The sequence below is a fragment of the Pseudomonas sp. WS 5146 genome (assembly GCF_012985495.1).
Taxonomy (GTDB): domain Bacteria; phylum Pseudomonadota; class Gammaproteobacteria; order Pseudomonadales; family Pseudomonadaceae; genus Aquipseudomonas; species Aquipseudomonas edaphica.
In genome coordinates, this window is the sequence record NZ_JAAQWL010000009.1 from 1 (window position 1) to 57,671 (window position 57,671).

A 57,671-nucleotide genomic window follows, 5' to 3' on the forward strand; every position below is an offset into this window, starting at 1 on the left:
GACAGGGATTTGGGGGGTAAACCGGCAGGGATGCCGGTTTAGCCGCGCTGGGCCAAGGATGGCCCATCGCGGCGGCCCCCCAAATCACTGTCGGATTGCGGGCATGCCGAGCCACAGCGAGGCACCGAGTGTTGGGGCGAGGACTTTTTGCTTACTTTTTGCTGGGCCGGCATTCCGGTCCTTCAAAAAGTGAGCCGCTGTAAGAGCGGAACCATAAGCCGCCGTTACCCAAATAATGGATATGCACACAACCCCAACCCCAACCCCAACCCCAACCCCAACCCCAACAGCCCCCCAATCCCGACTACCGGCTATTGTCAGAAATTTCCCGCAAGAGTACAAATGTACTCCATGACAACCCTGACCCCCCGCCGCACCGCCATCCTGACCTTCATCCGCGACCGTATCGCGCAACAAGGCCAGCCCCCAAGCCTCGCCGAGATCGCCGAGGCGTTCGGCTTTGCCTCGCGCAGCGTCGCTCGCAAACACGTGGTGGCCCTGACCGAAGCCGGCTTTATCGAGGTCAACCCCAACCAGGCCCGTGGCATCCGCCTGCTCAACCAACCGGCGCGTCCCGAATGGCTGGACGTGCCCGTACTCGGCCGTGTCGCCGCCGGCCTGCCCATCGGCGCCGATGCCGAAGTGCACAATCGTCTGCAACTCGACCCCGCCACTTTCGCCAAAACCCCGGATTACCTGCTGCGTGTGCAGGGCGATTCGATGATCGAAGACGGCATCCTCGACGGCGACCTGGTGGGCGTACGCCGCAGCGCCGAAGCCTTGAACGGGCAGATTGTGGTGGCACGCCTGGACGGTGAAGTCACCATCAAACGCTTTGAGCGCCACGGCGAGCAGGTGCGCCTGCTGCCGCGCAACCCCGCGTATCAACCGATTGTGGTCGGGCCGGATCAGGACCTGGCCATCGAAGGGGTGTTCTGCGGCCTGGTGAGGCAAGGTTGATGGGCGCCGTCGTTGCTCTGGATACGCTGTTCAATGGCGGCCGCGTCTGGAAAGGCCGGCCCGCCGTGCCACCGGCCAGCGTGCACCCCACTGGGCTGGCGGCGCTGGACGCGGTGTTGCCCACGGGCGGTTGGCCGGAGTCGGCGCTGAGTGAAATCCTGATGGCGAAGGAGGGCGTTGGCGAGCTGCAATTGGTGTTGCCAACCCTGGCCCGCTTATCAACGGCGGGCGAGCGGATTGTGCTGGTGGCGCCGCCCTACACGCCGTACCCCCACGCCTGGCAGAACGCCGGGGTGGATTTGCGCCAGCTTTCGGTGATCCAGGCCGAGGCGCGCGACGTGTTGTGGGCGGTGGAGCAGTGCCTGCGTTCGGGCAGTTGCGGCGCGGTGCTGTGCTGGCCGCGCAAGGCCGACGACCGCGCCTTGCGGCGCTTGCAGGTGGCGGCCGAGACCGGGCAAACCCTGGCGTTTGCCTGGCGCGCTTTGAGCGAGGCGGTCAATTCATCGCCCGCCGCCTTGCGCCTGGCCGTTGAGGCAAAACCTGCGCAAGTGCGGGTGCTCAAGTGCCGGGGCGGCTTGGCCCACCCGGCGCCGATAGCACTGGCGGGGCACTGAGGTTGCCATGCGCTGGGTGTGTATTGTCTTCCCGCAATTGGCGCTGGACGGGGTGCAGCGTGTGCACCCTGAGCCGGATCAACCGTTGGTACTGCTGGCCGGCACACCGCAGCGCCGCGTGCTGCAAACCGTCAATGCCGCCGCCCGCGCCTTGGGCCTGCGATCAGGTCAATCGCTGACGGCCGCGCATGCCCTGGCCAAAACCTTTGCCAGCGCCGAATACGACCCCGCCGAAATCGAGCGCTGGCAGCAGTTCCTCGCCGCCTGGGCCTACCGTTTCAGCTCTCAGGTCAGCGTGTATTACCCGCGTGCGTTGCTGTTCGAGATCGAGTCGAGCCTGGGCCTGTTCGGGCCGTGGCCGCAGTTCGAGGCGCGCTTGCGCCAGGAGTTGACCGAATTGGGCTTTCGCCACCGTATCGTCGCTGCGCCCAACCCGGCGGCGGCGCGGGTGCTGGCGAATATTTATGATGGTTTGGCGATCGGCGAGGACGCCTTGCAGCAGGCTCTGGCGCCACTGCCTATCGACCGCGCCGGTCTTGACCCGCAGACGTCCACGGCCTTGTCACGCATGGGCCTGCGTACGTTGGCCCAGGTGCAGGCGTTGCCTCGGCACACCCTGGCGCGACGCTTTGACGCCGGCTTGCTCAAGCACCTGGATGCCCTGAGCGGGCAGCGCCCACTGGCCCTGGCGTTTTACCAGCCGCCGGATCAGTTCGACGTGCGCATCGAGCTGAATTTCGACGTGCAATCCCACCAGGCGCTGCTGTTCCCATTGCGACGTCTGACCGGTGACTTGTCCGCCTTCCTCTGCGGGCGCGACAGTGGCGTGCAGCGCTTTGACTTGCACCTGGAACACGCCCAGGCGCCCGACAGCGTGATCAAGGTCGGCCTGCTCAGTGCCGAGCGCGAACCGTCGATGCTGTTCGAACTGGCCCGTGGCCGCCTGGAACAGGTGCAAGTCACCTCTCCGGTGCGCGGGTTCCGCCTGGTGGCCCAGGACCTGCCGGTGTTTGTGCCGCAACGCCAGGACCTGTTCGACGATCGCCCGCAACAAACCTTGCCTTGGGAGCAATTGCGCGAACGCCTGCGCGCACGGCTTGGCGATGAGGCTGTACAAAGCCTGCGCTTTCATGCCGACCACCGCCCCGAATGTGCCTGGCAGGCGAGCGCCGACAGCCGTGCGTGCCCGACCTTGCACAAGGTGCAGCGCCCCGGCTGGTTGCTGACTGAACCGACCTTGCTGGCCGAGCAGGGCGTGCAGATCCTGATGGGCCCGGAGCGCATCGAATCCGGCTGGTGGGACGGCGCCGATATCCGCCGCGACTATTACCTGATCCGCACCCGTGCCGGCCAGCAAGGCTGGGCCTATCGCTGTGTGGGGCAGAACGACGGGCTGTGGCTGCAAGGCTGGTTCGCATGAGCTATGCCGAGCTGCATTGCCTGTCCAATTTCAGTTTCCAGCGCGGCGCGTCCAGTGCGCTGGAGCTGTTCGAACGTGCCAAGCGCCAAGGCTACAGCGCCCTGGCGATCACCGACGAATGCACCTTGGCGGGCATCGTACGAGCCTGGCAGGCGGCGAAGGCGGTGGATTTGCCGCTGATTATCGGCAGCGAAGTGCGCATCGAAAACGGCCCGAAACTGGTGTTGCTGGTCGAAGATCTCAGCGGCTATCAACACCTGTGCCGCCTGATCACCCTGGCTCGCCGCCGCGCCGAAAAAGGCCGTTACCGCCTGCTGCACGCCGACTTCGAACAACCGATGCCCGGCCTGCTGGCGCTGTGGGTGGCCGAAGACAGCGACACCCAGGCCACCCTCCAATGGCTGCAACACACCTTCACCGAACGCCTGTGGCTGGCGGTGCACCTGCACTGCGGTCAGGACGATGCGCGCCATTTGCAGCAGCGCCTGGCCCTGGCTGCCAGCCTGCAGATCCCGGCGGTGGCCTGCGGCGATGTGCATATGCATGCGCGCGGGCGCCGGGCCTTGCAAGACACCATGACCGCGATCCGTCATCACGTGCCGGTGGCCGAAGCCGGCACGCGCCTGCACCCCAATGGCGAGCGGCATTTACGCAGCCTCGAGGCGTTGGCCGCGCTGTACCCGCAAGCCTTGCGCGACGAAACCCTGGCCATCGCGAAACGTTGCACCTTTGACCTCAGCCAGTTGCGCTACCACTACCCACGCGAACTGGTGCCCGCCGGCCATGATGCCCAATCCTGGCTGCGCACCGTGACCGAGGAAGGCATTGCCCAGCGCTGGCCACACGGTGTTGACGCCAAGACCTTGCAGCAGATCAACAAGGAATTGCAGTTGATCAGCGACCTCGGTTACGAAAGCTACTTCCTGACGGTGCACGACATCGTGCGCTTCGCCCGCAGCCGTTCGATCCTGTGTCAGGGCCGCGGCTCGGCCGCCAACTCGGCGGTGTGTTTTGCCTTGGGCATCACCGAAATCGACCCAAGCCTGACGGATATGCTGTTCGAACGCTTCCTGTCCAAGGAGCGCAATGAACCGCCGGATATCGACGTGGACTTCGAACATGAACGCCGCGAGGAAGTGCTGCAGTACGTGTTCCAACGCTACGGCCGCACCCGCGCGGCGTTGACGGCGGTGGTCAGCAGTTATCACGCGTCCGGCGCGGTGCGCGACGTGGCCAAGGCCCTCGGTTTGCCGCCGGACCAGATCAACGCGCTGGCCGACTGTTGCGGGCGTTGGAGTGAAGATGCGCCGCCGCTGGAACGCCTGCGCGAAGGCGGCTTCGACCCGCAAAGCCCGATCCTGCGGCGTGTGCTGACATTGACTCAACAACTGATCGGCTTTCCCCGGCACTTGTCCCAGCACCCTGGCGGTTTTGTGATTTCCGAATACCCGCTGGACACCCTGGTGCCGGTGGAAAATGCCGCCATGGCCGAGCGCACCATTATCCAGTGGGACAAGGATGACCTCGACGCCGTCGGCCTGCTCAAGGTGGATATCCTCGCGTTGGGCATGCTCAGCGCGATACGCCGTTGCTTCGACTTGCTGCGCCGCCACCGCCACCGCGATCTGGCATTGGCGACGATCCCCAAGGAGGACCCGACAACCTACGCAATGATCAGCAAGGCCGACACCATCGGCGTGTTCCAGATCGAGTCGCGGGCGCAGATGTCGATGCTGCCCAGGCTCAAGCCGCAGAACTTCTACGACCTGGTGATTGAGGTGGCGATTGTGCGGCCTGGGCCGATCCAGGGCGGCATGGTGCATCCGTACCTGCGGCGCCGGAATAACGAAGAGCCCACCACTTATCCGTCACCGGAACTTGAGGCAGTGTTGAAACGCACCTTGGGCGTGCCGCTGTTCCAGGAACAGGTGATGCAGATCGCCATGGTTGCCGCCGACTATGGCCCAGGCGAAGCCGACCAGTTGCGCCGTTCCATGGCCGCCTGGAAACGCCACGGCGGCCTGGAACCGCATCAGCAGCGTCTGCGCACCGGCATGCTCAAGAATGGCTACAGCGAGGAATTTGCCGCGCAGATTTTCGAGCAGATCAAAGGCTTTGGCAGCTATGGCTTCCCCGAGTCCCATGCGGCCAGTTTTGCCTTGCTGACCTACGCCAGTTGCTGGCTCAAGTGCCATGAACCGGCGGCGTTCGCCTGTGCCTTGATCAACAGCTGGCCCATGGGTTTCTACAGCCCGGACCAGATCCTGCAGGATGCGCGGCGCCACCGCTTGCAGATCCGCCCGGTGGATGTGCTGGCCAGTGACTGGGATTGCAGCCTGGAGCCTGTCGACGGCCAGCAACCGGCGATTCGCCTGGGGTTGCGCATGATCTCGGGGTTTCGTGAGGAGGATGGACGGCGCATCGAGGCGGCGCGCCAGCGTCGTGTGTTCAGTGACATTGCCGACCTGGACGACCGCGCCGGCCTGGATGCGCGGGCCCAGGCGTTGCTGGCGGATGCCGGGGCCTTGCGTGCGCTGGCGGGCAACCGGCACCGGGCACGCTGGGAAGTGGCAGGCGTGCATAAACAGCTGGGGTTGTTCGCGGGCCTGCCGAGCCCCGACGAAGCGGCGGTGCAATTGCCGGCGCCGACGGTTGGCGAAGACTTGCAGGCTGATTACGCCACGGTTGGCACCACCCTCGGCCCGCACCCGCTGGCGTTGCTGCGTGATGAGTTGCGCAAACGCCGCTGCCGCAGCTCTTTGGAGCTGATGGCGGTGGAGCATGGGCGCAATGTCAGCGTCGCCGGTCTGGTGACCGGGCGCCAGCGCCCTGGCACCGCCAGCGGCGTGACCTTTGTGACGCTGGAAGATGAGTTCGGCAACCTCAATGTGGTGGTGTGGCGCGACCTGGCAGAACGCCAGCGCCTGGCGCTGGTCGGCTCGCGGTTGCTCAAAGTCGACGGGCGCTGGGAGGCGGTGGGTGAGGTGCGGCACCTGATTGCCGGGCGTCTTACCGACCTGACGCCGCTGCTGGAAGGCATTCATGTGCGCAGCCGGGATTTTCATTGAGGGCAGTGGTTTTTGTCGCCATTACCTCCTAACTTATAACAAGTGAAACCATCCGCCGCTGGCGCGCTCCAAAACGTTGCAAATACCCTCTCTTTGCACAGAGCCAACCGATGCAATTTTTATCCAACCCCTACGGCTGTGAAGGCTGGTCCGGTGAAATGGCCCAGCGTATCCGTGCTTTCGATTGGTCCGCCACGGATCTTGGCCCGATTGACACCTGGAGCGCCAGCCTGGCCTGCAACGTGCAGATGATGCTGGCCTCGCCCGTGCCGATGGTGATGCTGTGGGGGCGGGCCGGCTACATGATCTACAACGACAGCTATTCGGTGTTTGCCGGCGGCCGGCATCCGTACTTGCTCGGCACGCCGGTGGAGCTGGGCTGGCCGGAGGTGGCCGAGTTCAATCGCCACGTGGTCGACACCTGCCTGGCGGGCGGTACCTTGACGTTTAACAACAAAGACCTGGTGTTGTTGCGTAACGGCAAGCCGGAAACCGTCTGGCTGGACCTCTATTACAGCCCCGTCGCCGGGGACAATCAGCAGCCAGCCGGGGTGTTGGCGATTGTGGTGGAAACCACCGAGCACGTGCATTCCGAGCGCCTGCGCCAGGAACTGACCCATAACCTGGAGCAACGCGTCGCCGCCGAAGTGCAAGCGCGTTCCGCCGCCGAAGATCAGTTGCGCCAATCCCAGAAGCTTGAAGCCATCGGCGGCCTGACCGGCGGCGTGGCCCATGACTTCAATAACCTGCTGCAAGTGATCGCCGGCAACCTGCACCTGCTGGCCCGGAATGAGCCGGACAACCCCCAGGTGCAGCGCCGGGTCACGGCGGCCATCGCGGCGGTGGAGCGCGGCGCCAAGCTGTCCTCGCAACTGTTGGCGTTTGCGCGTCGCCAGCCGTTGTCGCCAGCGGTGTACAACCCGCAACGCATCTACGCCGGTTTAGGCGAACTGCTGCAACGGGCGTTGGGTGAGACCATTCATATCGACGTGCAACTGCCCCAGGATTCCTGGTGCATCAATGTCGACCGTAACCAATTGGAAAACGCGCTGCTCAACCTGGCGATCAATGCCCGCGATGCCATGCAAGGCGAAGGCGTGATTCGCATCAGCGGCGAAAATATCATCCTCAACCCGGGCGATTGCATCGGTAAAAGCATCAAGCCCGGTGAATACGTGCGTTTGGCAGTGACCGACACCGGTGTCGGCATGCCCCAGGAGGTGCTCAAGCGTGCGTTCGAGCCGTTCTTCACCACCAAGCGCGAAGGGCACGGCACCGGCCTGGGCCTGAGCATGGTGTTCGGGTTTGTGCGCCAAAGCGGCGGGCATGTGGAGGTGTGGAGCGAGGAGGGCAAAGGCTCGGTAGTGCAGATGTATTTCCCCCACAGCCTGGAACCCGAATGTGGTGAGGTCGACACCGAGCAGGCGACTCACAGTGGCGGCCAGGAAACCATCCTGGTGGTCGAGGACAACGAAGGCGTGCGCCTGACCGTGGTCGAGTTGCTGCAGCAATCGGGCTACACGGTACTGACCGCCGAAGACGGTGACCGGGCCATGCAAACCCTGCAAAACGGCGTGCAGCCGGACCTGATCTTTACCGACGTGGTGATGCCCGGCCGGGTCAAAAGCACCGACCTGGCCGACTGGGCGCGCGTGCAGCACCCGCCGGTGGCGGTGCTGTTCACCTCCGGGCACACCCGCGACATTCTTTCCAGCAATCATTTGCTGAGCTCCGACATTCATCTGCTGAGCAAGCCCTACAGCCCCGAAGCCCTCACGCAACGGGTGCGCAGCGTGCTCACCGCCAGACAAGGTTGCCCATGACGTCACAGCGCAACATCCCCCCGATCACCGCCCAGCGCCCAGGCTTTGTACGCGTGCGCGGCGCCCGCGAACACAACCTGCGTAACGTCGATGTGGATATCCCCCGGGATGCCCTGGTGGTATTTACCGGCGTTTCGGGTTCGGGCAAATCATCCCTGGCGTTTTCCACGGTGTATGCCGAGGCTCAGCGCCGCTATTTCGAATCGGTGGCGCCCTATGCGCGGCGCCTGATTGACCAGGTCGGCGTACCCGATGTGGACGCTATCGAAGGCTTGCCCCCGGCCGTGGCCCTGCAACAGCAGCGCGGCACGCCGAGTGCACGCTCGTCGGTGGGCAGCGTCACCACCTTGTCGAGCCTGATCCGCATGCTGTATTCGCGTGCCGGCAGTTATCCGCCGGGGCAGGCGATGTTGTACGGCGAGGACTTTTCACCGAACCTGCCCCAGGGCGCCTGCCCGCACTGCCACGGTTTGGGCCGCGTGTATGAGGTGACCGAGGCGCTGATGGTGCCCGATCCGTCCTTGACCATTCGCCAGCGTGCGGTGGCGTCCTGGCCCTTGGCGTGGCAGGGGCAGAACCTGCGCGACATCCTCGTGACCCTGGGCTATGACGTGGACATCCCGTGGCGCGACCTGCCGAAAAAGCAGCGCGACTGGATTCTGTTTACCGAAGAAACCCCGACCGTGCCGGTGTACGCAGGCTTCACCCCACAGCAAACCCGCGACGCGTTGAAACGCAAGCTGGAGCCGAGCTACCAGGGCACGTTCAGCGGTGCGCGGCGCTATATCCTGCACACCTTCAGCCATACCCAAAGCGCACTGATGAAAAAGCGCGTGTCGCAGTTCATGCAGGGCAGTGCGTGCCCGGCGTGCGAGGGCAAGCGGCTGAACAAGGCGGCGCTGTCGGTGAAGTTTGCCGGGGTGGACATCGGCGAGCTGTCGCAACTGTCGCTGGCGCAGTTGGCCGAGCTGCTGCGCCCGGTGGCGGCGGGGCAGGACAAAATGAAGCTGTCGGTGGAAAAGCGCCTTGCGGCTCAGCGTATCGCCCAGGACTTGCTGGAGCGGGTCAGCACCCTCACCGAGTTGGGCCTGGGCTATCTGTCCCTGGAGCGCAGCACGCCGACCTTGTCGTCAGGGGAATTGCAGCGACTGCGCCTGGCCACCCAGTTGGGCTCGCAGCTGTTCGGCGTGATCTATGTGCTGGACGAGCCCTCGGCAGGCCTGCACCCGGCGGATGGCGAAGCATTGTTTACTGCACTTGAGCGTTTGAAAGCGGCCGGCAATTCGTTGTTTGTGGTGGAACATGACCTGGAAACCATGCGCCGGGCCGACTGGCTGATCGATGTGGGGCCGGCTGCCGGTGAGCACGGCGGGCAAGTGCTGTACAGCGGTCCGCCTGCCGGTTTGGCGGATGTGCAGGCCTCGCAGACGCGCGAGTATTTGTTTGCCGAGCGGCGCGTTTGCAGCACGACGCGACGTGAGCCGTCGGGGTGGCTGAAGCTTGAAGGCGTGACGCGTAATAATCTCAAGGATCTAAGCGTGGATTTCCCGCTGGGTTGCTTTACGGCGGTGACGGGTATTTCCGGCTCGGGCAAGTCCAGTCTGGTCAGCCAGGCGCTGTTGGAACTGGTGGGCACAGGCTTGGGCCGTGTGCTGGAAAGCGACGAAGAACCGAGCCTTGAAGACGATGCCCCGCAAAGCAGTGGCGGGCGGATCAGCAGCGGTTTGGAACAGATTCGACGTTTGGTGCAGGTGGACCAGAAGCCCATCGGCCGCACGCCGCGTTCTAACCTGGCGACTTACACCGGGTTGTTCGATAACGTGCGCAAATTGTTCGCGGCAACACCGGCGGCCAGGAAGCGTCATTTCGATGCCGGGCAGTTCTCGTTCAACGTCGCCAAGGGCCGTTGCCCCCATTGCGAGGGGGAAGGGTTTGTCAGTGTCGAGTTGCTGTTTATGCCCAGTGTGTATGCGCCGTGTCCGACGTGTCATGGGGCGCGTTATAACCCTGAGACGTTGGCGATCAAGTGGCAAGGCTTGAGCATTGCCCAGGTGCTGGGGTTGACCGTGGAGCAGGCGGTCGAGGTGTTTGCCGAGCAGCCTGGGGTGTTGCGTTCGTTGTTGGTATTGCGTGATATCGGCCTGGGGTATTTGCGGTTGGGGCAGCCGGCGACTGAGCTGTCCGGCGGTGAGGCGCAGCGGATCAAGTTGGCGACCGAGTTGCAACGTAATGCCCGGGGCGCGACGTTGTATGTGTTGGATGAGCCGACTACGGGTTTGCATCCTCGGGATGTGGACCGTTTGCTGAGTCAGCTTAATCATCTGGTGGACGCGGGGCACACGGTGGTTGTGGTGGAGCATGAGATGCGGGTGGTGGCCCAGGGGGATTGGGTGATTGATATTGGGCCGGGGGCTGGGGATTTGGGCGGGAAGGTGGTGGCTCGTGGTACGCCGCAGAAGGTGGCCAAGAGCAAAGCCAGCCGTACCGCACCGTTTCTGGCGCGGGAGTCGGTGTAAGTTTCAACGCCGATTAATTGTGGGAGCTGGCTTGCCTGCGATGGCGGTTTGTCGGTGTACATATCCGTTATTCGGGTAACGGCGGCTTATGGTTCCGCTCTTACAGCGGGTCACTTTTGGCAAACGCCCGGAATGCCGGCCCAGCCAAAAGTAACCAAAAGGTCTGTGCCCCACCACTCGGCACCTCGCTTAGGCTCGGTGTGCCAGAACGAAGGCTTGAATCCGTGGCTAACCCGGCGTCCTGCCGGGTTACCCACGGATTCAAGCCTGCGTTCGGCCATCGTGGTTAACGGGGCGTCTCAGATCAAAAGCAAGATCAAGATCAAGATCTACAGCACGGCGGCCTGAAAGCCGACCTGAGTGGTTGAAGCAAGAGCCAGATCAAGTGCAAGGCAAAAGCCTATCTACCTGATGCCGCGGGGTCTAAATGTGGGAGCGCATGCAGTTTTGAATATGAGATCGACTGCGGATTTGCATGCACTGAAGAGCTGCTTTTCTGTGGGAGCTGGCTTGCCTGCGATGCAAACACCTCGGTATATCAGGCACACAGAGTTGATGCCATCGCAGGCAAGCCAGCTCCCACCTTTGACCGAGTATGGCTCTGCTGTTGCTGTTGCTGTTGCTGTTGCTGTTGCTGTTGCTGTTGCTGTTGCTGTTGCTGTTGCTGTTGCTGTTGCTGTTGCTGTTGCTGTTGCTCCGGCTCTTACATTCTTTTCGATGACGAAGTCAGCAGTCTTTTGATCTGCGCTTTTGATCTTGATCTGAAATCGCCCCCCAAATCACTGACGGATTGCGGGCATGCCGAGCCATAGCGAGGCACCGAGTGTTGGGGCGAGGACTTTTTGCTTACTTTTTGCTGGGCCGGCATTCCGGTCCCTCAAAAAGTGAGCCGCTGTAAGAGCGGAACCATACGCCGCCGTTACCTAAATAACGGATATGCCCCCTCAACGCCCAGCCTCAACGACGAGCCAGTCGAATCTGGTCCTTGGCCTGCTTCACCACATTCTCAAGCGTAAACCCAAACTTCTCCTGCAACTTGGCCAACGGTGCCGACGCGCCAAAGCTGTTCATCACCACTTTAGCGCCGGTCTGCCCGACATAACGGTCCCAACCCAGGGGCCCAGCCTGTTCCACCACCACACGGGCTTTTACCGCGGGCGGCAAGACACTGTCGCGATACGCCTGATCCTGGTCCTCAAACAATTCCCAGCTGGGCATCGACACCACCTGAGCGGCAATGCCCTCAGCTTTCAACTGCTCATAAGCCGCCACCACAAGGCTCACTTCACTGCCGGTCGCCAACAGCAGCACCTCAGGCTTATCGGCACCCGCCAACACATAAGCGCCTTTGGCCGCCCCAGACGCCGCCGCATACTTTGTGCGATCCAAGGTCGGCAACGCCTGGCGCGACAACACCACGCAGCTTGGCCGATGGGTTTGTGCCAGGGCCACCTTCCACAGCTCCAACGTCTCGTTGGCATCGCCGGGGCGCAAGGTGAGCAACCCCGGCGTGGCGCGCAGTTGTGTCAGGTGCTCGACGGGCTGGTGCGTCGGGCCGTCTTCACCCACGCCAATCGAGTCATGGGTAAATACGAACACCACTGGCAATTCCATGATTGCCGCCAGGCGGATCGGCGGTTTCATGTAGTCGCTGAACACCAGGAAGGTCGAGGTGTACGGCCGCAGGTAGGACAGCGCCATGCCATTGGCAATCGCGCCCATGGCGTGCTCGCGGATGCCGAAGTGCAGGTTGCGCCCGCTGTAGTCATCGGCACTGAAACGCCCGGCGCCGTCGAAGGTGAGGTTGGTCTTGGTCGATGGCGACAAGTCCGCCGAGCCGCCCAGCAGCCAGGGGATTTGTTGTGCGAAGGCATTCAGCACCTCGCCGCCGGCTGCGCGGCTGGCGATGCCCTTGGCGTCGGTGTCGAAGTGGGGCAGTTCGTCCTGCCAATGCTCCGGCATTTCGCCGGCGCGCATGCGGCGCAATTCATCGGCCAGTTCCGGTTCGTACTGCTCCAACTGCGCCAGGTGTTGCTGCCAGGTTTCATACAGCGGCTGGCTGCGTTCCAGCAGCGCATCGCGCAGCACCGTGCGGGTGTCGTCGGGCACCAGGAAACTGGAATCCTGCGGCCAGCCGTAGGCCTCTTTGGTCAGGCGGATTTCTTCCTCGCCCAATGGCTCGCCATGGGCGGCGGCGGTGTTGTGTTTGTGCGGTGAGCCGTAGCCGATCACGCTGTCGACCACAATCAGGGTTGGCGCGCCGGTGTTGGCCTGGAAGGTTTCCAGCGCTGCGCTCAGGGCTTGCAGGTCGTTGGCATCGGTAACGTGCAAGGTGTGCCAGCCATAAGCCTGGAAGCGCTTGATCACGTCTTCGCTGAACGCCAGCTCGGTGTGGCCTTCGATGCTGATGGTGTTGTTGTCGTAGATCCAGCACAGGTTATCGAGCTTTAAGTGCCCGGCCATCGACGCCGCTTCGCTGCTGATGCCTTCCATCATGTCGCCGTCACCGCACAGGGTGTAGACGTTGTAGTCGAACAGTACCTGGCCGTCGCGGTTAAAGCGTTTGCCCAGCCAGCGTTCGGCCATGGCCATGCCGACGCTGTTGGCGCAGCCCTGGCCCAGCGGGCCGGTAGTGGTTTCCACGCCGGTGGTCATGCGGTACTCGGGGTGGCCGGGGGTCTTGGAACTCATCTGCCGGAATTGCTTGATGTCGTCCAGGCTGATCGTCGGCTGGCCGGAGCGCTTGCCGTGGGCATCAATCTCGACCACACCGGCCAGGTGCAGCAGCGAATACAACAGCATCGAGGCGTGCCCCACCGACAAGACAAAGCGGTCGCGGTTAGGCCAATCCGGATGTTCGGGGTGGTAACGCAGGAAGCGGCTCCACAGCGTGTAGCCCACCGGAGCCAGGCCCATGGGCGTGCCGGGGTGGCCGGAGTTGGCCTTTTGCACGGCATCCATGGCCAGGGTGCGAATGGTGTTGATGCATTGGGTGTCGACAGCAGTGGCAGCGTGAGTCATGAAACCGTTCTCCCTCGGGTGGCGATCTACAGTGGAGGGCAGGGCACGGCAAAGGTTTGATCCCATCATGCGCATTACGACGAACGGGACCGCCTTGACCCAAGACATGACAAGACCCCTTGGAATGGGCTAGTTTCAAGGCGTAGGCCATTGATCAACTTGCGGAGGTACTCCATGCCAGTGAAACACGACCTGTATCAGGATTTGGGTTTGAGCAAGGAAGAGGTCGACGGGCGTCGGGCGAAAAATCCCCATTTGAACGCGCTGTTTGATAAGTACAACACCGTCGATGAGCTGGTGGTGAGCGCCGAAAAGGCATCCGGTAGTGATGAGGCGTTGAAGAAGCTGAAGGATAAACGCCTGTTGGTTAAAGACGAGATCAGGGACTTGCTGCAATAAAACGTCCTACAGGACGCGGACATATTTGTTCAGAATTGTCTGAGCGACAGCCGGCGTTTCACTGCTTATGATGCCGGCCGTCCACCCGGCTCTGGGGACTGTTGCGGCGCAAGGATTGCGCTGCTGAGCCGGGCGGGCATCCTATTTCATGCACGCAGCGCCTGGATGCATTCATCCATGGAGCGCTGCTGCGTCTCGGCATACAGCTTCAATTCATCAATCGTCCGGCGGCCCAGCGCCTGCTCGAATTGAGCCTGGTTCGAATGGGCTGTGTAGTGACTTTGCGCCGCATCGCCCAGGTTCGACTGGAAAATCCCCGCCGCACTCACCGGCAGAAAATCCTCATACACCAAAGGCTCCACCGCCACGTGCCCGGCCGCCATCAAGGCCTCCAACGTTTGCGGCTGACCGGCCTGGCCGCGTGCCGCCAAGCCTTGCTCGGTCACGAAGTAGCGGAAATACGCCAGTTCCTGTTCACGCATCTGCGCGTGGTTATCGGGGAAGGCCTGGAAGTGTTGCGCCATCAATTCGACGTAACGTGCAGCGTTGCCCTCATTCGGGAAGGCGCCCAGTTCGTCGCGCGCTGCGTTCAGCAACTGGTCGTACAGGGCGCGACCCTTTGGCGTCAACGCCACACCCCGTTGTTCTATTTCGCCGAAACGCGCGCTGTGGCTGCCTTTTGCGTCGGTAAACGCGATGGGCTCGTCGAGCGCCTTGAAGCTGGTCTGACGCAGCAGGATCGGGCACTGGCGACGTGGCGGACCTTCGATCACGGCTTTGGGCGTGATGCCTTTGCCGGGCATCGCGGCCTGCACCTGATCGATGTCCAGAGTACGTGGGGTCAGGTGATTGATATGCGGACCTTTGAACGCCACCACGTCGGCGATCAGGCGATGCTGGTCGCTCAATTGCTGGTATTGGGCGCCGGTCACGGTGGCGGTGTGGTGCCAGCGAAAGGTTTCCAAAGCCTCGCGGATAAAGGCTTGGGCATCCGCCGCGTTAAGGCCACCGTCGCGTTCGGCTTGCTCGATCAGCGCCAAGGCGCCAGGGGTGAAAATCGAGCGTTTGGCCAGGGCGCTTTCGGCGAAGGCGCGCAGCTCGAGGTTTTCGATCAGTTCCAGGCGTAGCAAGGACGTAAAGACGCGGAACGGGCTGGCCTGCAGCGCCTGTTCATGCACAGCGCGAAAGGCGGTGGAATGCACCGGCACACCGGCGGGTGTGAGGTCGTAATAGCCCACCGGCTGCATGCCCATCACCGCAAACAGACGGCCGATGGTGACCAGCTCATGGGCGGTGCCCAGGCGGATGGCGCCGTGGCGTTCCATGGCCAGGCGCTCCATTTCACCGGTGCGCTGCAGTTGTTTGGCCAGGCCGGAATCACTGTCCAAAACCCGCGTGTTGGTCTCGGCCACCAACTCCATCAGCGCGCCATAAAGCGGAACTTCATCTCGGTACATGTCGGACATGGCCCTGGAAAAGTCTTTGCGAATCTCGTCGGGGCTGACATACGCGGCACTTGGCATAGAAAAATTCCTGAACACGGTGGTGAGGGTGCGGCCTTTCTCTGGATTCTGTTGGGCTTTAAGGGGGCTGGCAAACGAAGAATCCTCAGGACTTCATTCTGCAAATGAATGAAATGACATGAATATGACAAAAATCGGCGCCAGGAAAATTTCATTTTCACGGGTACTTTCCTAACTAATTCTTCACGAGGCGCGCCCCGGTCCTCATGAAACAATCGTTACGTTTGTAGGGATGAAAACGCCGTTTGCACACAACGCACATAAAAAAATGTTTAGGGGCCGTTACACATGAAAATTTCTACACTGGCGTTATCCATCACCGCAGCGTTGCTCGCGCAACACGCGTGCGCTGATGACTTCGGGCTCGGTTCTCTGGGCACGGGCACGGGGCACAGCGGTTTTCTTGAAGACAGCCATGCGGCTGTCAGCTCGCGGACCATGTACTACAGCGCCGACAACCGTTCGGGCACCAACAACGATCTGCGCGAAGCCGCGACCTTGCTGCGTTTTGACTACAAATCCGGCTACACCCAAGGCACCCTTGGCGTCGGTTTTGACGTAATGGCGTTCGGCGCCTTGCGTCTGGACGGTGGCGACGGCCACGCCGCAGGCCCGGGCCTGGCGGGTAACGGCAACAGCTTCTTCCCGACCAAAAACAACGGCACTGAACCCGCCGACAGTTTCAGTCGCGCTGCGGGTAACGTGAAATTCCGTATTTCCCAGACCGAGTTGCACGTTGGTGGCGGTTTGGCCCCGGTGTTGCCTATTCTGGTTTCCAACGACAGCCGTGTGGCGCCGCAGACCTTCGACGGCGGCATCCTGACCTCCAACGACATCCCCAACGTGACCTTCACCGGTGGTGAGCTCAACCGTGCCGAAGGCCGTGCTTCCAGCAACTCCACGGGCTTGAGCGTTGCCGGCGGTACCCGCGACAGCGACAGCTTCAAGTTCGGCGGTGTGGACTACAAACCGTTTGGCTCGTCCGACAACGCCATCGCTAAAAACCTGACGTTGCAGTACTACTACGCCGACCTGCAGGACTTCTACAAACAGAACTACTTCGGCCTGGTTCACGTGCTGCCATTGGGCAATGACCAATCGTTCAAGACTGACCTGCGTTATTTCGACAGCACCAGCGACGGCAAAAACGGTGACGCCGGCTACCAGTTCAACAACAACGGCGGCTACGCCAAGCACGCCGGTGAAGTGGACAACAAAACCTACAGCGCCGCGTTCACCTACCAGTTGGGCGGCAGCAGCCTGATGCTCGGTCACATCGGTGTGAGCGATGACGGCGGCTTCGTCTGGGTCAACCAGGGCAGCATCGCTGATCCAAACGCACAAGGCGCGGGCGGCAGCGACTTCTACCTGTTCACCGACGCCGTGGTGGGCCAGTTTTCCCGCGCGGGCGAGCAGGTCAATTTTGGCCAGTACTCCTACGACTTCAAGGCCCTTGTGCCAGGCTTGAAAGCCTCCGTGGCGTACCTGGACGGCACGGGCATCAAGTCCAAAGTGGCCGGTGGTTCGGATCAGAAAGAAAACGAAACCGACTTCCGCCTGGACTACGTGGTGCAGCAAGGCCCGCTCAAAGGCTTCGGCACCACCTTCCGTACTGGTACTTACAAAGGTCACAACACCGGCACTGCGGACCAGGACCAGACGCGCCTGATCTTCAACTACACCTACGCGATCTTCTAAGCTCGCGCCGCCACAAACGGAGGCCGCCTAGTCAGCGGCCTCTTTTTTTGCGCGCGCGAACACGACTTCATGTGCATCCGCGCACGGATGGGTTCTACACTGCCCCCACTGTGTCAGTGATGGAGGACCCAATGACGGCCACGCCCGCAACCAACATCCTTGCAACCCTTGAAGGCCAGCGCCTGGCCGCCGAAGACGCCGAGCGCTGGCGCGAGTGGGGCCCGTATCTGAGTGAACGCCAATGGGGCACGGTGCGCGAAGACTACAGCGCCGACGGCGATGCCTGGGCCTACTTCCCCCACGAACACGCCCGCAGCCGCGCCTACCGTTGGGGCGAGGACGGCCTGGCCGGCTTCAGCGACAAGGCGCAACGCTGGTGCCTGGGCCTGGCGCTGTGGAACGAGCGTGACAGCATCATCAAGGAGCGCCTGTTCGGCCTCAACAACGCCGAGGGCAACCACGGAGAAGACGTCAAGGAGCTGTACTTTTTTGTCGACGGCGTGCCCAGCCATGCCTATATGCGCATGCTCTACAAATACCCGCATGCGGCGTTTCCCTACGCCGACCTGATCGCCGAAAACGCCCGCCGTGGGCTTGAGGATGCCGAGTACGAAGTGCTCGACACCGGCGTATTCGAAGACAACCGCTACTGTGATGTAACGGTTGAATACGCCAAGCATCAGCCCGACGATATTTTCATGCGCGTCACCGTGCACAACCGCGCGGACCAGCCGACGCGTGTGCAGGTGCTGCCCCAACTGTGGGCGCGTAATGACTGGAGCTGGACCTTTGACGCGCCCAAGCCGCAGTTGCGCCTGGACGGTGAACGAGTGCTGGCCCGGCATCATGAGCTGACCGATCGCCATCTCAGCGCCTGGGGCGAGGACGGCCTGGAGTGGCTGTTCTGCGAAAACGAAAGCAACTTCCCCAAGCTCGATGGGCAACCGGCGCAGGGGCCGTTCAAGGACGGCATCAACGACTACGTGGTGGGCGGCGCAGACTCGGCAATCCGTCGCGACACGGGCACCAAGGTCGCCGCGCGTTTCAGCCTCGAACTGGTGGGCCAGCAGAGCAAAACCCTGTACCTGCGGTTTGCGCCGGTGGACGCGCCTGAGGTCAATGCACGCAAGCTGTTCGAGCTGCGTCGCCAGGAGGCGGACGACTTCTACGCCGCCCTGCAGCAAGGCATTGCCGATGATGACGCGCGCAATGTACAGCGCCAGGCCCTGGCCGGGTTGGTGTGGTCCAAGCAGCTCTACTACTTTGATGTAAACCAGTGGCTCGACGGCGACCCGGCCCAACCCGCGCCGCCGCCCGAGCGCCTGCACATCCGCAATACCCATTGGCGGCACTTGTCGAACTTCGACATCCTGTCCATGCCCGACACCTGGGAGTACCCGTGGTACGCCTCCTGGGACCAGGGCTTCCAGGCCGTAGCGATGGCGCTGATTGATCCGGGGTATGCCAAGCAACAGTTGTTGTTGCTGGTCAAAGACCGTTTTATGCACCCCAATGGCCAGTTGCCGGCGTATGAATGGCGTTTCGACGACGCCAACCCGCCGGTGCATGCCTGGGCCAGTTGGCGCGTGTATCAGCAGGACAAGGCGCTGACCGGCGTGGGTGACATGGATTTCCTCGAGCGGATTTTCCACAAGCTGCTGCTGAATTTTTCCTGGTGGGTCAACCGTAAGGACGCCGAGGGCCGCAACCTGTTTCAGGGCGGCTTTTTGGGCCTGGACAACATCGCCTTGTTCGACCGCTCGGCCACCTTGCCGCCCGGCTACCAGCTGGATCAGGCCGACGGCACCGCGTGGGTCGCCGCCTATGCCCTGGACCTGATGCGCATCGGCCTGGAGCTGGCCAAGCGCAATGGGGTGTACGTGGATATCGCAGTGAAGTTTTTCGAGCACTTCCTGTACATCGCCGGTGCGATCAACCGTGTCGACGACAGCGCCGAAGGCTTGTGGGATGAGCAGGACCAGTTCTTCTACGATGTGCTGCACCGCCCGGACGGCCAGAGCGAGCCGGTGCGCCTGCGCTCCATCGTCGGCCTGATGCCGTTGTTTGCCGTGTTGGTGCTGGAGCAACGCGAGCACGAAGGCCTGCAAGGCTTGCGTGAGCGGCTGCTGGGCTTCATGAAACACCGGCCTGACCTCGCCAAGCTGGTGTCGCGCTGGAACGAACCGGGGCAGGGCAACCGCCTGTTGCTCGCCTTGCTGCGCGGCGAACGCACCAAGGACCTGCTGCGGCGCATGCTCGATGACCAGGAGTTTTTGTCGACGTTTGGCGTGCGCTCGTTATCCAAGGCCTTTGCCGAGCAGCCGCTGGCGCTGAAGATGAACGGCGACACCCTGTGTGCGCGCTACCAGCCCGGCGAGTCCGACTCACGTTTGTACGGCGGCAACTCCAATTGGCGCGGGCCGCTGTGGATGCCGGTGAACTACATGCTGATCGAATCGCTGCGCGAGTTTCACCGCTACTACGCGGATAACTTCTCGGTGGAGTACCCGACGGGCAGTGGCTATCTGGCGTCCCTTGAAGAAGTGGCCGACAGCCTCAGCCAGCGCCTGACCCGCTTGTTTTTGCGCGATGAAGATGGCCTGCGCCCGTCGATGGCGGGCTATGCGCAATTGGAAGCAGACCCGGCCAGTCGCGATCTGGTGTTGTTCCATGAGTATTTCCACGGCGAAACCGGGCGTGGGTTGGGGGCGTCGCATCAGACCGGGTGGAGTGCGTTGGTGGCGTTGTTGCTGCAGCCGAAAAGCTAAGCCGCACCACTGATTCACTTTTCTGTGGGAGCTGGCTTGCCATCAGCCACACACGGGTGGGCTGACCCACCGCTATCGCAGCATAGGTATCTACACAACCGGTTAACACGGAGTCTGTTGCAAGCCTGCTCGCCACAGGAGAAATTGGCTGCCTTCAAAAGTTGTGTAGATACCTATGGCTATCGCAGGCAAGCCAGCTCCCACATTAAAACTACATCGCTTGTGAAATGACGGGCAAAAAAATCCCGCCACCAAGAGGTCTGAATCAGGTAAATTCGCCGCCCCTTCAGACAAGGATGTAGACGATGGCGAATGTTATCGCGCGGGTTGGCAGTGCAGGCCTATTGGGGGTATTGCTGCTCACCTGCGGTGTGTTCATGACTTCACTGTATTCCCGAGAAAGCGCCGCGGCCCCGCTGATGATGCATTGCCGCGAATGCGAGAAAGGTGACGACACCTTCGATGCAACAAAGTGGTTCAGCAGCGGCATGTACCGCCTTGAAACGGATATTGTTCCCAACCCTATGCGGTCGATGACTCGCACTCATCCGGTGGTCTTCAAAGCCAAGGACAATGACCAACTGGTCGAGGCCGCGCTGCGTGGAATCAGCGATGTGCTCCCATCCTTCGATTCCCGCACGTTTGAAGCACAGTGGCCCGTGTTAACCAAGCGCGTACGTTATAGCTACAGCTTTTTTATGGCACCTGATGAACCCCGGGACCTCTATGACATGTACTTGCAAGTGGGCAAATACAAGCTGGTGATCGTGGTTGGGCTTGACGTCAATACCGGTGAAATCACCGCCGAGTATGAAGGGCGTGTGATTCGTGAAAACGATGGTAATGACCCTGCGTACATGGACACGTTCGAAGAAATGGATAACGCCAACACCCGCTGACCGGGAGGCTGGCTGAACGAAAAATCCCGCCGAAAGGCGGGATTTTTTTTGAGCGCGGCGTTATCAGGCCGGGAACAGATCGCTCAGTTTCATGGCCAGCATCATGTCGCCTTCAGTGCGCAGCTTGCCGCTCATGAAGGCCTGCATGCCGTCGGTATCGCCGCTGACGATGCCTTCCATGGTTTCGCCGTCGGTCACCAGGGTAACCTGGGCGTCAGGGTTTTCGCCTTCCAGCAGTTCGCAGGTGTTGTTCTTGACCACCAGCGAGAAGTTCTGGGTGTCGTCGATACGGAAACCGAACACCAGGTCCAGGCCGTCGGCAGCGCCTGGGTTGAATTTGGCTTTCATTGCTTCTACAGCTTTGGCTACGTCAGTCATGGTTTCGATCCTTTAAGGTAGAGTCCAGTGACCTTGGGGTCACGGTTGGCCGCAATTCATCGGAATGTGATGAGCTGCGGCGCCTTCAACAGTTGCAAGTGGGTATGACTGTTGAAGGAAGCCAGTGCCACCTCGCGACCACGGAATTTAAGCTGGTTGAGCGAGGTGTTAACAATTTGCCAGTTCAGTTCGAAGGCCTGCGCGGCAGGCATTCGGGTAATCAGGTGGAGCAGGGCGGTAATGGTGCCGCCGGAAGTAAACACGGCGATCTTGTCGGTGTTCTCGGCGGCTTCCAGGATGCGTTGCAGGCCGCCCTGCACACGTTCCACGAAACCCAGCCAGCTTTCCAGACCGGGCGGGTCGTAGGTGCCGGCCAGCCAGCGCTCGATGATCAGGGCGAAAATGCGCTGGAACTCACTGCGGTTTTGCGCAGCGTTGCGCAGGATATCCAAGGCGTGAGGCTCGGTGGTCAGCAGGTCGGGGAGCAGGGCGCGGATGATCGCTTCGCCGTCGAATTCGTTGAAGGCCGGGTCGATTTCCAGTGCTGGGGCTGACAGGCCGAGGGCACGGTATTGATCGAATGCGGCGGAGGCAGTGTGCTGCTGGCGACGCAGGTCGCCAGACAGGCAGCGGTCAAACGTCAGGCCCAGGTCGGCCAGGTGGCGACCGAGTACTTGCGCTTGCTCTACGCCGACGGGCGACAGGACGTCATAGTCGTCTGCACCGAAGGAGGCCTGGCCATGTCGAATCAGATAGATGCTGCCCACGTCCGTTTTCCCGGTACGTTGAAAGTCTGGCGAGGTTATGAGGATGGCAGGGAGCTGTCAATGAAAAAACATACGCTTGTTTTAAAAGCGCGTTAGAGGCCGACTGCTGGCGGTTTGAGCACTGGTCCGAAGGCGGTGCCGTCGGTATGCTGGGGCCATCCGCGCCTGGCGCCGTGCTTTTTTAAGGAGACATATGGATTTTTTGGCCGAATACGCGAGCTTTCTGGCGAAGACCGTCACCCTGGTGGTCGCTATTCTGGTGGTACTGATCAGTTTCGCCGCGCTGCGCAGCAAGGGGCGGCGCAAATCCGCCGGCCAATTGCAGGTCAGCAAGCTCAATGATTTCTACAAAGGCCTGCGTGAGCGCCTCGAGTCGAGCCTGCTCGACAAAGACCAGCTCAAGGCCCTGCGCAAATCCGAAAGCAAGACCGAAAAGAAGAACAGCAAGAAGAAACCCGAGGCCAAGCCACGGGTATTTGTGCTGGATTTTGACGGCGACATCAAGGCCTCGGCCACCGAGAGCCTGCGCCATGAAATCACCGCGCTGCTGAGCCTGGCCACGCCGAAAGACGAAGTGGTGCTGCGCCTGGAAAGCGGCGGCGGCATGGTGCACAGCTATGGTCTGGCCTCGTCGCAGCTGGCGCGTATTCGTCAGGCCGGCGTGCCGTTGACCGTGTGCATCGACAAGGTTGCGGCCAGCGGCGGCTACATGATGGCGTGCATTGGCGAGAAGATCATCAGCGCACCCTTTGCCATCCTCGGCTCCATTGGCGTGGTGGCGCAGCTGCCCAACGTCAATCGCCTGCTGAAAAAGCACGACATCGACTTTGAAGTGCTGACCGCCGGTGAATACAAACGCACCCTCACCGTGTTTGGCGAAAACACCGAGAAGGGGCGGGAGAAGTTCCAGGAAGACCTGGACATCACCCATCAGTTGTTCAAGAACTTTGTGTCGCGCTATCGCCCGCAGTTGGCAATCGATGACGTCGCGACCGGAGAAGTGTGGCTGGGTGTTGCAGCGCTCGACAAACAGTTGGTCGATGAACTGCAAACCAGCGACGAATACCTGGCGACCAAGGCCAAGACGGCCGAGGTGTTCCACCTGCACTACGCCGAGCGTAAAAGCCTGCAAGAACGCGTGGGCCTGGCGGCCAGCGGCTCGGTGGACCGTGTATTGCTGACCTGGTGGAGCCGGTTGACCCAGCAGCGGTTCTGGTAACCCACATCTGAAGACCCAGGTGATCCATGTGGGAGCGGGCTTGCCCGCGATGGCGGTGGCATAGGCAACATAGTTGTCGGCTGATACACCGTAATCGCGGGCAAGCCCGCTCCCACATTTTAGTTTTGCGCCAGGGCGGGTATCGGCTTTCGCATCAACGTCCCCACCACCAACGCCCCCAGCAACCCCAACAACCCCGCCACCCACAACACCCCGCTGAACCCACCCACAAACGCCTGTCGGGCCAATGGCTGCACCATCGCCCGCGCCGGTTCCGGCAGCAAGCCCATCGCCGCCGGCATATCCCCGGCCACCACTCGCGACGCAATCCCCGCCACCTGCGCCTGCCATTGCGGGTCGATACTTGTGCTCAGCAACTGCTCACTATGGCTGCTCAGCAACGCCCCATACACGCCGATGGCCAACATGATCGCGCTGAAACGCATGGTGGTACTCATGCCCGACGCCATGCCCGCGCGGTCACGTGGCACGCAGGCCATGATGTTTTTCTGCGTGTCGCCATTGAGCAGGCCCGCACCGGCGCCGGTCACGGCAATCGCCAGCGCGAAGGGCAGATAACCGCCTGTATTGACCGCCCAGGCGCTTAACAGGTTGCCGCAGCCCACCAGGGTCAAGCCGGTTGCCATCATCGTTGCAGGCGCAAAACGCCCGGCCAGCCGTGCACCAATGCGTGGGCAAATCACCATGGTCAAGGCAAACGGCAACATACCCAGACCCGACGCTATGGCAGAAAAACCCAAGCCGTTCTGCAGATAAAACGGCAGTAACGTCATCATCACCTGGGCACAGCCGGCGTAGGCAAACATCCCCAGCAGCGCGCCGATAAAACGCGGGTGCCGGAACAGTTGCAAGTCGACCATGGGCCGCTGTTGCACACGTTCGACCAGCACAAACACCCCCAGCAACACTGCGCCGCCAATCAGGCGTGTGTAGGTCAGCGGGCTGTCCCAGCCGATGCGATTGGCCTCGATCAAGCCCCAGATCAGGCACAACAGGCTGGCACTGAAGGCCAGGCTGCCCCATGGGTCCAGGCGTGCCGATTGAGTGTCGCGTGATTCGGGAATCGCCCGCAGCGCCAACGCCATCAACCCCAGGCCCACGGGCAGGTTGAGGTAGAAGATCCAGCGCCAGCCCAGGTACTGGGTGATCACGCCGCCCAGTGTCGGCGCGGCGGTCATCGCCACGCCCATGCAGGCACCCCAGAACGCCCAGGCTTTGGCACGCTCTACTTCATCGTGAAAGGTGTGGCCGATGGAGGCCAGGGCAGCGGTCAGCAGCAAGGCTGCGCCGACACCTTTGACGGCGCGGGCGATGTCCAGGAGCAACGCATTCGGTGCAGCGCCACAGCCCAGCGAGGCGAGGATGAAAATGCTCAAGCCCCAGATCAGCGACCGCTTGCGACCAAAGCGGTCGGCGATGCTGCCGGCGGGCAGCAATAACGCGGCGAACGCCAGCATGTAGGCGCTGACCACCCACTCGATATCGGCGAAATTCGCACCCAGGTCGCGCGCAATACTTGGCAGGGTGACGGCGACGATATTGGTGTCGAGCACAATCAGCGAGCAGACGCCGGAGGCGGTCAGCAGGGTGAGGCGCGGGCTGACCCGGCTCATGTCTTGATTGCCTTACAGGTAATGTTGGAAAGACAGTTGACGTGCATCGCAAGGGCTCTCTAGTGTAGGTGTGCGCTGAGCTTATCTCCGACTATGGTCTGTTTTATTAGCTGGAGCGCCGCACTTCATTACCTTTGAGCTAATTCAAAAATGGAAATCCGCCATTTCCGCTACTTCCTCGCCGTCGCCAGGCAGCGCAATTTCACCCGCGCTGCCGAGCAACTGGGCATCGCGCCGCCGACCTTGAGCCGCCAAATTCAGGACATGGAAGCCACGCTGGGCACGCGCCTGTTTATCCGTCAGCAACGTGAAGTCAGCCTCACCGAAGCCGGCGCCGCCTTGCTGATCGAGGCTGAAGCCACCGTGCGCCAGTTCGAGTTCGCCCAACGCAACGCCCAGCGCGCCGGGCGGGGAGAAATCGGGCATATCGAATTGGGCTATGTGGCTTCGGCGGTGTATTCGGGGCTGCTGCAAAAACAAATGCAGGCGTTCAGCCAGGCGTTTCCCGATGTGAGCGTGAATGTGCGCGAATGCGCCATGGCGTCCTTGCCCGGCGCGGTGGCCGACGGGCGTTATGACATCGGCTATATCCGCTCGCCCATGACCTTGCCCGACGGCGTGGAGGCAGTGCGCCTGGACAGCGAAGGCTTTGTGTTGGCGCTGCCTCAGGACTCCTGGCTGCTGGGGCTTAAGGTCATCGGCTGTGAACACCTGCAAAACGAGACGTTTATATTGCCGGAACAAATCAACGGCACCTTGCACGTGGCGGCCCAAGGCGGCTTCGCGCCGCGCCTGGGGCCGCAGCCGGGCGGGTTGGTTGCGGTGGTGGCGTTGGTGTCGTTAGGGCAGGGCGTGGCGGTGGTGCCGGCATCGATGGTCGGGCATGTGGGTTTGCCGGGCGTGGTCTACCGCACGATTCATCAGGATGATGCAGCGTTGTCGTGGCTGTCGCTGATTCACCGGCGCTTTGAAAAAGCGCCGGCGGTGGCGCGTTATATCCAGCAGGTCAAGCAGTCAGCCGGGGCTGCACGGAATCGGCCAGGCGCGTAAGAATCAGGCAGCACGACACCGCCCCCGCATCCAGTACACCCAGCGAGCGCTCGCCCAGGCGGCTGGCGCGACCGATTTTGGCGATCAGGTCTTTGGTCGAATCGCGCCCTTGGGACGCGGCGGTTTTCATCGCCTCCAGCGCATCATTAAACGACGCGCCACTGGCATGCGCACGCTCAAAGGCTTCAACTGCCGGGATCAGCGTGTCCATCAAGCACTTGTCGCCCACGCCCGCTTCGGTGATGTCCTGCAACGAGGTCAGGCCGCCGCGCAGCAGGTGGGCAAAGGTTGCCGCGTCGATGTCGTCGCTGCTGCGCACCTCATCCGCCATGCCGATAAACAGGCTGCCATACAGCGGCCCCATGGAGCCGCCGATGCCTTCCATCAGGCTCAGGGTCAGTTCATCCAGGGCTTCGGCCAGGGTCAGTTGGCGGCCTTCGAGGCTGCGCCCGCAATGGGCAAAGCCCTTGGCCATGTTGATGCCGTGGTCGCCGTCGCCAATGGCGCCGTCAATTTCACTGAGGTATTCACGGTTGGCCACGATCACGCTGACCAGATCGGCAACAATGGCGCTGCCGTCGCGGGTGGAAAAATGCTGGCTCATGGTTCACTCCGCCTGGGTCATGCCGATGGAACGGCAGGGTTGGTCGATCAGGGTTTTAAGCTCCGCGTCGAGGCCGAGCAGGGTCAGGGTCACGCCCATCATTTCCAGGGAGGTGAAGTAGTTGCCGACGTAGCAACGGTGAATCTTCAAACCCTTGGCCTTGAGTTGGCTTTCGACCTCGGCGTAGAACACATACAGCTCCATCACCGGCGTGGCGCCCAGGCCCGAGACCAGCACCACCACACTGTCATCCTGGCTGAAATCGCGGTCGGCGAGGATCGGCGCGAGCATGCGCTCGGCCATGGCGGCAGCCGGTTCAATGGCGATCACTTCAATGCCCGGTTCGCCGTGATGGCCGATGCCCAGTTCCATCTGGCCATCGGGAATCTGGAAGTTCGGCTTGCCCACTGCCGCAATGGTGCAGGGCGTGAGGCCGATGCCGATGGAGCGGCAGTTATCCACGGTTTTCTGTGCGACGCGAATCACGCCATCCAGGTCGTAATGCTGGGCAGCCGCAGCGCCGCCGATCTTCCACATGAATATTTCGCCGGCCACGCCACGGCGCTTGGCGATATCGGCCTTGGGCGCGGAAGCCACGTCGTCGTTGGCGACCACGGTGCGGATGCGCATGTCTTTGCTGGCAGCCATTTTCATGGCCAGCTTCACGTTCATGTTGTCGCCGGCGTAGTTACCGTACAGGCAGGCCACGCCCGCGCCATGGTCAGCGGCGCGGAAGGCGTCGAAAAAGCTTTTGGCGGTGGGTGAAGAGAAAATCTCGCCGACGGCCACGGCATCCACCAGGCCTGGGCCGACGTAACCGAGGAAGGCCGGTTCATGGCCGGAGCCGCCGCCGGTGACGATGCCGACGCGGCCGGCTGCCGATGGCTTGGCCTTGGTGATGACCCTTGGGTTGGTTTCATACTGACGCAGCTCGGGGTGCGCGACCAGGATGCCGCGCAGCATGTCCTCGACCACTTGGTCCGGATCGTTGATGACTCGATTCATAACGCGGGTTCCTGTTCTTGTTCTTGAAGGGCAACACTTTTAATTGTGAAAGCTGGCTTATTGTGGCGAGCAAGCTTGCTTGCGCTGGGGTGCGAAGCGCCCCCAAAAAGCCGCAGACCGCAGCGCAGTCAGCGGGAGCAAGCTCCCTCGCCACTGCAAGCCCGGCTCCCACAGGGTGAGGTGGTGTTGTTGAAATCAGGGTTGCAGGACTACTTTGAGCGACTTGTCCCCGCGTTCCATCACCGCAAATGCTTCCTTGAAGTCCGCCAGCGCAAACTTGTGAGTCACCACGTCGCGCATGTCGATCTTGCGGTTGCCGATAAAATCGATGGCGCGCGGGTACATGTACGGCCCCAGGTGTGAACCCAAGATATCCAGTTCCTTGCGGTCGCCGATGATCGACCAATCTACCGTGGCCTCGTCATTAAACACGCTGAATTCGACGAAGCGCCCCAGTTTGCGCAGCATCGCCAGGCCCTGGTTCACCGCCTTGTGGTGCCCGGTGGCTTCGATATAAATGTCGCAACCATAGCCGTCGGTGATCGCGCGGATCTTGGCCATCACGTCGACTTCGGCCGGGTTCCACACCTCGTCGGCGCCCATGCGCAAGGCGAGGGCGGCGCGTTCGGGTTTCATGTCCAGCACGATGAGCTTTTTCGGGTTGCGCAGGCGCACCGCGCCGATAATGCCCAGGCCCAAGGTACCGGCACCGGCGACCACCACCACGTCGTCATGGTCGACATTCGCGCGCTCGGCCGCGTGCAGCGAGCAGGCCAGCGGCTCGATCAAAATGGCTTCATCCGGGGCGATGGATTCCGGGACTTTGTGGATGATGCCTTCCTTGGTAAAGATCATGTACTGGGCCATGGCGCCCTGCACGTTGTTCTGGAAACCGTAGAGGTCGTGCTTCTGGCACATCCAGTACTGGCCGTGGTTGCAGAAACGGCAGCCCCAGCACGGCACGATCTGCTCGGAGATCACTCGGTCACCGACTGCCACGCCACGTTTTTCTGCGCCTGGGCCGAGGGCAACCACACGGCAGACGAACTCATGCCCCGGAATCATCGGCGGCTTCACATAGCGCGGTTGCTCGGCATCGCCCCAGAACGACGGCGCGCCGCGATAGGTCTTGATGTCACCCATGCAGATGCCGCACAGCTCGACTTTGGTGAGAATCTCGTCGGGGCCGGGCGTGGGCACGTCGACAGTTTCCAGGCGATAGTCTTCCGGGCCGTGGCAGACCACGGCCTGCATGGTTTTCGGGATGACCGGGGAGAGGTGTTCAGGTGTGCGTTCGGTGGCGGTGGACATGGCAAAAACCTCACGACAAAAGATGAATTACTGAATGCTGTAGCCGCCATCGATCACCATGTTGGCGCCGGTGATCATCTGCGCGGCGTCGCTGAGCAGGTACAGCGCCAGCCCGGCGATTTCTTCCGGCTGGGCGAAGCGGCCGGCCGGGATCTGCAATTTGGCCTTTTCACCCACTTCACCGGCCCAGGCTTTTTTGCCCAGGGCGGTCTCGACGATGGTCGGGGAAATGGCGTTGACGTTGATCTGTGGCGCCCATTCCATGGCCAGCACTTTGGTCATGCCGACGATGGCGGCCTTGCTCGCGCAGTAGGCGACGTGACGGTCCAGGCCAATCACGGCGGCCTGGGAGGCCAGGTTGACGATGCGCCCGCTGCCCTGCGCCAACATGTGTCTGGCGCAGGCCTGGGCCACAAAGAAGCTGGCCTTGAGGTTGATGTCCAGGGTGGTGTCCCAGGCGCTTTCGCTGACGTCGATGGCCTTGTCCAGCAACACCACGCCGGCGCTGTTGATCAGGTAATCCAGGCGCTGGAAGTGTTCGAATACGCTGTCGATGGTGTGCTGTATCTGGCCGACCTGGCCGAGGTCGACGGCAATACCCAGGTGGCCGTTGCCCAGGCTGGCCGCGACGTGCACCACCGCCGGGTCGCGGTCGAGCAAGGCCACGCGGGCGCCGCGTTCCACCAGCAGGTGGGCGCAGGCCAGGCCAATGCCGGCGGCGCCGCCGGTGATCACCGCGCAACGGCCGGTGAGGTCGAAGGCTTGGTTCCAGAATCCAGACATGAATGACTCCATTTTCGAAAGCAGTTGATCGTTCCCACGCTCTGCGTGGGAATGCTGCCTGGGACGCTCTGCGTCCCGATGTTGGGTGACGCGGAGCGTCACGGGATGCATTCCCACGCGGAGCGTGGGAACGATCAAGCTACTTGCCGCCGCTGACTTGTTGGTACAGCGCATCGGCATTCGCGTTAGTGACGGGCACCCACGGCAGGATGTAGTTCTTGGCGGTGCCATCGCCCCATTTCACGTCCTTGCCGTAGCGCTCCCAGATCACCGATTGCGGCTTGTAGTCCTTGCCGGCCAGTGCGCGCAACGCCACATCCAGCGCGCCTTGGGATTGGGCCTGGGCGTCTTGCAGGAAGGTGGTGACTTCGTCTTTCTTCGCCGCCTGGATCGCGTCCGGCATGCCGTCGATAGAGGTGACCGGCACGTCTTTGGAGGTCAAGCCGTGGGACTTCAGCGCCTGCACGGCACCCAGGGCCATATCGTCGTTTTGCGCGATCACGCCGTTGATGCCTTTGGGGTGCGCGTTCAGCCAGTCTTCGGTGAGGGTCAGGGCCTGGGCGCGGTCCCAGTTGGCGGTCTTTTTCTCGATGATCTTGATGTCCGGGTGCTTGCTCAGCACTTCCAGCTCGCCCTTTTCCCGATCGATCTGCGCCGATTGGCCAATCGGGCCCTGGATGATCACCACATTACCTTTGCCATTGAGCTTGTCGACCATGGCCTGGGCCTGCAGGCGGCCGCCTTCCACGTCGTCGTTACCCACATAAGGTACGGAGACATCGGCTACTTTCGTATTGGAGGCGATGACCACCACGTCGTTGCTCATGGCTTGCTTCACGGTGCCGACACCGGCCTTGGTGTCGATCGGCACGAACAGGATGGCGTCGTAGTGCTGGGTCACCATGTTTTCGATCTGGTTGTTCTGGGTCAGGGCGTCATAGTTGCCGTCGAACACCGTCAGTTGCACGGTGCCGTCTTTGACCGCCGGGTGTTCTTTCAGCTCGCGGACCCAGTTCTGCATGAACTGGCCCTTGAGGCCGTAGACGGCCGCGCCGATCTTGTAGGTCTTGCCATCGGCGGCAAAGGCAATGCTGCTGGCGAGCAGGGTGAGGGTCGCCGCGGCGGCCAAAGTGGTACCAAGTTTCATGAGTAGAACTCCGGTTATTGTTGTGGGTCGTTCTCTAGCGTTTTTTCTTGCGCCACACGTCGATCAGTACTGCGAACACGATGATCAGGCCCTTGGCGACCTGCTGGTAATAGGAGGACACGCCGAGCAGGTTCAGCCCGTTGTTGATCACGCCGATCAGCAGCGCACCAAACAGCGTGCCGACAATGCTGCCGGTGCCGCCCGACAGGCTGGTGCCGCCGATTACCACGGCGGCAATCGCGTCCAGCTCATAAGAAACCCCGGCCTGGGGCAGGGCGGAGGTGGTGCGTGCCGAGAGCACTACGCCGGCCAACCCTGCGAGCAGACCCGAGACCACGTACACCGAAAACATCACCTTGCGCACGCCGATACCCGAGGTGCGCGCACTCTTTTCATTGCCGCCCACCGCGTACACGTAGCGGCCGTAAGTGGTGTAGCGCAGCACCATCCAGAAGATCAGCGCGACCACTGCGAAGATCACGATGGGCACGCCAATCGGGCCGATCTTGCCGATGCCCAGCGCCAGGTAGGCGTCGGGCAGGTCGGTGATCGGGCTGCCGTCATTGAGGATGAAGGTCATGCCCCGCGCGATGCTGAGCATGCCGAGGGTGGCCACGAATGGCGGGATTGACAGGTTGGCGACCATAAAACCGTTGACCACACCGAGCATCGCACCGGCAAACATCCCCGCACTGACTGCCGCCAGCAGGCCATAACCCTGGGTCGCAACCATGGCGCTGCACAGCCCGGCAAAGGCCAGGATCGAGCCCACCGACAGGTCGATGCCCTTGGTGAGGATCACGTAGGTCATGCCTACGGCCAGGATGCCGTTGATCGAGGTCTGGCGCAGGATGTCCATCCAGTTGCGCCAGGTCATGAAGTATTCGCTGGAAAACGCCATCACCACGCACAGCAGGATAAACACCAGCGGCAGGCCGAAGCGGTCGAGGGACAAGCGCAGGCGATTGCGCGGCGCGGTGGTCATGGGCGGTGCGATGGTTTTGGCATTCATGAGGCAAGACTCAGCAAGGCTTCCTGGGAAAGGGCGGTGTCGGTGCTGATGGTCACCAGTCGGCCGCCCTTGAATACGGCGATGCGATCACTTAAATGCAGCAGTTCCGGGGCTTCGGACGACACCACGATGGCAGCGCCACCGGCGCGCACGAACTGGTCGAGCAGGTGGTAGATCTCCTGCTTGGCGCCTTCATCGATGCCACGGGTCGGCTCGTCGCAGAGCAGGCACACCGGCTCGGTCGACAGGCATTTGGCGAGCACGACTTTCTGCTGGTTGCCGCCGCTCATGGACGCTACCGGCAATTCCAGTGAACTGGTCTTGATCTGCAGGCGCTTGACCATGTCCTCGGCCAGTTGGGTTTCCTTGCGCGCATTGATCAGCGACCAACTCGACAGGCGCTTGTAGGCCGACAGTGCAATGTTGGACAGAATGCTGCCTGTGAGCACCAGGCCGCTGTCTTTGCGGTCTTCGGTGACCAGCGACATACCGGCGTTGATCGTGGCTTTGGGCAGGCCGATGGGCATGGGCTTGCCTTGCAGGGTCACGCTGCCGGAGTCCGCAACCGTCAGCCCATAGATGCAGTTGAGAAACTCGCTGCGCCCCGAACCCATCAGCCCATAGATGCCGAGGATTTCGCCCTGGCGCAGTTGCAGGCTGATGTCGTGGAACTCACCATTACGGCTCAGGTTGTCGACTTGCAGGCAGGTATTGGCGGCGCATTCGCGGCCGACCTTGTGGTCGATGCGTGTCAGCTCCTGGCCGACAATCCCGCGCACCAAATGGTTGCGGTCGATATCGGCCATGCGCCCGCTTTCCACAAAGGCGCCGTCACGGAAGATGCTGTACTCGTCGGCGATCTGCGCCAGCTCGCTCAAGCGGTGCGACACGTACACGATACCGGCGCCGCGTGCGGTGAGGCGGCGAATGGCCTTGAACAAGGTTTCCGCTTCGCGCTCGCCGATTGCCGAGGTCGGTTCGTCCATGATCATCACCTGGCAGTCATGGCTGAACGCCTTGGCGATTTCCACCAGTTGAATCTGCGCCACGCTCAGGCGGTGCATGGGGCTGGTGGCATCGACCTCGAATTCCAGGCTTTCGAGCAGCTCGCGGGTGCGGCGGTTGAGGGTCTTGCTGTCGACGATGCAACCGGCGCGGCGCGGTTCGCGGCCCAGCCAGATATTTTCGGCGACGGTCATGTAAGGGATGGGCTCCAGTTCCTGGGTGATCATCGCGATCCCCGCCGCCAGGGCTTCACTTGGGCGGTTGAACTGTACGGGCGTGCCGTTGAGCAGGATGGTCCCGGCGTCACGCTGGGTGATGCCCATCAAGATGCTCAGGAAGGTCGACTTGCCGGCGCCATTGCCGCCGCACAGCGCATGCACGCTGCCGGCCCGCAGAGAAAGGCGCCCGTCACGCAGGGCAGGCACCCCGGCGTAAGCCTTGGCGACGTGTTCAGCCTGGAGCAGTAATGGCGTGGCCATCGGCGTGTCCTCGTGCTGTGAATTCTTATTAGGTCGCACAGTCATGTTTTGCTGTGATCATATGTGTATCAAATGAAATTCTGATCAGTCAATCGCTTTCACTAAAAAGTTATAAATACGCTTGTTTGCGCAAATCAGGCCTGTTTAGACGGCTTTGACTAGGAGGTCAGCTAAAACTCGCTTGACAGAAGGGCCGCAATATCCGAGAAATAACTGAGCGAAATTTCATTGAGTGATCAAATGATCAGTCTAAAGTACCTAAACGGCAGCGGAGCCAGACGCCATGAACACACCTTTCCCGGTGGCTATCGGATGCGATGAAGCGGGTTTTGAGCTCAAAGAGCTGTTAAAGCGCCATATCGAGGCGCTGGGTTACCCGGTGACCGACTTCGGCACCCACTCCACCGCGCCGGTGCTGTACCCGGACATCGCGCTGGCGGTGGCCACCGCCATCAATGCCGGGCAGCAACGCCTCGGCGTGCTGGTATGCGGCACCGGGATTGGCATGGCCATCTCGGCCAATAAAGTACTGGGCATTCGTGCGGCCCAGGCCCATGACACCTATTCGGCGGAGCGCGCACGCAAGAGCAACGATGCACAAATCCTCTCTATTGGCGCACGGGTGATCGGCGCCGAACTGGCCAAAAGCATCGTCAAATCGTTTCTGGAGTCGGAGTTTGAGGCGGCGCGTTCCGGGGCCAAGGTCGAGCGTATCAACGCGATCGAGCGCGATGGGCATCAGTAGTGGACGGGACGGGGCAAGAGTCGGGAGAATGGGTTTTTGACGCCGAAACGGAAGCCCGTCCCCATGAGTGACAGTACCCAGCGCATTGCCAGCGATATCGATCAGATGACCGAAGTGGCGATGCTCTATTACCTTGAGAACGTCACTCAGGAGGCCATTGCCAAGCGCTTCGACCTGTCGCGGGCCAAAGTCAGCCGCTTGCTCAAGCGTGCGCGCGATGAAGGAATTGTCGAGGTGCGGGTGTTGCAGCACCCGGCGATGAACAACGAGCTGGAGCGCGCGCTGGTGGAGCGCTTCAAGCTCGACCGCGCGTTGATCGCGGTCGACCACAGCGAACCCGACACCCAGCGCTCGGCCGTCGCCAGCCTGGTGGCCAATTACCTGAACAAAACCTTGAGCGACGGCATGATCGTCGCCGTCGGCATGGGCCGTAACGTTGGCGCGGTCGCCGACAACGTGTTCTTGCCGGTGACGCGCAACTGCACATTTGTCTGCGCGATTGGTGGTTCGCTCAAGGCGGGCGAATACATGAACCCCGACCATATCTGCCGACGCCTGGCCCTGCGTTTTGGTGGCGAGAGTGAAAGTCTGTATGCACCGGCACTGGTGGCCAACCCGGAATTGCGTGGCGTGCTGATCAACAATGACACCGTGCGCTCAACCCTTGATCGCGCGCGGCGTGCAGACATCGCGCTGATCGGCATTGGCGACATGAGCGAGAACAGCAACATGGTGCGCATGGGCTGGTTCTCGCCGCAGGAGATCGCCCAGGCGCGCTTGTCCGGCACGGTGGGTGACATGATGGGGTATGACTTTATCGACATCCACGGCCAGCCGGCGGTCAACGCGATTCAAGGTCGGGTGATCGGGTTGACCGTGCAGGAGTTGTTTCGCATCCCGGATGTGGTGGCGATTGCCAGCGAGAACACCAAGGCGGCGGCGACGCTTGGCGCGTTGCGCTCGGGGGTGATTAATACGTTGGCGACCACGGTGACGAATGCGCACACGATTCTGGCGCTGGATGATGCGACGCGTAAGTCCTGAATGTACAAAGGTCAAAAACTGTGGGAGCTGGCTTGCCTGCGATACAGACAACTCGGTCTTTCAGTAACACCGAGGTGATGCTATCGCAGGCAAGCCAGCTCCCACAGGGGTTATGTGTTGGGCTTACAGATTTTGTAATAGTTTTGCAGTGTGGGAAATTTGAGTTTCGACTGTACGATTCAAGTCCTTTTCTCACTGCAGGACTTGCATGAACACCCTCTCGGAGCCTCCCAGTCGTCTTTCCCCAAGGCACCCACTGTCGCTGTTCCCGCTGAAGCATCCCGTATTCCGACTGCTAACCTTGTCCCGGTCCACTGACCGCGCCTTGCCGTGTCCGGCGTTCTGAAAACTTTAAAGAGACTCTATTAAATGGAATGGTTAGCGGATCCAACGGCCTGGCTCGGCCTGTTGACCTTGATTGTGCTGGAACTGGTGCTGGGCATCGACAACCTGGTGTTTATCGCGATCCTGGCGGACAAATTGCCGCCGGAGCAGCGCGACCGTGCGCGGTTGATCGGTTTGTCGCTGGCGTTGCTGATGCGTTTGGGCCTGCTGGCGAGTATTTCCTGGTTGGTGACGCTCACGCAGCCGCTGTTCGAGGTGTTCGACAAGAGCTTCTCTGGGCGTGACCTGATCATGTTGTTTGGTGGTGTGTTCCTGTTGTTCAAGGCCACCATGGAGTTGCACGAACGCCTTGAAGGCCATGTGGCGCAGCGCACGGGCAATGTGGCTTACGCCATGTTCTGGCCGATCGTGGCGCAGATCGTGGTGCTCGACGCGGTGTTCTCCCTCGACGCGGTGATTACCGCCGTGGGCATGGTGGATGAGCTGGCCGTGATGATGATCGCGGTGATCGTGTCCATCGGCCTGATGATCGTGGCGAGCAAGCCGCTGACCCGTTTCGTCAACGCGCACCCGACGGTCATTATGTTGTGCCTGGGCTTTTTGATGATGATTGGTTTCGCCCTGACCGCCGAAGGCCTGGGCTTCCATATTCCCAAAGGCTACCTGTACGCGGCGATTGGTTTCTCGATCCTGATCGAGCTGTTCAACCAGATTGCCCGCGCCCGTCGCAAGAAGTCGGCGCAGGGCACCTTGCCCGTGCGCCAGCGTACCGCCCATGCGGTGATGCGTTTGCTCGGTGGCCGCAGTTTGGCGGTAGAGGGCGTGGATGACGACGTTGCTGACCTGCTGGGCGAGCCGGATGCAGGCCAAGGCCCGCTGTTTGATCGACGTGAGCGCGTGATGATCAGCGGCGTGCTGCAATTGGCCGAGCGGCCGATCCGTACCTTGATGACGCCGCGGGCCAAGGTCGACTGTATCGATCTGGCGGACGACGCCGACACCATCCGGCAAAAACTGATGCATTCGTCCTATTCGCGCCTGCCGTTGATCCGCAACGGCGCTGTGGATGAGCCGTTGGGTTTTGTGCACAAAAAGGAACTGCTCAAGGAGTACCTGGCCGGTAATGAGCCTAATCTTGAGCACCTGGCGCGCCGGGCGGTCAATTTGCTGGAGAGCTTTTCGATCCTGAACGCCCTGGAGCAAATGCGCCAGGAGTCAACTCACATTGCGTTCGTGATCAACGAATTCGGCGACTTCATGGGCGTGTTGAGCATGACCGACATCCTTGAGTCCATCGCCGGTGAGTTGCCGGACGCCAGCGAAATCGAAGGGCCGGATATTGTCGAGGAGGGCGAGGGCTACCGCGCCAATGGCGCCTTGAACCTTAACCTGGTGCGCCAGCGTACCGGCTTCAAGGCTGCCGCAACCCAGGACTATCAAACCCTCGCCGGGTTGGTGATGAGCCTGCTCGACCGCCTGCCCGTGGTGGGTGATAGCCTGGAGCATGAGGGCTGGCGCTTGACCGTCGCGGCGGTTGAGGAGCGTCGGGTCATACAGGTGCTGTTATTTCCCTTGATGAATAATCCTCAAACAGGTCGCTGAAAAACGCATCAGCGTCTAAGGGGCGGCCAACAAGCTGCTCCTGCACCTTGCCAAACTGGTACACCAGCGTCGCCGGGGTGCCCGATACGCTGGGCACCCTCGGATTTCGGTCGGTATTCACGATCAGTGCTGTTACAGGGCCAGCGTATTGTTTGGCGATGGTCTCGAACCTCTCGTCGAGTCCAACGCAGCCCGGGCAATCGGGATGAGTGAATAACACGATGGCCGCCGCATATTTTTTCAGTTGCGCCTCGTAGTCCTCCAGATCGCTGTAAGTCATGCTTGCAATGCCCATAGGATTTCCTTGCGTGCCCGCTCATAGACGTTGGGTACATACGCTAGAACTGCCGGGCAGGGCCGTCTACTGTCAACCTTCACAGGTAGACATGCTCACGCATCCATGGCGCGCGCACTGCAAGGGTGCGCGGTAACACTGTTCTGGCGCACTCGATTGAGGGTTGTCACCGGTGTGTGGGGTCTTGGGTAGCAAGCCGATTCGAAAGGGTGGCGTAACGCCGCGTCCTGGCCAGTTAACTATCCATATGATTTAAAAAGAATTTATCCCTGACATATTTTTCCGTTAGCGCGTGTGGCACACTTTCTGCTGTCTATTCCGTTGTTACATACCAAGTTCCGGTATAGCGGAATACACAACTCCTGGAGTGCTTGTCATGCATCACCGACCTTCCGTGTTTAAAGCGTGTGTTTTTCTCTTCGCCGCATCGGCTTCCCTCGCAAGCGTTGTGCACGCGGCGGACAGCAAGCTCGATGATGTGCTCAAACGTGGGCATCTCATTGTGGGTACAGGCAGTACCAATGCGCCGTGGCACTTCCAGGGAGCGGATGGCAAGTTGCAGGGTTTTGATATCGACATCGGCCGAATCGTGGCTAAAGGTTTGTTCAACGACCCAAGCAAGGTCGAGTTTGTGGTGCAGTCCTCTGACGCGCGTATTCCCAACCTGCTGACCGACAAGGTCGACATGAGTTGCCAGTTCATCACCGTCACCGCCAGCCGTGCACAGCAGGTTGCCTTCACCCTGCCTTACTACCGCGAAGGTGTGGGCCTGTTGCTGCCGAACAACAGCAAATACAAGGAAATCGAAGACCTGCAAGCGGCGGGCGATGGCGTGACCGTGGCCGTGCTGCAAAACGTGTATGCCGAAGAGCTGGTGCACCAGGCGTTGCCAAAGGCCAAGGTTGACCAGTACGACAGCGTCGACCTGATGTACCAGGCGGTGAACTCCGGCCGTGCCGATGCCGCCGCCACCGACCAGTCCTCGGTCAAATACCTGATGGTGCAAAACCCGGGCCGCTACCGCAGCCCGACCTACGCCTGGAGCCCGCAAACCTACGCGTGCGCGGTCAAGCGTGGCGATCAGGACTGGCTGAACTTCGTCAACACCGCGCTGCATGAAGCCATGACCGGCGTGGAATTCCCGGCCTACAAAGCCTCGTTCAAGCAATGGTTCGGTGTGGATTTGCCAGAACCTGCGATCGGTTTCCCGGTTGAGTTCAAGTAAATCGTAAATCCTGGGGCGTCGCTGACGGCGCCCCGAGCAGGTACTGCCGACCATGAACTATCAGTTGAACTTTGCCGCCGTGTGGCGTGATTTCCCCAGCTTGCTGGCGGGGCTCGGCCTGGGCCTCGAACTGGCCTTGCTGTCGATCGCCATCGGTTGCGTGATCGGCCTGATGATGGCGTTTGCCATGCTGTCCAAGCACCGGGCGTTGCGAATCTTCGCCTCGGTGTATGTGACGGTGATCCGCAATACGCCGATCCTCGTGCTGATCCTGTTGATCTACTTTGCCTTGCCCACACTGGGGGTCCGGCTCGACAAGATCCCCTCGTTCATCATCACCCTGTCGCTGTATGCCGGTGCTTACCTGACCGAAGTGTTCCGCGCCGGGCTGTTGAATATTCCCAAGGGCTTGCGTGAAGCCGGCTTGGCCATCGGTTTGGGCGAGTGGCGAATCCGCGCCTACATCACCGTGCCGGTGATGCTGCGCAACGTGTTGCCGGCCCTGTCGAACAACTTTATTTCGCTGTTCAAGGACACGTCGCTGGCGGCCGCGATTGCGGTGCCGGAGCTGACCTACTACGCCCGCAAGATCAACGTCGAAAGCTACCGGGTGATTGAAACCTGGATGGTCACGACCGCGCTCTACGTGGCGGCCTGTTACTTCATTGCCATGCTGCTCCGTTACCTGGAACAGCGTCTGGCGATCCGTCGTTAAGGAGGGTTTGCATGTACGAGTCCCCAAGCTGGCTGCGTGAGTTGTGGATCGCCCGGGATACGCTCTGGGCGGGGTTTCAAACCAGTATTTATTGCTCGGTGCTGGCGATTATCTTTGGCACGCTGATCGGTATCTTTGCCGGGTTGATCCTCACCTACGGCAAGTTCTGGATGCGCGCGCCGTTTCGTCTGTACGTCGACCTGGTGCGCGGTACGCCGGTGTTTGTGCTGGTGCTGGCGTGTTTTTACATGCTGCCGGCGCTCGGTTGGCAGATCAGCGCGTTCCAGGCCGGCGCCGTCGGGTTGACGCTGTTTTGCGGCTCCCACGTGGCGGAAATCGTGCGCGGCGCGCTGCAAGCCATTCCCCGTGGGCAATTGGAAGCGGGCAAGGCGATTGGGCTGACGTTCAAACAGTCGCTGACCTACGTGCTGTTGCCCCAGGCGTTGCGCCAGATCCTGCCGACCTGGGTCAATTCCTCCACCGAAATCGTCAAGGCCTCGACCTTGCTCTCGGTAATCGGCGTGGCCGAACTGCTGCTCAGCACCCAGCAAGTCATCGCACGTACCTTCATGACCCTGGAGTTCTACCTGTTCGCCGGGTTTCTGTTCTTTGTCATCAACTACGCCATCGAGTTATTCGGTCGCTACATTGAAAAGCGGGTGGCCTTGCCATGAACCAACCTCAAACCAACCAACCGCTGCTGAACATTCGTGGCCTGCGCAAACAATATGGCCAGGTCGAGGTGCTCAAGGGTGTCGACCTGTCCATGCAGCGCGGCAACGTGGTGACGTTGATCGGCTCCAGCGGCTCGGGCAAGACCACTTTGCTGCGTTGCGTCAACCTGCTCGAAGAGTTCCAGGGCGGGCAGATCAGCCTGGACGGCGAGTCCATCGGCTACAGCGAAATCGCCGGTAAACGTGTGCGTCACCCCGAGCGCGTGATTGCCCAGCACCGTGCGATGACCGGCATGGCCTTCCAGCAATTCAACCTGTTCCCGCATCTGACCGCGTTGCAAAACGTCACCCTTGGCCTGCTCAAGGTCAAGAAGATGGGCAAGGACGAGGCTGTGGCCCTGGCCGAAAAATGGCTGGACCGCGTAGGTCTGCTGGAACGTCGCAACCACTTCCCCGGTCAACTTTCCGGCGGTCAGCAACAGCGCGTGGCGATTGCCCGCGCCATTGCCATGAACCCCAGCCTGATGCTGTTTGATGAAGTCACCTCGGCCCTCGACCCGGAACTGGTGGGCGAAGTGCTCAGTGTGATCAAGGGGTTGGCGGAAGAGGGCATGACCATGTTGCTGGTCACCCACGAAATGCGCTTTGCCTATGAAGTGTCGGACAAGATCGTCTTCATGAACCAGGGCCGCATTGAAGAGCAGGGGGCGCCAAAAGACATCTTCGAACGCCCGCAATCGCCGCGCCTGGCGGAATTTTTGAAGAACATTCGTTTTTAATCAGGAGCAATTTTTATGAGCATTACTCGTTACGGCGCCGGCAGTACCGCCGGTGGTGGCCAGCCGCGACCTTTCGCCCGCGCCGTGGAAGCTGACGGCTGGCTCTACGTGTCGGGCCAGGTGCCGGCGGTAGACGGTGAAATCATCACCGGCGGCATCATCGAGCAAACCCGCCAGACCATGCGCAACGTGGTGGCGATTCTGGAAGAGGCCGGTTACGAACTCAAAGACGTGGTGCGCGTCGGCGTATGGCTGGAAGACCCACGGGACTTCTGGAGCTTCAACAAAGTGTTCGGCGAATACTTCACCCCGGAACACGCTCCGGCACGCGCCTGTGTGCAGGCCAACATGATGGTGGACTGTAAGGTCGAGATCGATTGCGTGGCCTACAAGAAAAAAGGCTAAATGCCCCTCTCTTGAGATCACTGAAATCCAATGTGGGAGCTGGCTTGCCTGCGATGACGGCGTGTCAGGCAGCCCTGGGTAACTGAACCACCGCCATCGCGGGCAAGCCCGCTCCCACAGGGTATCACTGTGCAGCATTACCACTATGACCGGACCGACGACTGCCATGACCGAAGACACCATCAAACGCCGCGCCAAAGGACTGGACCGTGCATTCGATATCCTCGATTTTCTCAAGGAGATCGGCCAGCCCCTGCGCCCGAATGATATTGCCAGCGGCATCGGCAGCCCCAAATCCACCGTCTATGAACTGGTCGCGTCGTTGCTGGAGCGGCGCATTCTGGAAACGGTGGGCAAGGACGGTCACGTCTACCTCGGCCGCCAGCTGTACTTTCTCGGCCAGGCGCACCTGCGCCATTTCGACCTGACCCGCGAGGCCGACCACGCCTTGCAGGAGATCGTCAGCCAGACCCATGAAACCGCGCAGATGTGCCTGCTTAACGGGCGCAAATACACGGTGGCGCTGATGCGCGAAGGCGAGCGGCATTTTCGTATCTCCTCGGACATCGGCGAAAACGCGCCAATCCCCTGGACCGCTTCCGGGCGCTTGTTGCTGGGGCACTTGAGCGACCAGCAGATCATCGACCTGATCGACTACGACGACTTTATCCTGCCGGACGGCCAGCGCCTGCCGCTGGAAACCTTCCTGGCGCAAATCCGTCAAGCCACCCTCGATGGGTTTTTCTCCTTCGACAGCGTGGCCGACACCTTCACCCATTGCTTTGCCGCCCCGGTGCGGGACGCGCAGGGCATCAGCATCGCGACCTTGTGCATCGTTGCACCGCGCGCCGATGCGACCAAAAACTACAACGACTATCGCCGGGTGTTGATCGACAGCGCCAATAACCTGGCCCGGCGTATCAACGAATAGGAGTACTTCATGTCTGCCCTCAATGCCGTTGAAAAAGGCGCCGCCGCCGTCGGTGCCCACCTGGTGCGCGACGTCAGCCTGCCGGCCCTGGTGCTGCACCGCGATGCACTGGAACACAACATCCGCTGGATGCAGGCATTTGTCAGCAACAGCGGTGCAGAGCTCGCGCCCCATGGCAAAACCAGCATGATGCCGGCGCTGTTCCAGCGTCAGATCGAGGCGGGCGCCTGGGGCATCACCCTGGCCAACGCCGTGCAGACCCGCGCCGCCTATGCCGGTGGCGTGCGCCGCGTGTTGATGGCCAACCAACTGGTGGGCGCGCCGAACATGGCGCTGATCGCCGACCTGCTGGCGGACCCGCATTTCGACTTTCACTGCATGGTCGATCATCCGGACAACGTCGCTGACCTGGGGCTGTTCTTCGCCGCCCGTGGCCTGCGCCTGAACGTGATGATCGAATACGGTGTGGTCGGTGGCCGTTGCGGGTGCCGCAGCGAGCAGGAAGTGCGCGAGCTGGCCAAGGCAATCAAGGCCCAACCGGCCCTGGCCCTGACGGGTATTGAAGGCTACGAAGGTGTGATCCACGGCGAACACGCCGTCAGCGGCATCCGTGACTTCGCCGCCAGCCTGGTGCGCCTGGCCGTGGACCTGCAAAACAATGGCGCGTTCGACTTGCCCAAGCCGATCATCACCGCCTCGGGGTCGGCCTGGTACGACCTGATCGCCGAGTCGTTCGAAGCGCAAAACGCCGCCGGGCGCTTCCTCAGCGTGTTGCGCCCCGGCAGCTATGTGGCCCACGACCATGGCATCTACAAAGAAGCGCAGTGCTGCGTGCTTGATCGTCGCGGCGACCTCAACGAAGGCCTGCGCCCTGCCCTGGAAGTCTGGGCCCACGTGCAATCGATGCCCGAGCCTGGCTTTGCGGTGGTTGCCCTGGGCAAGCGCGACGTGGCCTACGACGCCGGTTTGCCGGTGCCGCTCAAGCGCTACAAGGCCGGGATTGTGCCGGCTGAAGGCGATGATGTAACCGCGTGCAAAGTCACGGCGGTGATGGACCAGCACGCGTTCATGACGGTGGCGCCGGGGGTTGAGTTGCGTATCGGCGACATCATCTCCTTTGGCACTTCGCACCCGTGCCTGACCTTTGACAAGTGGCAGGTGGGTTGCCTGGTGGATGAGCGGTTGCAGGTCGTTGAATCCTTGGATACCTGCTTCTAGACCGCGTCGTGGCCATCGCAGGCAAGCCAGCTCCCACATTCGACCGAGTTCCTTCAGTTGAAATGTATTCCAACTGTGGGAGCTGGCTTGCCTGCGATGAGGCCCTCCAGCACACCGAGAGACCCAAGGCATGAACACAAACCCGCGCATCGCCCTGATCGGCGAATGCATGATCGAACTGCAACACCGCGCCGATGGCAGCCTGCAACAGAGCTTCGGCGGCGACACCCTGAACGCGGCGGTGTACCTGCGCCGCGAGTTGGGCGCCGTTGGCACGGTCGACTACGTGACCGCCCTGGGCGATGACAGTTTCAGCGATGCCATGTGCCAGCAATGGACCGCCGAAGGCCTCGGGCTGGGCATGGTTCAGCGCCTGCCGGGGCGTTTACCGGGGTTGTACTGCATCCAGACGGATGCCAGCGGCGAACGCAAATTCCTCTACTGGCGCAACGAAGCCGCCGTGCGTGACTGCTTCACCACGCCTGCGGCGGAGCCGATCCTGGCGGCGTTGCCGGACTACGACGTGGTGTATTTCAGCGGCATCACTCTGGCGGTACTGGGTGAAGTCGGGCGTGAGCGCTTGCTGCAAACCCTGATCGAAACGCGCCGGCGCGGTGGCAAGGTGGTGTTTGACAACAACTATCGCCCGCGCCTGTGGGCGAGTGTCGACGCGGCGCGCGCGGGGTATCACCAGGTGTTGGCCGAGGTGGATATCGCCCTGCTGACCGAGGATGACGAGCGCGCGTTGTTTGGTTATGCCAACAGCGAGCAGGTGTTCGCGGCGTACCCGGCGATTGCAGAAGTGGTGCTCAAGCGCGGGGCGGATGCGTGCTTGATCCGTTGTGATGGCGAGCGCTTTGCGGTGCCGGCGCTGAAGGTCGAGAAAGTGGTGGATACCACGGCGGCGGGGGACTCGTTCAGTGCGGCGTATTTGGCCAGTCGGCTCAAGGGCGGCTCGCCTGAACAGGCGGCGTTGGCCGGGCATCGGTTGGCGAGTAGGGTGATTCAGGTGCCCGGGGCTTTGATTGCGCGGTGAATGGCCGCCTGCGGCGGTTCGCAGGCAAGCCAGCTCCCACATTTGACTGCATTTTTCCAGTTGAAATGCGCTCAAGTGTGGGAGCTGGCTTGCCTGCGATAGCGGTCCTGAGCCAACCCCTCAGTCGCGGTAAAACACCTGCACCAGGTGGTAACCAAACTTGCTCTTGATCGGCCCGTGCACCACCTTCACCGGCTTCTTGAAGATCACCGCATCAATAACCCCCACCATCTGCCCAGGCCGCACTTCACCCAAATCACCGCCGCGCTTGCCGGAGGGGCAAGTGGAGTACTTTTTGGCCAGCACATCAAACGCTTCGCCCTTGGCAATGCGCTGTTTGAGCTGTTCGGCTTCTTCGCTGGTTTTCACCAGAATATGACGGGCTTGGGCTTTCATAAGGTTCTACCAGGTGTGCGACGGCGCGCGATTATGCCTGAACTCATTCGTCGACGTTGATCATGCTGCGGATTTTAGTCGCCAGCAGATCAATGGAAAACGGCTTGGCCACCATGTCCATGCCGTCCTCCAGGAAGCCCTGGCGCTCGGCGGCTTGTTCAGCGTAACCGGTCATGAATAATACGCGCAGGCCCGGCCGGTGCTGACGGGCGATTTCGGCCAGTTGCCTGCCGTTCATGCCCGGCAGGCCGACATCGGTGACCAGCAGGTCCACGCGCAGGTCCGATTCCAGCAGCGGCAGCGCGGTGCGCGCATCTGCCGCCTGGTGAGCGGTGTAGCCCAGCTCGGCGAGCACATTGACCACCAGCATGCGCACCGCTGGGTCATCCTCGACCACCACCACCGCTTCACCGGCGAGTGCCAGCGGCGCTTCGCCCAAATGCGGCGGCAGGTTGCTTTCCAGCGCGGTGCCGTGCAACCGCGGCAGGTACAGGCGCACGCAGGTGCCCTGGCCGGGTTCGCTTTGGATGGTCACATGGCCGCCGGATTGCTGGGCAAAGCCGTAGATCATCGACAACCCCAGGCCGGTGCCCTGGCCGATGGGCTTGGTGGTGAAGAACGGGTCGAAGGCCTTGGCGAGAATCTTCGGCGCCATGCCGGTGCCGTTGTCGCAGACGCCGAGCATCACGTAGTCGCCGGCCTTGACCGGCTCCAGCGTGGTGATGTCGGTGCCGTCCAGGTAACTGTTGGCAGTTTCGATGCGCAATTCGCCGCCGTCGGGCATCGCGTCGCGAGCATTGATCACCAGGTTGAGCAAGGCGTTTTCCAGCTGGCTGGCATCGGTGTTGACCGGCCAGATATCTTTGCCCAATTGCACCTTGAGCGTGATATGCGCGCCTTTGGTGCGACGGAACAAATCTTCCAGGGACGCCACCAGCTCGTTCGGGTCCAGTGGCCGGCGGTCCAGCGATTGGCGGCGTGAGAAGGCCAGCAGCCGGTGGGTGAGGGCGGCCGCGCGATGGGCGGACGACACGGCCGCATCGGTAAAACGGCCGATTTCGTCGCTGCGCCCGGCGGCGATATAGCGCTGCATCAAGTCCAGGCTGCCGATAATGCCGGTGAGCATATTGTTGAAGTCATGGGCGATACCGCCGGTGAGCTGGCCGACCGCTTCCATTTTTTGTGCATGGCGCAGTGCGTCTTCGGCGCGCTCACGCTCGAACATCTCGTTTTGCAGGCGCTGGTTGGCCTCGGCCAATGCCTGGGTGCGCTGGGCCACGCGTTCTTCAAGGTTTTCGTTGAGGTGGCGCAGGGCTTCTTCGGTGAGTTTGCGTTCGGTCTCATCGATCACAAAAATGTAGAAACCATTCACCGAGCCGTCATTGCTGAAGCGCGGCAAGTATTTCATCAGCGCATGGCGCGGCCGGCCGTCGCGGTGCGGGGTGATGGTCATGAAGCTGCAGGCCTTGCCGCGCAGCGCGGCGTCGATCTTGTCCGCGCGCCCGGCATACACCTCGTCGCCGAGTACTTCGCGGATGCTTTTGCCGTACAGCTCCTGGGGCGTCATGCCGTACCAATCGAGGTAGGCGCTATTGTTGAGGCGAAAGCGCTGCTCGTGGTCGACATAACCGATCAGCACCGGCATGGCGTTGATGATCAGTTGCAGCTCGGTCTGGCTTTGACGCAGCGCCTGTTCGGTCTGCTTGCGCTCGGTCAGGTCCAGCGCGGCCCCCAGGAAACGCGCCGGGCGGCCTTGGTGGTCCTTGTAGCAGCGGCCGCGGGCAAACACCCAGCGCACCTGGCCATCGGCCTGCAGCAGGCGGTATTCCTCGGCGTATTCGGTGCCGAAGGTGATGCAATGCTTGATGCTGCGCGCGACCATGCCGCGGTCTTCGGGGTGAACGCCGTGCAGGTAGTCGCTGATGGGGAGCAGGCCGGCGTCTTGCGGGTCGACACCGTGCAAGTGGGCAAAGTGGGCGTCGGCGATAAAGCGGTCTTCGCCGATATCCCAGTCCCAGGTGCCCACCGCATCGGTTGCCGCCAGTGCCAGTTGCAGACGTTGTTCGCTGTTGTGCTGGGCCTTGAGGCTGTCCTCGGAGCGCTGTTGCAGTTCGAGGGTTTTGCTGCGCCGCTCATTGGTCTCGATGGCAGTGACCAGGATCCCGGCCACGCTGCCGCCTTCGTCGCGCACCGGGCTGTAGGTCAGGTCGAGCCAGATTTCGGTGTCGCGGTTATTGCGTTGCAGCACAAAGCGCTGTTCGCTGAAGGTGCGCACCTGGCCGCCGAGCACCGCGTCGTAGATCGGCGCAGTAAAACTCTCAAGCTCCGGCCAGGTGTCATGGGCCGGTCGGCCCAGCGCCTCGGGATGTTTGTTGCCCGCGAGCACGGCGAAGCTGTCGTTATAGAGCTGGGTGAGCTGGCTGCCCCACAACAGCAGCATCGGCATCGGTGAATGGACGACGATATCGACGGCTGTGCGCAGGCTTTGCGGCCAGTCATCGGCCTCACCGAGCGGGCTTTGCGCCCAGTTCAGCCGCGCAATCAATGCGGCGGCTTCGCTACCGGTGGATGTTCCATTCATGAAAAAGCCCTGCACCTGACACTTTGAAATACGACAACAGCCGATTATCCCGCGAGACGGGAACGGCTGACTACCCCTCGAAAAATAGCATGCATTGAGGCGTTGTCTTCAAATCAGTGCGTCAGAGCTGAAACCTTTCATCCGTCCGCCAGCTCAGGGCGGTTGCGAAACTGTTCCAGCGCCTGCGGGTTTGCCAGGGCATCGGTGTTTTTGACCGGCTCGCCATGCACCACATTGCGCACCGCCAGCTCGACGATCTTGCCACTGATGGTGCGCGGTATGTCGCTGACGGCGAGGATCTTCGCCGGGACATGGCGCGGCGTGGTGTTGGCGCGGATCACCTGACGAATCTGCTGCTCCAGCGCGTCATCCAGCGTGATGCCTTCGTTGAGCCGCACAAACAACACCACCCGCACATCGTCCTGCCAGCGTTGGCCGATGGCCAGGCTTTCCAGGACCTGCGGGACTTTTTCCACCTGGCGATAAATTTCTGCGGTGCCGATGCGCACACCGCCGGGGTTGAGCACCGCGTCGGAGCGCCCATGAATCAGCAGGCTGCCATTGGGGCGCTGCTCGGCGTAGTCGCCCTGGGCCCACACGCCGGGGAACTGGCTGAAATACGAAGCCCGCAGTTTTTTCTGGTCGGGGTCATTCCACAGGCCAATCGGCATGGCCGGAAAGTGCCGGGTACACACCAGCTCGCCTTTTTCCCCGACCAGCGGCTGGCCCTGGCCGTCCCACACTTCGATGGCCATGGCCAGGCTCTTGCACTGCATTTCGCCGCGCCGTACCGGTAGCACCGGGTTGCCGATCACAAAGCAGGAGACGATATCGGTGCCGCCCGACATTGACGACAGGCACAACTCGGCCTTTATCTCGCGGTACACATAGTCGTAACTCTGCGGCGACAGCGGCGAGCCGGTTGAGATCAGGCCTTTGAGGCTGCCTAAGTCGTGGCTCAGGCGCGGTTGCAGGCCAGCCTTTTCCAGGGTGGCTAGAAACTTGGGGCTGGTACCGAATACGCTGATTTTTTCCGCGTCGATCAGGTCGATCAGCCGCTCGGGGCCGGGGTGAAACGGCGAGCCGTCATACAGCACCGCCGTGGCACCCAGGGCCAGCACTGACACCAGCCAGTTCCACATCATCCAGCCGCAGGTGGTGTAGTAGAACAGGCAGTCTTCGCGCGACAGGTCGGCGTGCAGGCCGTGTTCCTTTAGATGGGTGAGCAGCACGCCGCCGGTGCCGTGAATGATGCACTTGGGCACGCCCGTGGTGCCGCTGGAGTACAGGATATACAGCGGATGATCGAACGGCACCGCGACAAATTCAGGCTCGCCGCCGGGTTGGTAGAAGTCGTTCCACAGTGCGACCCTGGCGTGGGTGCGGTAGTCCTCGACGCGCGCCTGGGGCCGGGCATACGGCACGATGATCAACTGTTCCAGGGACGGCAGGCGTTCGAGGATTTCATTGAGTTTGGTACTTTGGTCGATGTTTTTGCCGGCGTAGCGGTAGCCCGCGCAGGTGATCAACACTTTGGGTTCTATCTGGCCGAAACGGTCGATCACGCCTTGTGTGCCGAAGTCCGGCGAGGAGCACGACCAGATCGCGCCCAGGCTGGTGGTGGCAAGCATGCCGACCAGGGTTTGCCAGGTGTTGGGCATGCACGCAGCCACGCGGTCGCCCTGGGTTACACCGGCCGCCCGCAAGCTGCGCTGCAAGCCTGCGACATGCTCGGCCAGTTCGGCATAGGTCAGTTGTTCGCGCTGGCCCTCTTCGCTGACCGCCACCACCGCCGGGTGAGCATCCCGACGGCGCAGCAGGTGTTCGGCAAAGTTCAGGGTCGCGCCTGGGAACCACTCGGCGCTGGGCATTGCCGCGCCTTCGATCAGCGTGGTGCTGGGCGGGCTGCGAAACTGCACCTCAAAAAACGAGACGATCGCCTGCCAGAAGTCGGCGCGCTGGTCGATGCTCCATTGGTGCAGGGCGGGGTAGTCACGCAGCTGCAGGCTGTAGCGTTGGTTGATGTAGTGCCGGAACTGGTCCATTCGCGTGTTGGCGATGCGTTCGGGGGAGGGTTGCCAGAGGATCTCGGACATTTGCGCAATCTCTTGTTTTTGTACAAAACCTCCAGCCAACACAGGTCGAAACTGTGGGAGCTGGCTTGCCTGCGATAGCGGTGGGTCAGTTAGCTCATTGGTTACTGACCCACCGCTATCGCAGGCAAGCCAGCTCCCACAAGTGATCTTCAGTGCCTGATTTACTGGGCCAGCCAACCACCGTCGATATTCCACGCGGCGCCGCGCACTTGGGCGCCAGCTTCACTGCACAGGAACAACACCAACTCACCCAGCTGTGGCGGCGTCACAAACTCCAGCGACGGCTGTTTCTCGGCCAGCAAATCATGCTGCGCCTGCTGCGGATCAACGCCCTTGGCCGCGCGATCATCAATCTGCTTTTGCACCAGCGGCGTCAACACCCAGCCTGGGCAGATGGCATTGCAGGTGACGTTACCGGTGGCGGTCTCCAGGCCCACCACCTTGGTCAATCCGATGACGCCGTGTTTGGCCGCCACATAGGCCGCCTTGCCCACCGAACCGACCAAACCATGCACCGACGCGATATTGACGATGCGCCCCCAGCCCTTGGCCTTCATGCCCGGTAAACTCAAGCGCGTGCTGTGGAACACCGACGACAGGTTGATCGCGATGATCGAATCCCAGCGTTCCACCGGGAAGTCTTCCACGGCCGCCACGTGCTGAATACCGGCGTTGTTGACCAGAATGTCGACGCCGCCGAACTCGCGCTCGGCGTAGGCAAACATGTCGGCAATTTGCGCCGGGTCGCTGACGTCCGCCGGGTGATGCCCGACCTTGCCGCCGAACGCCTGCACCTGGGCGACCGCCGCACTGGCGTCGCCGAAGCCGTTGAGGATCAGGTCGGCGCCGGCCTTGGCCAGGCTCAGTGCGATGCCCAAGCCGATGCCGCTGGTAGAGCCGGTAACCAGGGCGGTCTTGCCATTCAAAGTCGTCATGAAAACCTCACACAATGCCAGTGGCGTAGAAAGTACCGATCACCACGAACACCGCGAGGGTCTTGATGATCGTGATGCCGAAGATGTCCTTGTAGGCTTCGCGGTGGGTCAACCCGGTGACCGCGAGCAGGGTGATGACCGCGCCGTTATGGGGCAGGGTGTCCATGCCGCCACTGGCCATGGCCGCAACCCGGTGCAGCACTTCAAGGGGGATATTGGCCGCATGGGCCGCCGAAATAAAGCTCTCGGACATGGCCGCCAAGGCGATGCTCATGCCGCCGGAGGCAGAGCCGGTGATACCGGCCAGCAGGGTCACGGTAATCGCTTCGTTGACCAGCGGGTTGGGGATGCCCTTGAGCCAGTCCGCCAGCACCAGAAAGCCCGGCAGCGAGGCGATCACCGCGCCAAAGCCGTATTCCGAGGCGGTGTTCATGGCCGCCAGCAGCGCGCCGCTGACCGCGCTTTTACTGCCTTCGGCGAGTTTGCTTTTGATCGCCGACCAGCCGAACACCAGCACCATGACGATGCCCACCAGCAACGCCGCCTGCACCGCCCAAATCGCCGTGAGCTTGGCGATGTCGGTGGTCACCGGCGCGCTCATGCCCGGCAGGCTGAGGCTGTGGGTCTTGCCGTACCACTGCGGGATCCAGTGGGTGAACAGCAGGTTCATCACGCCCACCAGAATCAGCGGCGACAGCGCGACCCACGGGTTGGGCAGCGCCAGGTTGTCGGCGGTTTCCGGCTCGTTGCGCAGCTCGGTGCCATAACCTTCACCGGCGCGTTGTGCCTTGTTGCGCTGGCGCGCCAGGTAGAGCATGCCGGTGCAGAACACGAAGACCGTGCCGATCAAACCCAGCCACGGCGCCGCCCAGGCGGTGGTGTTGAAAAAGGTGCTGGGGATGATGTTCTGGATCTGCGGCGTGCCGGGCAGGGCGTCCATGGTGAACGAAAACGCACCGAGGGCGATGGTCGCCGGGATCAGGCGCTTGGGAATGTTGCTTTGGCGGAACATCTCCGCCGCAAACGGGTACACCGCAAACACCACCACAAACAGCGACACGCCGCCGTAGGTGAGCAGGGCGCAGACCAGCACAATCACCAGCATCGCCTGGCGCGTGCCAAGCAAGCGGATGGCGGCGGCCACAATCGAGCGCGAAAAGCCCGACAGCTCAATCAGCTTGCCGAACACCGCGCCGAGCAGGAACACCGGGAAATACAGTTTGATGAAGCCGACCATTTTCTCCATGAACACCCCGGTAAACGCGGGGGCGACGGCGGAGGGGTCGGTGAGCAGCACGGCGCCGAGGGCGGCGATGGGGGCAAACAGGATCACGCTGTAGCCACGGTAGGCGGCCAGCATCAGCAGCGCGAGGGCTGCCAGGGCAATGATCACACTCATGGTGTGTCTCCAGATCGAATTGTTATTTTTGTGGGGGTGGTGCGTTGGAGAGGGGCTATAGCGAGATGTGTGCCAATTGACTAAGTTGTTGAAATATATAGATATTATTATTTTGTGCGGGTGCAATTCTTGAGATTGTCTCTTTTTTGAGACTGGCAAGGATCAAAAGTGGGAGCTGGCTTGCCTGCGATAGCGGTGGTTCAGCTCAATAGGTATTGACTGATGGGCCGCTATCGCAGGCAAGCCAGCTCCCACAGTGGGCTGTCTTTGTTTGTGGAATTGTGTCTATTTATTGAGACTCGCTCATGTCCAATGCCACCATTTTTTTGTACAGGGTCGATCTACCCAGCCCCAACCGCTTGGCGGCTTCCACCACATTGCCTTCACAGGCCTTGAGTGCCGCCGCAATCACCTGCCGATCAAAGCGCTCCCGCGCCGCCGCAAATGTCTCGCCCTCGACCGTCTCCACCCGCCCACGGGCCACCGGGCTGAACGTGCCGATCGCCGCGCGAATCTCTTCGGCATCCAGCACCAGGTCATCACTCAACAACGCCGCGCGTTCCAGTACGTTGCGCAGTTCACGGATATTCCCCGGCCACGCGTGCTGCGCCAGCAACGCCAAGGCTTCGCGGTCAAGCTCATGCTGGCTGCGCAACTCTTCAAGAATCGCCTCGCTCAACGCCGGAATATCTTCCAGGCGCTCACGCAACGGCGGCACCTGGATCGGCAGCACGTTCAGGCGGTAATACAAGTCCGCCCGGAATTCGCCGCGCTTGATCGCCGCTTCCAGGTCCATGGACGTGGCCGCGATCACCCGCACATCGCTGTGCACCATTTCGTTGGAGCCCACCGGCTCGTATTCCTTTTCCTGCAACACCCGCAGCAGTTTGCTTTGCAGCGGCAGTGGCATGTCGCCGATTTCATCGAGGAACAGCGTGCCGCCCTGGGCGATTTGCAACTTGCCGGGGCGGCCCTTGCGGTCGGCGCCGGTGAAGGCGCCTGGTGCGGTGCCGAAGAACTCGGCTTCGAGCAGGTCGCCGGGAATGGCCGCGCTGTTGATGCTGACAAATGCTTTATGGGCGCGCGTTGATGCGCCGTGGATGGCCTGGGCCAGCAACTCTTTACCGGTGCCGGTTTCGCCCAGCAGCAACACGGGCGACTCGGCACTCGCACTGCGTCGTGCCCGGCGTTTGACTTCCAGGCTGGCCGCGCTGGTGCCAATAAAATGCGCGAAGTTGTATTTGCTCTGGCGTGAACGCAGCAGCGAACGGGTGGAGGCCAGCTCCTGCTGCATGCTCAGGTAGCGCTCGATCAGCGGCGACAAGTTGCGCAGCTCATCAAACAGCGCAAACCCGATCGCGCCGATCACCGCGCCTGCGTCATCGTGGATCGGCAGGCGCATCACCACCAACGGGCCTTTGGGCGTGTCCTGGATATCCAGCAGAATCGGCTGGTCGTTGCGCACCACCTGGCGTAACAGGCTATTGGAAATCACCTGCTCGCACGGCTGGCCGATGGCTTCATCGGCGCTTTTAAGACCAAAACGTTTGGCGTAGCGCTCGTTCATCCACACGATATTCGCGTCGCGATCGACTATCACCGTGCCTTCGCTGGACTGCTCGATGATCTCGAACAGCGACTGGATGGCCAGGCCGCGAACCTGCTGGTAGTCCTTGAGGCTGTCGCTGATATTCATGCTCACACTGCCAACGCAAAATATGATTGGAATACGGTCCTGTGGGCGCTGGCTTGCCTGCGATGGCGTCCTCAAGATCGCCATCGCAGGCAAGCCAGCGCCTACAAGGGGATGTGCGCCGCCGCCAGCAGCTCTTTGGTGTAAGGATGTTGCGGCGTATCGAACACCACATGGCTCGCGCCGCGCTCCACCACCTTGCCGTCCTTGATCACGATCATGTCGTGGGCCATGGCCCGCACCACCGCCAGGTCGTGGCTGATAAACAGATAGGTCAGGCCGTATTTTTCCTGCAGTTCACGCAACAGCGCCACCACTTGTTTCTGCACGGTGCGGTCGAGGGCTGAGGTCGGCTCATCCAGCAGCATCAGCGCAGGCTTGAGCACCAAGGCGCGGGCGATCGCGATGCGTTGACGCTGGCCACCGGAAAACTCATGGGGGTAACGATGACGGCTGGCGTGGTCGAGGCCCACGTCCTTGAGCACCTGGATCACTTGCGCATCGCGGTCGGCCAGGCTGCACGGCGCGTGCACTTCCAGGCCTTCGCTGATGATCTGTTGCACCGACATGCGCGGGCTGAGGCTGCCGAACGGGTCTTGGAACACCACCTGCATCTGCTTGCGCCATGGGCGCATCTGCTGGTTGTTCAGCGGGTCGAGGGCTTCACCCTGAAAACGGATACTGCCGGTGGAATCGAGCAAGCGCAGGATCGCCTGGCCGAGGGTGGATTTGCCCGAGCCGGACTCGCCGACAATCCCCAAGGTTTTGCCGCGCTGCACGCTAAGGCTAATGCCGTCGACTGCGCGCAGCCAGGTTTTGCGCCTGAACAGCCCGCCGCCGAGGGGGAATTGCACGCTCAGGTCGTCGACTTGCAACACCGTCTCACGTTCATCACTGCACAGCGCATCGCCGGACGGCTCGGCATCCAGCAGCAGGCGGCTGTAGGGGTGTTGCGGCGCAGTGAACAGCGTCTCGCAGTCGGCCTGCTCGACAATCTCCCCGGCGCGCATTACACACACACGCTGGGCAATGCTGCGCACCAGGTTGAGGTCATGGCTGATCAGCAGCAGCGACATGCCCAGGCGTTGTTGCAACGACTTGAGCAGCAGCAGGATCTTGCGCTGCACGGTCACGTCCAGCGCGGTGGTGGGTTCGTCGGCAATCAGCAGCTCCGGCTCGCAGGCCAGGGCCATGGCGATCATCACCCGCTGGCGCTGGCCGCCGGAGAGTTGATGCGGGTAAGCCTTGAGGCGCTCCTGGGGTTTCTGGATGCCCACCAGTTCGAGCAGCTCAAGAATGCGTGACTGCGCCGCCTTGCCGCCCAGGCCCTTGTGCAGCAGCAGGGTTTCGCCGATCTGTTTTTCGATGCTGTGCAGCGGGTTGAGCGAGGTCATCGGCTCCTGGAAAATCATCGCAATACGGTTGCCGCGCAGCTTTTGCAAGGTGGCCGTCGACGCGCCGATCAGCTCCTGGCCGCGATACTTCACCGAGCCTGTGGTGTGCGTGCCCGCGTCTGGCAGCAATTGCAGAATCGAGTGGGCGGTGACCGACTTGCCCGAACCCGACTCGCCGACCAAGGCCAGGCATTCGCCAGGGCGCACGTCCAGGCACAGTTTGCTCACCACGGTCTGGCCGCTGAAGGCGACGCTGAGGTCGCGGATCTCGATCAGGTTCATACGCAATTACTCATGAGCGTGGGTCGAAGGCATCACGTAATGCCTCGCCGATAAAGACCAGCAGCGACAGGATCAGCGCCAAGGTGAAAAATGCCGTCAGGCCCAGCCAGGGCGCTTGCAGGTTTTGCTTGCCCTGAGCAATCAGTTCGCCCAGGGACGCGCTGCCGGCGGGCATGCCGAACCCGAGAAAATCCAGGGCGCTCAAGGTTGAAATTGCTCCGGTCAAGATAAACGGCAGGTAGCTCAAGGTGGCGGTCATGGCGTTGGGCAGGATATGCCGGCGAATGATCTTGCCATCGCCCAGGCCCAGGGCGCGTGCGGCCTTGACGTATTCCAGGTTGCGCCCGCGCAGGAACTCGGCGCGCACCACGTCCACCAGGGCCAGCCAGGAAAACAGCGCCATGATCCCCAACAGCCACCAGAAATTCGGTTCGACAAAGCCGGACAAAATGATCAGCAGGTACAGCACCGGAAGTCCGGACCACACTTCCAGAATGCGCTGACCGAGCAGGTCGACCCAGCCGCCGTAATAGCCCTGCAAGGCACCGGCGGCGATGCCGATGGCGGCACTGATGGCGGTGAGTGCCAGGGCAAACAGGATCGACACCCGTGCGCCGAAGATGACCCGCGCCAGCACATCGCGGGATTGATCATCGGTGCCCAGCCAGTTCACCGCCGAGGGCGGGCTGGGGGCAGGGCGGGTCAGTTCGTAGTTGGGCGTGTCGTCGCTGAACGGGATCGGCGGGAACAGCATCCAGCCGCCGTCCTGCTTGATCAGCTTTTGCACGTAGTCACTGCGGTAGTCGGCCTGGAAGGGCAACTGGCCGCCGAACTGTTGCTCGGTGTAGCGCTTGAACACCGGGAAATACAGCTCGTTCTTGAAGCTCAGCACCAAGGGTTTGTCATTGGCGATCAACTCGCCGCCCAGGGTCAGGATAAACAGGCCGATAAACAGCCACAGCGACCACCAGCCACGGCGGTTCTTCTTGAAGCGCTCGAAACGCCGACGGGCCACCGGAGACAGATTAAGCATCAGGCGTTCCTCGCGGCGAAGTCGATACGCGGGTCCACCAGGGTGTAGCAGAGGTCACCGATGAGTTTTATCAAGAGCCCGAACAGGGTGAAGATAAACAACGAGCCAAAGACCACCGGGTAGTCGCGGGATACGGCGGCTTCGTAGCTCATGCGGCCCAGGCCATCGAGGGAAAAGATCACTTCGATCAACAGGGAACCGGCAAAAAACACGCTGATAAATGCCTGGGGAATCCCCGAGATCACCAGCAGCATGGCGTTGCGAAACACATGGCCGTAGAGCACCCGGCGTTCACTCAAGCCCTTGGCACGGGCGGTGACCACGTATTGGCGCGTGATTTCATTCAGGAATGAGTTTTTGGTGAGGATGGTCAGCGTCGCGAACCCGCCGATCACCAACGAGGTGACGGGCAACACCAGGTGCCAGAAGTAGTCGGCAATTTTGCCGATTGTGCTGAGTTCGTCGAAGTTCTCCGAGACCAGCCCGCGCACCGGGAACCAGTTCAGCGAGGTGCCACCGGCGAACAGCACGATCAGGAACATCGCAAACAGGAAGGCCGGCATCGCATAGCCGATGACAATCGCGGTGCTGCTCCACACGTCAAAGCTGCTGCCGTGGCGCACGGCCTTGCGAATCCCCAAGGGGATCGACACCAGATAGGTGATCAAGGTGGCCCATAAACCGAGGGAAATGGTCACCGGCATTTTTTCCAGGATCAGGTCGATCACGCTTTTGCCGCGAAAGAAGCTGTTACCGAAATCCAGTTGGGCGTAGTTCTTGAGCATCAGCCACAGACGTTCCGGCGCGGGCTTGTCGAAGCCGTATTGCTTTTCGATGTCCTTGATCAATTTGGGGTCCAGGCCACGGCTGGCGCGCGAGCCGTTGACGGCTTCGCCACCACCACCGCCGATGCCGCCGCCACCGATGCCCTGCAGGTGGGCAATGGCTTGTTCAACCGGGCCGCCGGGCGCGGCCTGCACGATCACGAAATTGACCAGCAGGATGATCACCAGCGTGGGGATAATCAGCAGCAGGCGCCGCACGATATAGGCAAACATCAGCGCGTTCCTCCGCGTTTTTTCAACTCGGCGTTCATTTGCTCATTCGTCAGTGGTGTGGAGCTGATTTCCCACCAGGTTTCCAGCGCTTCGTCGTTCTTGGCCTCGATGGCTGGACGACCAAAGCGGTTCCACCACGCGGCCGAGGTGCCCGGTGGGTAGTAGTTGGGGATCCACAGGTAATTCCATTGCAGCACGCGGTCCAGGGCATGGGCATAGGTGAGCATCTGCGCCTGGGTGTTGGCTTTGACCAGCCCGCTGATCAGGGTATCGACGGCGGGGTCTTTGAGCACCATGTAGTTGTTCGCACCAGGGTCGTAGGCGGCCTGCGAGCCGAAGTAGTTGTACAGCTCCATGCCTGGCGACGTGGTGACCGGGAAGCCGATGACGATCATGTCGTAGTCGCGGGCCATGATGCGGTTGACGTACTGGGACGAGTCTATGCGGCGGATATTCAGGGTGATGCCGATCTGCGCCAGGTTGCGCTTGTACGGCAGCAACAGGCGCTCAAGGCCGGCCTGGGCATTGAGGAAGGTGAACTCCAGTGGCTCGCCGTCGGCGTTGACCAGCTTGTCGCCCTTGGGTGTCCAGCCGGCGGCTTCCAGCAGTGCCAGGGCTTGCAGCTGTTTGTCACGGATCATGCCGCTGCCGTCGGTGACCGGCGCCTTGAACACCTGGGTGAACACT

The 57,671-nt window shown here is 61.6% G+C and carries 47 protein-coding genes (1 of these 47 running past the window's edge); 24 read left to right on the forward strand and 23 right to left on the reverse strand.

Annotated elements, in window-relative coordinates; genetic code table 11:
• The first annotated feature begins 342 nt into the window (after positions 1 to 342).
• The 7 genes from lexA to HBO41_RS29555 all read left to right on the forward strand — a co-directional run bounded on the left by lexA (position 343) and on the right by HBO41_RS29555 (position 11,122).
• Entirely contained in the window at positions 343 to 960 is a 618-nt protein-coding gene (lexA, locus tag HBO41_RS21440) for a transcriptional repressor LexA (RefSeq protein WP_017135402.1), read from the forward strand.
• Positions 960 to 1,574: a translesion DNA synthesis-associated protein ImuA gene (imuA, locus tag HBO41_RS21445; RefSeq protein ID WP_017135401.1), complete on the forward strand. Its 615-nt coding sequence runs from the start codon at positions 960 to 962 to the stop codon at positions 1,572 to 1,574. Before lexA ends, imuA begins: the two co-directional genes overlap by 1 nt.
• Before the next feature lie 7 nt (positions 1,575 to 1,581).
• Complete coding sequence (locus tag HBO41_RS21450) at positions 1,582 to 2,994, forward strand: DNA polymerase Y family protein (RefSeq protein WP_017135400.1); 1,413 nt, start codon at positions 1,582 to 1,584, stop codon at positions 2,992 to 2,994.
• Entirely contained in the window at positions 2,970 to 6,062 is a 3,093-nt protein-coding gene (locus HBO41_RS21455) for an error-prone DNA polymerase (RefSeq protein ID WP_346342975.1), read from the forward strand. Before HBO41_RS21450 ends, HBO41_RS21455 begins: the two co-directional genes overlap by 25 nt.
• Before the next feature lie 110 nt (positions 6,063 to 6,172).
• On the forward strand, positions 6,173 to 7,885 hold the full coding sequence (locus HBO41_RS21460; protein WP_099548156.1) for an ATP-binding protein: 1,713 nt from the start codon (positions 6,173 to 6,175) through the stop codon (positions 7,883 to 7,885).
• The gene (gene uvrA, locus HBO41_RS21465) at positions 7,882 to 10,401 is read left to right on the forward strand and encodes an excinuclease ABC subunit UvrA (protein ID WP_169987629.1); all 2,520 of its coding nucleotides are present in this window, start codon (positions 7,882 to 7,884) and stop codon (positions 10,399 to 10,401) included. The genes HBO41_RS21460 and uvrA overlap by 4 nt, the downstream gene beginning before the upstream one ends.
• Positions 10,402 to 10,996: 595 nt before the next feature.
• On the forward strand, positions 10,997 to 11,122 hold the full coding sequence (locus HBO41_RS29555; protein ID WP_262380462.1) for a hypothetical protein: 126 nt from the start codon (positions 10,997 to 10,999) through the stop codon (positions 11,120 to 11,122).
• A gap of 236 nt (positions 11,123 to 11,358) precedes the next feature.
• Here the strand turns inward: HBO41_RS29555 and tkt are convergent, their stop codons facing one another.
• A complete protein-coding gene (tkt, locus tag HBO41_RS21470; protein WP_169987631.1) occupies positions 11,359 to 13,422 on the reverse strand; it encodes a transketolase in 2,064 nt (687 codons plus the stop codon).
• A gap of 174 nt (positions 13,423 to 13,596) precedes the next feature.
• Between tkt and HBO41_RS21475 the strand changes: the two genes are divergently transcribed.
• Positions 13,597 to 13,821 carry a DUF465 domain-containing protein gene (locus tag HBO41_RS21475; protein ID WP_017135936.1) on the forward strand — a complete coding sequence of 75 codons (225 nt, stop codon included), beginning with the start codon at positions 13,597 to 13,599 and terminating at the stop codon, positions 13,819 to 13,821.
• A 146-nt stretch (positions 13,822 to 13,967) separates the two neighbouring features.
• On the opposite strand, the gene HBO41_RS21480 is transcribed toward HBO41_RS21475, so the two are convergent.
• Positions 13,968 to 15,344, reverse strand: coding sequence for a VOC family protein (locus HBO41_RS21480; RefSeq protein WP_169987633.1), 1,377 nt, complete (start codon positions 15,342 to 15,344; stop codon positions 13,968 to 13,970).
• 288 nt (positions 15,345 to 15,632) lie between these two features.
• Here HBO41_RS21480 and HBO41_RS21485 point away from each other — a divergent pair, with 288 nt between their 5' ends.
• The 3 genes from HBO41_RS21485 (at position 15,633) to HBO41_RS21495 (ending at position 20,709) form a co-directional block, all read left to right on the forward strand.
• Complete coding sequence (locus HBO41_RS21485; RefSeq protein ID WP_169987635.1) at positions 15,633 to 17,042, forward strand: OprD family outer membrane porin; 1,410 nt, start codon at positions 15,633 to 15,635, stop codon at positions 17,040 to 17,042.
• A gap of 131 nt (positions 17,043 to 17,173) precedes the next feature.
• The gene (locus HBO41_RS21490; RefSeq protein WP_169987637.1) at positions 17,174 to 19,810 is read left to right on the forward strand and encodes an MGH1-like glycoside hydrolase domain-containing protein; all 2,637 of its coding nucleotides are present in this window, start codon (positions 17,174 to 17,176) and stop codon (positions 19,808 to 19,810) included.
• Between the two features lie 305 nt (positions 19,811 to 20,115).
• Entirely contained in the window at positions 20,116 to 20,709 is a 594-nt protein-coding gene (locus HBO41_RS21495; protein WP_169987639.1) for a hypothetical protein, read from the forward strand.
• Positions 20,710 to 20,772: 63 nt separating this feature from the next.
• Here HBO41_RS21495 and HBO41_RS21500 read toward each other — a convergent pair whose 3' ends face one another.
• Together HBO41_RS21500 and HBO41_RS21505 are read right to left on the reverse strand one after the other, a co-directional pair.
• Complete coding sequence (locus HBO41_RS21500; RefSeq protein ID WP_017135931.1) at positions 20,773 to 21,087, reverse strand: SCP2 sterol-binding domain-containing protein; 315 nt, start codon at positions 21,085 to 21,087, stop codon at positions 20,773 to 20,775.
• 56 nt (positions 21,088 to 21,143) lie between these two features.
• Positions 21,144 to 21,854: a histidine phosphatase family protein gene (locus tag HBO41_RS21505; protein ID WP_017135930.1), complete on the reverse strand. Its 711-nt coding sequence runs from the start codon at positions 21,852 to 21,854 to the stop codon at positions 21,144 to 21,146.
• A gap of 193 nt (positions 21,855 to 22,047) precedes the next feature.
• On the opposite strand from HBO41_RS21505, the gene sohB reads away from it, so the two are divergent.
• Positions 22,048 to 23,073: a protease SohB gene (gene sohB, locus HBO41_RS21510; RefSeq protein ID WP_017135929.1), complete on the forward strand. Its 1,026-nt coding sequence runs from the start codon at positions 22,048 to 22,050 to the stop codon at positions 23,071 to 23,073.
• Positions 23,074 to 23,192: 119 nt separating this feature from the next.
• On the opposite strand, the gene HBO41_RS21515 is transcribed toward sohB, so the two are convergent.
• Entirely contained in the window at positions 23,193 to 24,707 is a 1,515-nt protein-coding gene (locus HBO41_RS21515; RefSeq protein ID WP_169987641.1) for an MFS transporter, read from the reverse strand.
• A 150-nt stretch (positions 24,708 to 24,857) separates the two neighbouring features.
• On the opposite strand from HBO41_RS21515, the gene HBO41_RS21520 reads away from it, so the two are divergent.
• Entirely contained in the window at positions 24,858 to 25,757 is a 900-nt protein-coding gene (locus HBO41_RS21520) for a LysR family transcriptional regulator (protein WP_099549148.1), read from the forward strand.
• Here the strand turns inward: HBO41_RS21520 and dhaL are convergent.
• The 7 genes from dhaL to HBO41_RS21555 form a co-directional block, all read right to left on the reverse strand.
• Positions 25,714 to 26,361 (reverse strand): dihydroxyacetone kinase subunit DhaL, encoded by a 648-nt coding sequence (dhaL, locus tag HBO41_RS21525; protein WP_017135926.1) that lies wholly within the window; start codon positions 26,359 to 26,361, stop codon positions 25,714 to 25,716. The genes HBO41_RS21520 and dhaL overlap by 44 nt on opposite strands.
• Before the next feature lie 3 nt (positions 26,362 to 26,364).
• Positions 26,365 to 27,366, reverse strand: a complete 1,002-nt coding sequence (locus HBO41_RS21530; RefSeq protein ID WP_017135925.1) for a dihydroxyacetone kinase subunit DhaK — start codon at positions 27,364 to 27,366, stop codon at positions 26,365 to 26,367.
• A gap of 195 nt (positions 27,367 to 27,561) precedes the next feature.
• Positions 27,562 to 28,677, reverse strand: a complete 1,116-nt coding sequence (locus tag HBO41_RS21535) for an erythritol/L-threitol dehydrogenase (RefSeq protein ID WP_017135924.1) — start codon at positions 28,675 to 28,677, stop codon at positions 27,562 to 27,564.
• Between the two features lie 27 nt (positions 28,678 to 28,704).
• Positions 28,705 to 29,460 (reverse strand): SDR family oxidoreductase, encoded by a 756-nt coding sequence (locus HBO41_RS21540; protein WP_169987643.1) that lies wholly within the window; start codon positions 29,458 to 29,460, stop codon positions 28,705 to 28,707.
• 139 nt (positions 29,461 to 29,599) lie between these two features.
• Positions 29,600 to 30,607, reverse strand: a complete 1,008-nt coding sequence (locus HBO41_RS21545; protein WP_169987645.1) for a substrate-binding domain-containing protein — start codon at positions 30,605 to 30,607, stop codon at positions 29,600 to 29,602.
• 34 nt (positions 30,608 to 30,641) lie between these two features.
• Positions 30,642 to 31,619, reverse strand: coding sequence for an ABC transporter permease (locus HBO41_RS21550; RefSeq protein ID WP_017135922.1), 978 nt, complete (start codon positions 31,617 to 31,619; stop codon positions 30,642 to 30,644).
• Positions 31,616 to 33,103: a sugar ABC transporter ATP-binding protein gene (locus HBO41_RS21555; RefSeq protein ID WP_099549144.1), complete on the reverse strand. Its 1,488-nt coding sequence runs from the start codon at positions 33,101 to 33,103 to the stop codon at positions 31,616 to 31,618. Before HBO41_RS21555 ends, HBO41_RS21550 begins: the two co-directional genes overlap by 4 nt.
• Positions 33,104 to 33,386: 283 nt before the next feature.
• On the opposite strand from HBO41_RS21555, the gene rpiB reads away from it, so the two are divergent.
• From rpiB to HBO41_RS21570, 3 genes are all read left to right on the forward strand, one after another.
• Positions 33,387 to 33,848 (forward strand): ribose 5-phosphate isomerase B, encoded by a 462-nt coding sequence (gene rpiB, locus HBO41_RS21560; RefSeq protein ID WP_016969738.1) that lies wholly within the window; start codon positions 33,387 to 33,389, stop codon positions 33,846 to 33,848.
• Positions 33,849 to 33,911: 63 nt separating this feature from the next.
• A complete protein-coding gene (locus HBO41_RS21565) occupies positions 33,912 to 34,892 on the forward strand; it encodes a sugar-binding transcriptional regulator (RefSeq protein ID WP_017135920.1) in 981 nt (326 codons plus the stop codon).
• A 369-nt stretch (positions 34,893 to 35,261) separates the two neighbouring features.
• Positions 35,262 to 36,839 carry a TerC family protein gene (locus HBO41_RS21570; protein ID WP_017135919.1) on the forward strand — a complete coding sequence of 526 codons (1,578 nt, stop codon included), beginning with the start codon at positions 35,262 to 35,264 and terminating at the stop codon, positions 36,837 to 36,839.
• On the opposite strand, the gene HBO41_RS21575 is transcribed toward HBO41_RS21570, so the two are convergent.
• Positions 36,787 to 37,134, reverse strand: a complete 348-nt coding sequence (locus tag HBO41_RS21575; protein ID WP_017135918.1) for a co-chaperone YbbN — start codon at positions 37,132 to 37,134, stop codon at positions 36,787 to 36,789. The two genes, HBO41_RS21570 and HBO41_RS21575, sit on opposite strands and share 53 nt — an antisense overlap.
• A gap of 376 nt (positions 37,135 to 37,510) precedes the next feature.
• On the opposite strand from HBO41_RS21575, the gene HBO41_RS21580 reads away from it, so the two are divergent.
• The 8 genes from HBO41_RS21580 to HBO41_RS21615 all read left to right on the forward strand — a co-directional run bounded on the left by HBO41_RS21580 (position 37,511) and on the right by HBO41_RS21615 (position 44,117).
• Positions 37,511 to 38,359, forward strand: coding sequence for a transporter substrate-binding domain-containing protein (locus HBO41_RS21580; protein ID WP_017135917.1), 849 nt, complete (start codon positions 37,511 to 37,513; stop codon positions 38,357 to 38,359).
• A 52-nt stretch (positions 38,360 to 38,411) separates the two neighbouring features.
• A complete protein-coding gene (locus HBO41_RS21585) occupies positions 38,412 to 39,074 on the forward strand; it encodes an amino acid ABC transporter permease (RefSeq protein WP_169987647.1) in 663 nt (220 codons plus the stop codon).
• An 11-nt stretch (positions 39,075 to 39,085) separates the two neighbouring features.
• A complete protein-coding gene (locus HBO41_RS21590) occupies positions 39,086 to 39,748 on the forward strand; it encodes an amino acid ABC transporter permease (RefSeq protein ID WP_169987649.1) in 663 nt (220 codons plus the stop codon).
• Positions 39,745 to 40,527, forward strand: a complete 783-nt coding sequence (locus HBO41_RS21595; protein WP_017135914.1) for an amino acid ABC transporter ATP-binding protein — start codon at positions 39,745 to 39,747, stop codon at positions 40,525 to 40,527. The genes HBO41_RS21590 and HBO41_RS21595 overlap by 4 nt, the downstream gene beginning before the upstream one ends.
• Before the next feature lie 15 nt (positions 40,528 to 40,542).
• Positions 40,543 to 40,932: a RidA family protein gene (locus tag HBO41_RS21600; protein ID WP_010210958.1), complete on the forward strand. Its 390-nt coding sequence runs from the start codon at positions 40,543 to 40,545 to the stop codon at positions 40,930 to 40,932.
• A 166-nt stretch (positions 40,933 to 41,098) separates the two neighbouring features.
• Positions 41,099 to 41,863 (forward strand): IclR family transcriptional regulator, encoded by a 765-nt coding sequence (locus HBO41_RS21605; protein ID WP_017135913.1) that lies wholly within the window; start codon positions 41,099 to 41,101, stop codon positions 41,861 to 41,863.
• 9 nt (positions 41,864 to 41,872) lie between these two features.
• Positions 41,873 to 43,081 (forward strand): amino acid deaminase, encoded by a 1,209-nt coding sequence (locus HBO41_RS21610; RefSeq protein ID WP_169987651.1) that lies wholly within the window; start codon positions 41,873 to 41,875, stop codon positions 43,079 to 43,081.
• Between the two features lie 130 nt (positions 43,082 to 43,211).
• A complete protein-coding gene (locus HBO41_RS21615) occupies positions 43,212 to 44,117 on the forward strand; it encodes a sugar kinase (RefSeq protein WP_169987653.1) in 906 nt (301 codons plus the stop codon).
• 120 nt (positions 44,118 to 44,237) lie between these two features.
• Here HBO41_RS21615 and HBO41_RS21620 read toward each other — a convergent pair whose 3' ends face one another.
• From HBO41_RS21620 to HBO41_RS21665, 10 genes are all read right to left on the reverse strand, one after another.
• The gene (locus HBO41_RS21620) at positions 44,238 to 44,513 is read right to left on the reverse strand and encodes a peptidylprolyl isomerase (RefSeq protein WP_010564624.1); all 276 of its coding nucleotides are present in this window, start codon (positions 44,511 to 44,513) and stop codon (positions 44,238 to 44,240) included.
• 43 nt (positions 44,514 to 44,556) lie between these two features.
• Positions 44,557 to 47,094 carry a PAS domain-containing sensor histidine kinase gene (locus HBO41_RS21625; protein ID WP_169987655.1) on the reverse strand — a complete coding sequence of 846 codons (2,538 nt, stop codon included), beginning with the start codon at positions 47,092 to 47,094 and terminating at the stop codon, positions 44,557 to 44,559.
• Between the two features lie 137 nt (positions 47,095 to 47,231).
• Positions 47,232 to 49,190 (reverse strand): acetoacetate--CoA ligase, encoded by a 1,959-nt coding sequence (locus HBO41_RS21630; protein WP_169987657.1) that lies wholly within the window; start codon positions 49,188 to 49,190, stop codon positions 47,232 to 47,234.
• Positions 49,191 to 49,351: 161 nt separating this feature from the next.
• Entirely contained in the window at positions 49,352 to 50,125 is a 774-nt protein-coding gene (hbdH, locus tag HBO41_RS21635) for a 3-hydroxybutyrate dehydrogenase (protein ID WP_099549137.1), read from the reverse strand.
• Positions 50,126 to 50,132: 7 nt separating this feature from the next.
• Positions 50,133 to 51,524: a GntP family permease gene (locus HBO41_RS21640; RefSeq protein WP_099489563.1), complete on the reverse strand. Its 1,392-nt coding sequence runs from the start codon at positions 51,522 to 51,524 to the stop codon at positions 50,133 to 50,135.
• Positions 51,525 to 51,813: 289 nt separating this feature from the next.
• Complete coding sequence (locus tag HBO41_RS21645) at positions 51,814 to 53,220, reverse strand: sigma-54-dependent Fis family transcriptional regulator (RefSeq protein WP_169987659.1); 1,407 nt, start codon at positions 53,218 to 53,220, stop codon at positions 51,814 to 51,816.
• A gap of 101 nt (positions 53,221 to 53,321) precedes the next feature.
• Positions 53,322 to 54,893: an ABC transporter ATP-binding protein gene (locus tag HBO41_RS21650; RefSeq protein ID WP_169987661.1), complete on the reverse strand. Its 1,572-nt coding sequence runs from the start codon at positions 54,891 to 54,893 to the stop codon at positions 53,322 to 53,324.
• Positions 54,894 to 54,903: 10 nt separating this feature from the next.
• Entirely contained in the window at positions 54,904 to 55,926 is a 1,023-nt protein-coding gene (locus HBO41_RS21655) for an ABC transporter permease (protein WP_043050504.1), read from the reverse strand.
• Entirely contained in the window at positions 55,926 to 56,984 is a 1,059-nt protein-coding gene (locus HBO41_RS21660) for a microcin C ABC transporter permease YejB (RefSeq protein ID WP_138453618.1), read from the reverse strand. The genes HBO41_RS21655 and HBO41_RS21660 overlap by 1 nt, the downstream gene beginning before the upstream one ends.
• Positions 56,984 to 57,671, reverse strand: the final stretch of a protein-coding gene (locus HBO41_RS21665; RefSeq protein WP_169987663.1) for an extracellular solute-binding protein. 1,175 nt of this gene lie beyond the right edge of the window; the window shows 688 of its 1,863 coding nt (coding positions 1,176-1,863); its start codon lies off the right edge, out of view; it ends in the stop codon at positions 56,984 to 56,986. Before HBO41_RS21665 ends, HBO41_RS21660 begins: the two co-directional genes overlap by 1 nt.

Coding starts and splice junctions, on each gene's coding strand:
- lexA (WP_017135402.1), top strand. CDS start 343: ATGTACTCCATGACAACCCTGACCCCCCGCCGCACCGCCATCCTGACC.
- imuA (WP_017135401.1), top strand. CDS start 960: ATGGGCGCCGTCGTTGCTCTGGATACGCTGTTCAATGGCGGCCGCGTC.
- HBO41_RS21450 (WP_017135400.1), top strand. CDS start 1,582: ATGCGCTGGGTGTGTATTGTCTTCCCGCAATTGGCGCTGGACGGGGTG.
- HBO41_RS21460 (WP_099548156.1), top strand. CDS start 6,173: ATGCAATTTTTATCCAACCCCTACGGCTGTGAAGGCTGGTCCGGTGAA.
- uvrA (WP_169987629.1), top strand. CDS start 7,882: ATGACGTCACAGCGCAACATCCCCCCGATCACCGCCCAGCGCCCAGGC.
- HBO41_RS29555 (WP_262380462.1), top strand. CDS start 10,997: ATGGCTCTGCTGTTGCTGTTGCTGTTGCTGTTGCTGTTGCTGTTGCTG.
- tkt (WP_169987631.1), bottom strand. CDS start 13,422: ATGACTCACGCTGCCACTGCTGTCGACACCCAATGCATCAACACCATT.
- HBO41_RS21475 (WP_017135936.1), top strand. CDS start 13,597: ATGCCAGTGAAACACGACCTGTATCAGGATTTGGGTTTGAGCAAGGAA.
- HBO41_RS21480 (WP_169987633.1), bottom strand. CDS start 15,344: ATGCCAAGTGCCGCGTATGTCAGCCCCGACGAGATTCGCAAAGACTTT.
- HBO41_RS21485 (WP_169987635.1), top strand. CDS start 15,633: ATGAAAATTTCTACACTGGCGTTATCCATCACCGCAGCGTTGCTCGCG.
- HBO41_RS21490 (WP_169987637.1), top strand. CDS start 17,174: ATGACGGCCACGCCCGCAACCAACATCCTTGCAACCCTTGAAGGCCAG.
- HBO41_RS21495 (WP_169987639.1), top strand. CDS start 20,116: ATGGCGAATGTTATCGCGCGGGTTGGCAGTGCAGGCCTATTGGGGGTA.
- HBO41_RS21500 (WP_017135931.1), bottom strand. CDS start 21,087: ATGACTGACGTAGCCAAAGCTGTAGAAGCAATGAAAGCCAAATTCAAC.
- sohB (WP_017135929.1), top strand. CDS start 22,048: ATGGATTTTTTGGCCGAATACGCGAGCTTTCTGGCGAAGACCGTCACC.
- HBO41_RS21515 (WP_169987641.1), bottom strand. CDS start 24,707: ATGAGCCGGGTCAGCCCGCGCCTCACCCTGCTGACCGCCTCCGGCGTC.
- HBO41_RS21520 (WP_099549148.1), top strand. CDS start 24,858: ATGGAAATCCGCCATTTCCGCTACTTCCTCGCCGTCGCCAGGCAGCGC.
- dhaL (WP_017135926.1), bottom strand. CDS start 26,361: ATGAGCCAGCATTTTTCCACCCGCGACGGCAGCGCCATTGTTGCCGAT.
- HBO41_RS21530 (WP_017135925.1), bottom strand. CDS start 27,366: ATGAATCGAGTCATCAACGATCCGGACCAAGTGGTCGAGGACATGCTG.
- HBO41_RS21535 (WP_017135924.1), bottom strand. CDS start 28,677: ATGTCCACCGCCACCGAACGCACACCTGAACACCTCTCCCCGGTCATC.
- HBO41_RS21540 (WP_169987643.1), bottom strand. CDS start 29,460: ATGTCTGGATTCTGGAACCAAGCCTTCGACCTCACCGGCCGTTGCGCG.
- HBO41_RS21545 (WP_169987645.1), bottom strand. CDS start 30,607: ATGAAACTTGGTACCACTTTGGCCGCCGCGGCGACCCTCACCCTGCTC.
- HBO41_RS21550 (WP_017135922.1), bottom strand. CDS start 31,619: ATGAATGCCAAAACCATCGCACCGCCCATGACCACCGCGCCGCGCAAT.
- HBO41_RS21555 (WP_099549144.1), bottom strand. CDS start 33,103: ATGGCCACGCCATTACTGCTCCAGGCTGAACACGTCGCCAAGGCTTAC.
- rpiB (WP_016969738.1), top strand. CDS start 33,387: ATGAACACACCTTTCCCGGTGGCTATCGGATGCGATGAAGCGGGTTTT.
- HBO41_RS21565 (WP_017135920.1), top strand. CDS start 33,912: ATGAGTGACAGTACCCAGCGCATTGCCAGCGATATCGATCAGATGACC.
- HBO41_RS21570 (WP_017135919.1), top strand. CDS start 35,262: ATGGAATGGTTAGCGGATCCAACGGCCTGGCTCGGCCTGTTGACCTTG.
- HBO41_RS21575 (WP_017135918.1), bottom strand. CDS start 37,134: ATGGGCATTGCAAGCATGACTTACAGCGATCTGGAGGACTACGAGGCG.
- HBO41_RS21580 (WP_017135917.1), top strand. CDS start 37,511: ATGCATCACCGACCTTCCGTGTTTAAAGCGTGTGTTTTTCTCTTCGCC.
- HBO41_RS21585 (WP_169987647.1), top strand. CDS start 38,412: ATGAACTATCAGTTGAACTTTGCCGCCGTGTGGCGTGATTTCCCCAGC.
- HBO41_RS21590 (WP_169987649.1), top strand. CDS start 39,086: ATGTACGAGTCCCCAAGCTGGCTGCGTGAGTTGTGGATCGCCCGGGAT.
- HBO41_RS21595 (WP_017135914.1), top strand. CDS start 39,745: ATGAACCAACCTCAAACCAACCAACCGCTGCTGAACATTCGTGGCCTG.
- HBO41_RS21600 (WP_010210958.1), top strand. CDS start 40,543: ATGAGCATTACTCGTTACGGCGCCGGCAGTACCGCCGGTGGTGGCCAG.
- HBO41_RS21605 (WP_017135913.1), top strand. CDS start 41,099: ATGACCGAAGACACCATCAAACGCCGCGCCAAAGGACTGGACCGTGCA.
- HBO41_RS21610 (WP_169987651.1), top strand. CDS start 41,873: ATGTCTGCCCTCAATGCCGTTGAAAAAGGCGCCGCCGCCGTCGGTGCC.
- HBO41_RS21615 (WP_169987653.1), top strand. CDS start 43,212: ATGAACACAAACCCGCGCATCGCCCTGATCGGCGAATGCATGATCGAA.
- HBO41_RS21620 (WP_010564624.1), bottom strand. CDS start 44,513: ATGAAAGCCCAAGCCCGTCATATTCTGGTGAAAACCAGCGAAGAAGCC.
- HBO41_RS21625 (WP_169987655.1), bottom strand. CDS start 47,094: ATGAATGGAACATCCACCGGTAGCGAAGCCGCCGCATTGATTGCGCGG.
- HBO41_RS21630 (WP_169987657.1), bottom strand. CDS start 49,190: ATGTCCGAGATCCTCTGGCAACCCTCCCCCGAACGCATCGCCAACACG.
- hbdH (WP_099549137.1), bottom strand. CDS start 50,125: ATGACGACTTTGAATGGCAAGACCGCCCTGGTTACCGGCTCTACCAGC.
- HBO41_RS21640 (WP_099489563.1), bottom strand. CDS start 51,524: ATGAGTGTGATCATTGCCCTGGCAGCCCTCGCGCTGCTGATGCTGGCC.
- HBO41_RS21645 (WP_169987659.1), bottom strand. CDS start 53,220: ATGAATATCAGCGACAGCCTCAAGGACTACCAGCAGGTTCGCGGCCTG.
- HBO41_RS21650 (WP_169987661.1), bottom strand. CDS start 54,893: ATGAACCTGATCGAGATCCGCGACCTCAGCGTCGCCTTCAGCGGCCAG.
- HBO41_RS21655 (WP_043050504.1), bottom strand. CDS start 55,926: ATGCTTAATCTGTCTCCGGTGGCCCGTCGGCGTTTCGAGCGCTTCAAG.
- HBO41_RS21660 (WP_138453618.1), bottom strand. CDS start 56,984: ATGTTTGCCTATATCGTGCGGCGCCTGCTGCTGATTATCCCCACGCTG.